We start from the raw sequence: 56,436 nt of genomic DNA, 5'->3' as shown, positions 1-56,436 counted from the left end.
TAACAAAGCAGTCAAGGACATGAATATTATTTAATCCACGAATCCTGAAGGTCAAATTTTTGTCTACTTCTATAGCTCCTGCGCCACTCATACCTTTAAACTCTAGAGCGATATATTCATCAGGTAACACCAGGTTTTTATTAACTCTATTGGCATTTTTTGCTAATTTAATATAGAGTTGTACGCGAGCTGGAAAGGTTACTGATAATTGAGGCTCAGGACCTCCACTACAGACAGCGGGGTTTTTATAGTGATTATTAAAGGTACCCGCTCCTTTTATATCAATGCATTCTGGTGCTGCGATAGCATTAGGGGCAGTCGAATCATAATCAACTCCATTGTATGTTACGCCAAAAATATAGGAGTTCTGATTATAAAAGTCCTGACCGCCTGGTAAAAACATCATTATATTAGTCCAGGCTGATGGGTATTCTTCTCCAGGTGATGGGGCAGGTAATGCATTATTACAGAAGACATTCATAAAATACTCACTGCTTTGCCAGATCTTATCACCTTTTTTACCATTACTGGGGATAGAAATTCTTGGTACGTAACCAATGACTACGGTATTTCCCCCTTCATGTTCAGCATAGCAGTCCATTGCCCATACAGGTAATGCACTAAAACCTATAATAAATATAATTACAATTAATAAGTAGCGCATATTATTTATCTCGTTTGGCTACGGAAACATTACAAGAGTTATTAACCGTCGGGCAGTTTATTTCATAAAAACTTAATCCACCAAAATCATTGATATAACCAACCTGAAAAGCTGACGGAACATTTTTAAACTGCGTATCTGCATGGCTATAAGGGGTTACCATTAAACTTTGCGTTTGTGGCAACATTGTGATTCCGTTTGTTCCGATATAACCCAGCGTAACGTGATAAGGCATCTTATTGTTAAAGCGGATCGAACCATCATTTCTACGGATGATTTCAACTTTTTCGTAAGACATTACCCCATCATCTTCTAATTCAATAGCTTTTGGTCGCCAGAATAGTTTCAATGCGTGCTGCATAGTGACTTGCATCACATTTTTTTTATCTGTTTTTGGCGGTATTTCTCGCACGTTAAAATAGAAGAGCGTTTCTCTGTCATTAGGCAGTTGAGCAATTTTTTCCTGACTTATCATTCTTATTTGAATTTGCTCACTGGGATTTAAACGTACCATAGGGGGAACCGTGACAATAAAGTCACGTGATTTATTGCCTTTCGTATCTTCTATCCATGTTTGCGCCAGATAGGGTAGATTTTTGCTTTGATTAGTAAGTTTTAATGCTTCCCCTTTATCTGACTCATTCATTATGATACGGGTACGGTCCGGGATGATGGCACCCCAGGCAATGCTGCTCATGCAGGCGAGTAATACTCCTGCTGCAATGAGATTCTTTGTGTTTAAGTAGCGCATTAGTTTCATCCTGAATTAATTTTGGCTAATACACGGTAAAATAACCGTTCCGGTGGTTAAGTTGCTGCTATTGGGTGGTTGAATAAAACAGGATTTATCACCCCAGCGTAAAGTAAGTTTGCTGTCATCCTGAATGCCGTTGAGGTATACAAAGCCGCCATCAGCAACCAGTCCTAATTCTTTATGGCTGGTTTTATCTTTTACGCTAATCCCCAGTGGTGGGTGACTACCATCTGCCAGGCGAATAACCCCCATGATTTGATAGCCCTTGCGGGTATCAAGTTTGGCGTAGCCAATAGCACCTTCGGTTAAGGTGGTGGTGATAACCGAGTTTTCGATATCCACATTTTCTGGAAGATTTCGGGTATCAACGCTTAATGATGTTGTTATGTAACTGCTGACTGATGGAATAACTCCGATGCCATACCGATTAGTTACCGCGCGTTTATTGTTCAACGGAATATCTTCTGCACCATCTGCGTCGATCATAAAACGCGAGTCAGCACTACCACTATAGTCATGGAAAGCGGCTCCGTGACGAGTCGCCGTGAATGAACCATTCCAACTGGCATTCAGAGAATAATAACTGTCTCGCTGTGATGTCCCGGAGAGATAGAGACGACCGTTCTCGGTATTATGCTGATAACTGGCGCGTAGTGACGCTTTCATATCTTTGAATTCATCATTGTCGCCTGAAGCAGAAACGCTCCAGGAATTATTTCGATCGGAAGAGTCATACCACGAAGCAGTATGCGAAATCTTGTTATCCTGATTTCGTTGCATACCATAGCTCAATGTTCTACTGGTTCCCCAGGGAATCGAAATATTTAGGTACAGTTGATCCTGGTTGTCTTCTTCCCAGTTTATTCGGCTAAATGTTAGAGAAGTGGAGACGTTTTTTAATGGCCCGATATCAAAATCGCGGCTAAGTGATAATGAATAATTCACATTACTGCTGGCGTCCCAGTAAGTATTACGAGCCAAACTTACGTATGTATTTAACCTTAATGATTCAAGATACTGGTTAAACGTGACAATATAACTCTCTTTTTCATTCTGATAATTCGTGTAATGGTTAGTGTCATTGATATATTCATTCATTGTCACAAAGTTTTTATCAGAGAAACGGTAACCAGCGAAAGTGAGCTGGCTACCGGTAGATTCAAAACGTTTTGAATAGTTAGCGCGGTAGCTATAACCCGTTTCTTTATCCTGATTATGCAACTGAGCATCAGATCGTGTGACATCAAAAGATAATGAACCCAATGAGTTAAGGTTAAAGCCAACGCCGGCAGCCAGAGATTGATAATCACGGTTTGTTAAAACTGAACCACCATACAGGGATACATTGTTCAGCCAACCCCATGAGAATTCACCAGTCCAGAAGAAGGGTTGTTGTAAGGAATCACCACCAACGCTGGTCGGTTTACCCATAGCAGTGGTGTAGCGAATCTGCCCTTTACGCGTCAGATAAGGAATACTATTAGATGCAACTTGCCATTGCGTGACTTGCCCGTCCTCTTCTTCAACCTTGACGTCCAGTTGCCCCTGTAATGTATTGAATAAATTAGTAATAGCAAATGGGCCAGGAGGAACATTTTCTTGATAAATAATACGGTTGTTCTGTGAGACAGTGACCTTTGCATTCGTTTGTGCAACACCCGTGATTTGCGGTGCGTAACCACGTAGATCAGGCGGCAACATATTCTCATCGCTTTTCAACGAAACGCCAGAAAAATGGAAAGAGTCGAAAATAGAGGATTCAGTATCGTATTGACCTATAGTTAGTTTTGCATTAATTGCTGGGATTGGGCGAAACAAATAAATACGCGGAAAATCCAGGTTGTTCGCCTGGCTTTTGCCATTGTTAAATGATTGATCGTACTGGTAATCAGTACGCAGGCGCCAGGCCCCAAGATTAACCCCAGCCTGCCCATAGGAACTTATATTTTGTGAATTATCGCCCTGATGTGGTGCATAATGAGAGGCATATAAATTGTAGTCAAGAAATGCCCCAGCAATACCATGATCCCAAAGTTCAGGAGGCGTCCAGTTTGCATCTTTGTATTTTAACCATGCCTGAGGTGCAGATATGGATAATTGCATTTTCCCTTTATCGAGATAAGTTGTAATTTGTTTTTCTTTTTCGATAGGGTAACAACCATCGATCAGGTTTTGCTGAGCCACTTCAATAATCTCATCAGTAAAGCCTAATAATGTTAATTGCTCTGGAGTCAGACAAACTGCAGTTTGGTTATCAATTAATACCCATTGCAGGTCCAGATGGATTGGCGTCCTTTTATTATTAATAAGAGCGTTTAATGAGTATTTACCTACGGGTAATTGGCCATCAGTTTCAAATTGGGAAAGGTTAACGTTTTCACGATCTTCGGCTTCGATTAAATCTTTGTTGAATTCAACGGCATAAGCTGACGCACAACCAATGATGAGAACGGATAATGAACAATAAATATTTTTAATCAATTCGCTTATTGTGGTTAATTTTAATTTTTTATACATCTGTTCCACTTATCATTAATCCGTTAATGATGTGGCCGGGCGAACCCGGCCTAATGTGATTACTCGTAAGCAATCTTATAGTCAGCCTGAGCGTAAACGTTGCCCGGGGTAGCATCTTTGCTTGGGGATTCCATACGAGCTTTGAAGTTCAGTTCCTGATAGCTGTTAGTATTGTTGAATGTAATTACTACCGGAGTACCTAAAGTCACTTCGCCGCTCTGGCTATCCAGAATACGTACGCCAACGCCTGTGGCACCACCGATTTCAGTTTCTTTGGTGTTTTTCAGCAGGTCAGTCTGACCCGTCATAGTATTCGCTGTGGTGAAAGTAACCTTCGCTTTTGAATAAGTGGTTCCACCCTGGCTCAACATGCAGTCTTGCAGGTGAATAGTGAAAGGCTCAGCCAAAGATTTCTGGTCGCTTTTCAGAACGGTATCTGCTACTTCACCCAGATTTACAGTTAAGTCTTCGTCACCTGGTTTAATTGAACATGGAGCAGAGATAACTTCACCTTTAAATTTAACAATGCCGTGACCTTCGTCAGCAAATACGTTATTGGAAAGAATCATTGCTACGCCAGCAACAAGAAGTGACTTTTTAAAAGCAGACATAATATTCCTTTATATAAATATAAGTAGAAAATGAATGATTAGTAACTGTTATTTAAGGATTGCTAATCATTCAAATATTATATTTTACTTTTCGGGTTTTATGAAATTAGTTTATCTAAATATGGATTAAGTAAAACTTAAAAAATACATAACAATTATATTTTCAATTGCACTCATTCATTTTTGTGATGATATTCTGAATGGAATTAAGCGATAAGGTAATAGAAAGCACTGTAAATTAGAAGATTAATTCATAATTTACAGTGCATTAAAGACAAATGTTTACAGCGTTGGGGGGAGAGTCTCTGGATCTGGCTGCTTTTTAATCTCAGTACTGCGATTTTCCAGTTCGCTCATTCTTTGTTCAAGCAGCGCCAGTTTCTCACGAGTCCGTAACAGGACTTGCGTTTGGACGTCGAACTCTTCACGGCTTACAAGGTCGAGGCGCGTCAGCTGAGCTTGTAGGGTTTGGCGGATTTTTTTCTCCACATCTTCCCCGAACTCCCTGATTCCTTTAGGCATTGATTCGTGAACCTGGCGAGCGATTTGCTCAATTTTTTTCGGGTCAATCATTGTAGTTTCCCTGTACTGATAGGTGTTGAGTGCCATTGTAGTGCGATAAGGGTAAGTCATAAACCAGAATTATGTGAAGCTATGCGTTGCTGCCGCTAATCATTAGCGTTATAGTGAATCCGCTTATTCTCAGGGCGGGGCGAAATTCCCCACCGGCGGTAAATCAACTCAGTTGAAAGCCCGCGAGCGCTTTGGGTGCGAACTCAAAGGACAGCAGATCCGGTGTAATTCCGGGGCCGACGGTTAGAGTCCGGATGGGAGAGAGTAACGATTCTGTCGGGCATGGACCCGCTCACGTTATTTTGGCTATATGCCGCCACTCCTAAGACTGCCCTGATTCTGGTAACCATAATTTTAGTGAGGTTTTTTTACCATGAATCAGACGCTACTTTCCTCTTTTGGTACGCCTTTCGAACGTGTTGAAAATGCACTGGCTGCGCTGCGTGAAGGACGCGGTGTAATGGTGCTTGATGATGAAGACCGTGAAAACGAAGGCGATATGATCTTCCCGGCAGAAACCATGACCGTTGAGCAGATGGCGCTGACCATTCGCCACGGTAGCGGTATTGTTTGCCTGTGCATCACTGAAGATCGCCGTAAACAACTTGATCTGCCAATGATGGTAGAAAATAACACCAGCGCCTATGGCACCGGTTTTACCGTGACCATTGAAGCGGCTGAAGGTGTGACTACCGGTGTTTCTGCCGCTGATCGAATTACGACCGTTCGCGCAGCGATTGCCGATGGCGCAAAACCTTCTGATCTGAATCGCCCGGGCCACGTTTTCCCACTTCGCGCGCAGGCAGGTGGTGTACTGACGCGTGGCGGTCATACTGAAGCGACTATTGATTTGATGACGCTGGCAGGCTTTAAACCGGCTGGTGTGCTGTGTGAGTTGACTAATGACGATGGCACGATGGCGCGTGCACCAGAGTGCATTGAGTTTGCCAATAAACACAATATGGCGCTCGTGACTATTGAAGACCTGGTGGCATACCGTCAGGCACATGAGCGTAAAGCCAGCTGAAAACCGCTGCTTAATTACTGCCTTAATCAAGAAACCGAAGTTGTAGCTGGCTTCGGTTTTTATTTTGCCCTGCTATGCAAGATGTTAATTCCGCTTCTCTTTCTATGAGAAAATTTCATTAATATCAGGCATTCTTTTTCATTATGATCAAAATCATATAATTGTTCCGTTATTATGCGACCATATGAATATATCCGAAAAAGGATATGTGAAATTTATGCGCTAAATGTTTAGTATTGTTAAATATTAAGGGTAAAAGGATGTTTATCGCCTGGTACTGGATTGTATTGATTGCTCTTGTTGTGGTGGGTTATTTCCTGCATTTGAAACGTTATTGTCGGGCGTTTCGCCAGGACAGAGACGCACTGCTTGAAGCGCGGAACAAATACTTAAACAGTACGAGAGAAGAGACAGCCGAAAAGGTAGAATAAGGCTTTAGTGAAGCTAGCAGAAGTTGTCCATGCGCTGGCCAACTTCTGATGTTGCTTTTAACCAATTCCCGCCGTTTGTAGCAGCACTAAACTGAATCCCATCACTGACATTCCACATAGTACGCCATAGCTGGGGTTATTATTAGGGTCAATCTCTTTGGCGAGCGGCATTAATTCATCAACCGAGAGCGCCACCATAATTCCTGCAACCGCCGCCATGATTGCCGCCATGACCACGGGGGAAATCATGCTACCGAGGATTAACCACGCCAGCACACCACCAAGAATTTCTGCCAATCCAGAAATCCCCGCCCACAGAATTGCCGTGCGTTTAGAACCCGTTGCTGCATAAACCGGGCCTGCAACCGCCAGACCTTCAGGAATATTGTGCAACGCGACGGCCAGTGCGATGCCAAATCCCAGCTCCAGGTTGCTGCTCGCCGTGACAAAGGTGGCAATCCCTTCCGGGAAGTTATGCAGACTGATGCCGAGAGTGAGCAGAATGGCTGTGCGCTTGATCGATTTTGGCAACGGCTGCACCGATTTTTGCATTAAATCCTGCGGATGCGCATGTGGCAACATGCGGTCCAGGCCAAAATAGCCAAGCAGACCGAAGATAAACATTCCATAACCCAACACAGGCGACATTCCTTCAGCTGCTAGTGCGGCAGGAAGCATTTCCATTAATGAGATGAGCAACATGATCCCCGCCGCAAATCCTAGCGAAAACGCCAGTAAGCGGTTCGAGGGTTTTTGCCCGAGAACGCCGAGAAACGCGCCAATAAACGTGGCTGCCCCCGCCAGTATGGTCAGAATGAGAGGTACTGACATCGACAACTCCTTATAAATCTTCACCTTCAGGCAGATCGTCAAAATAACTGATGATCATCATCATTGTTATCCGGGTTCTTACTCCGCCGAACAAGCGTATTGTGAGGATATCAAAATGACACCTTTAGTTAAGGATATCATCATGTCTTCAACACGTATGCCAGCATTGTTTTTAGGTCACGGTAGTCCGATGAACGTGCTGGAAGATAATTTGTATACCCGCAGCTGGCAGAAGTTGGGGATGACATTGCCACGCCCGCAAGCGATTGTGGTGGTTTCGGCTCACTGGTTTACCCGTGGAACAGGAGTGACCGCGATGGAGACGCCGCCCACGATTCATGACTTTGGTGGCTTCCCGCAGGCGCTGTACGATACGCATTATCCTGCTCCGGGTTCGCCTGTGCTGGCACAGCATCTGGTTGAGCTGTTAGCACCGGTCCCGGTGACGCTGGATAAAGAAGCCTGGGGCTTTGACCACGGTTCCTGGGGCGTGCTGATTAAGATGTATCCTGACGCCGATATCCCGATGGTGCAGTTGAGTATCGACAGTAGCAAACCTGCCGCCTGGCATTTCGAAATGGGGCGCAAACTGGCAGCGCTGCGAGATGAAGGAATAATGTTGGTCGCCAGTGGCAACGTGGTGCATAACCTGCGTACAGTGAAGTGGCACGGTGATAGTTCACCATATCCTTGGGCGATGTCGTTTAATGAGTATGTGAAAGCGAATCTGACGTGGCAAGGGGCGGTAGAGCAGCATCCTCTGGTGAATTACCTCGACCATGAAGGTGGCGCGTTATCGAACCCAACGCCGGAGCACTATCTGCCGTTGTTGTATGTCTTAGGTGCGTGGGATGGGCAGGAGCCAATTACCATTCCGGTCGATGGTATAGAAATGGGCAGCCTGAGTATGCTGTCGGTGCAGATAGGTTAACAATTACCGGATGGCGAATGCCATCCGGCATCATTGATTACTCAACAAAAATATGTGGATAAAACCGAGACATATCCTGGGTGATCAATGCACGGTCTTCACGAATGCCAATTCCGGCGGGTTGATCGTTCACCAGCCAGCTACCAATCAGCATATAGCTGTCGCCGAATTTCGGTAACGGGTGGAATTGCTGAACAATCATCCCTTCTTCGCCATACGGACCTTCCGCTGCTTCAATGGTTTTGCCGTTTTCAATGATCGACACGTTTGCGCCTTCACGGGAGAAGATCGGTTTAACCACATATTTTTCCATTTGCGGATGATCATCTTCCGCAAAATAAGCGGGCAGCAGGTTCGGGTGATTCGGGAACATCTCCCACAGTAGCGGTAGAAGTGCCTTGTTGGAGATAATGCTCTTCCACGCTGGTTCCAGCCAGCGTACGCCTGCATCCTCCAGCTTGGTGGAAAACATCTCACGCAACATAAATTCCCACGGATACAGCTTGAACAGGTTGGAAATTACCTGATCCTGTAAATCCGTGAACTGACCTTTTTCACCTAACCCGATATCATCGATGTAGAGGAACTCAGTAGCAATTTCAGCTTCCGTTGCGCAGTCCTGCAAATACTGAATGGTTCCGCGATCTTCCACCGTGTCGCGACAGCAGGTGAGATGCAGCAACTGGAAGCCATACTGTTCACGCAGCTCAACGAAGCGATCGATCAGTTTTTCTTGCAGACTGTTAAACTGGTCGCTGCCCTCCGGCAAGTTACCGGCGTTAAGCTGATCTTCCAGCCAGATCCACTGAAAGAACGCCGCCTCGTATAGTGACGTTGGCGTATCGGCGTTATTTTCCAGAAGTTTAGGTTCGCCAGTGCCATCCCACGCCAGATCAAGACGCGAATAAAGCGATGGCTGGTGCGTCAGCCATGACTGGCGCACAAAACTCCAGGTGTGTTTTGGAATGCGGAATTTGGTCATCAGCTCATCGCTGGCGATCACTTTTTCCACCACTTTCAGGCACATCTGGTGCAGTTCGGCGGTGACTTCTTCCAGCTTTTCAACCTGGGCGAGGGTCAACTTGTAGTAAGCATCTTCACACCAGTACGGCTCGCCGTACATGGTGTGAAAATTGAAACCGTATTCGTGGGCTTTCTCACGCCAGTCCGGGCGCTCGGTAATACTGACTCTTTCCATCGGTATCAGCCACCCATTGAACGAGAAGAGGTGCCAGTTGCGCTACGCTGCATAGTGCTTTGTTTGGCAACAGATTCACCAAAACCGCCACGGGTAACGGTAGTGGTGGTCGCCGGTTTTGGTGCCATGGCTGTCTTCGGTACGGTCATGGTGCGGCCTGGCTGGGCTGCGCCATAGTTTTTACCCGTCGCGTCGGTATATTTACCGTAAGCCGGGCTGGCTGGGTTTTTCGAGGAGAACAGCGGCTGCTGTGCAAATCCCGCGCCGCCGCCCATCAGACGCCCCATCATGTAACCGGCCATCAGCGGCATCCAGAAACTCCCGCTGGATTGCTGGGCCTGCGCCTGGTTTTCTGGTGCCATGCCAGCCTGGGCTGGTGCCTGCTGGCACTGACCTTCACCAAATTCAGCAACACAGTCTTCACGGGTGGCGTATTTCGGCGCAGTACGTTCGGCTTCTTTCAGCGCATTGTTGTACGCGGTGGTACATTCGGCGCTTTTGCCTGGGTTTGCAGCTGAACAGTCGTCAGCATTTTGATAGAGAGACACTGTTTCATCACTCTTTTCACAGCCAGCCAGCATAAAAACAGTGGCAACCGCGAGAGCGACTGGTGTCAGATGGCGCGCGCTCCAGTTTTTGCGGAACGATGCGTGGCGTATGGATTTTGTCCGTTTCATTTTTGTCTTCCGGGACCAGTGGTAAATACCCATCAGAATAGAGGATGGCTGGTCGAAATTGAAGCGAGAAGGGGGAAGAATGCGGCAGATAACCCGTATCTTTACGTTGCCTTACGTTCAGACGGGGCCGAAGCCCCGTCGTCGTCATCAGTTACGGAAAGGGTTATGACCGTTACTGGTGGTAGTGCGTGCGGATGTTTGCTGAACGACGGGTGCCGGGCTATCAGGCGCATAACCATCAGCAATAGCATTCTGTTCCGGCGTTTGCGGGGCAACGTTTTCCGGATTAGTGGAAACCGGTTTGCTCAGCGCATTGTTCAGTGCCAGCAGATCCTGCTCGTTCAACGTACCCAGGGCTGACTTAATATTCAGCTGATTAATCAGGTAGTTATAACGCGCATTTGCCAGCTCTTGCTTAGCGTTGTACAGCGTGGTGGTTGCATCCAACACATCAACAATGGTACGCGTACCGACCGAGTAGCCCGCTTCCATCGCGTCTAATGAGCTTTGAGCGGAAACTACGGCTTGTTTGTAGGCGTTAATGCTACTGATAGATGCATTAATGTTGTTGAAGGAGGAACGTACGGTTTGCACGACGCTACGATGCGCGCTTTCCAGTTGCTCGCTGGCACCAACAAAGTTGTACTGGGCCTGTTTCACCTGCGAGTTAACCATTCCGCCCTGATAAATCGGCAGCGAGAAGCTCAGGCCCACTTTGTTCTGGCCCATATTGCTGTCGTCATACTGGGTACCAGCGGCACCACGAGTTTTCGAACCGCTATAAGAGGTGTCAGAAATCCCGGTAGAAGCCGTTAAATCCAGCGTCGGTAAGTGACCATCCTGCGCCTGGCGAATTTGCTCGCGCGCCAGGTCCTGGCTCAAGCGTGCCTGTAACAGCGACAGGTTGCGTTTTTCGGCTTCTTTCAGCAGCGCGTTAACCGGCTGTGGTTTGTCGGTTTTAAAGTTTTCGACATTCAGCGCTGCCAGTTCTGGATAGTAGTTACCGGTGATCTGGCGCAGCTGCTCTACCGCGTTATCAAGGTTATTACGTGCGGTCACTTCGTTCGCCAGCACGGTATCGTACTGCGCGCGGGCGTTCTGCACGTCGGTTATCGCTACCAGGCCCACGTTAAAACGTTGGGTGGTTTGATCTAATTGACGGTAGATCGCTTCTTTTTGTGCCTGTGTATAGGAAAGAACGTCAATAGCATTCAACACGTTGAAATAAGCGGTCGCGGTGTTGAGGATCAAGGTTTGCTGATCGGTCTGATATGTGACGTCCTGAATCCCTGCTGCTTTTTCCTGCAGCGTTAACGCACGCCATTTCGACATATCAAAAATGGATTGAGTTAACTGCAGGGACGCACTGGTCGCGTTAGAGTTGATGCCGTTCGCGTCGCGGTAGCCGTTGCTATAGGTGTAATCTGCACCTAAACCTAGCTGTGGCAGTAATGGACTGCGCGCTTCATTAATTTTTTCAAAGGCAGCATCACGATCGGCGGCAGACTTACGCAATTCCGGGTTACTAAGGCGTGCTTGCTGATAAACTTGCATCAGGTTCTCGGCCTGGCTCAACGAACTGAACCCAGAAAGGCTCAGGCCGATAAGAATGGGGAGCAATTTCTTCATTTGCATTCCTTGTGGTGAAGCAGTATTTAGCGCGATCAAACTGTAAAATTATTGCGGATTCTAGCAGAAGCCGCTACCGCAAAAGGTTGGCGTTACGTGCCATAGGGCGTTAATGTGCCTCAATTTAACACATGACTGCTCAAACGGCAGTCAAACGTCGCTGAAATTCACATTTAATTCACTATTAGTGCCAGGACATTAACAATGCTTAAGCCAGACAACCTGCCCGTTACATTTGGCAAAAACGATGTAGAAATTATTGCACGAGAAACACTTTATCGCGGCTTTTTTTCATTAGATCTTTATAGATTTCGTCATCGTTTATTCAACGGGCAAATGAGTCATGAGGTACGGAGGGAAATTTTTGAGCGCGGTCACGCCGCAGTCTTGCTACCCTTTGACCCAGTGCGTGATGAAGTTGTGCTGATTGAGCAGATTCGGATTGCCGCATACGACACCAGTGAAACCCCCTGGCTACTGGAGATGGTTGCCGGGATGATAGAAGAGGGTGAAAGTGTGGAAGATGTTGCCCGTCGCGAAGCGATTGAAGAGGCGGGACTGATAGTCAAACGGACCAAACCGGTGTTAAGTTTCCTGGCAAGCCCGGGGGGCACCAGTGAGCGTTCGTCAATTATGGTGGGCGAAGTGGACGCCACGACCGCAAGCGGTATTCATGGTCTGGCTGATGAAAACGAAGATATTCGCGTTCATGTGGTAAGCCGGGAACAGGCATACCAGTGGGTAGAAGAGGGGAAAATCGACAACGCAGCGTCGGTCATCGCTTTGCAATGGCTGCAGCTGCATCATCAAGCGTTAAAAAATGAGTGGGCATAAATGAAGCGTTACACACCTGACTTTCCTGAAATGATGCGCCTGTGCGAGATGAACTTTTCACAATTGCGCCGTTTGTTACCGCGCAATGACGCACCCGGCGAAACTGTAAGCTATCAGGTGGCAAACGCACAATATCGGCTGACGATTGTGGAATCGACCCGATACACTACCCTGGTGACAATAGAACAGACTGCGCCCGCGATCAGTTACTGGAGCCTTCCGTCAATGACGGTGCGTCTGTATCATGACGCGATGGTGGCTGAAGTGTGTTCAAGCCAGCAGATTTTTCGCTTCAAAGCGCGGTATGATTATCCTAATAAAAAGTTGCATCAACGCGACGAAAAGCATCAAATTAACCAGTTTTTAGCGGACTGGTTGCGATACTGTTTAGCACATGGAGCGATGGCGATTCCGGTTTACTAGCGTCGTGAAACCTAAGGACACCATTTGGAAAGCCTGTTAACCCTTCCTCTGGCTGGTGAGGCCAGAGTCAGGATTTTACAAATTACCGATACTCACCTGTTTGCACAAAAGCACGAAGCCCTGTTAGGGGTAAACACCTGGGAAAGCTACCAGGCGGTGCTGGAGGCGATTCGTCCACATCAGCACGAATTCGACCTGATTGTCGCGACAGGTGATTTAGCGCAGGATCAATCCTCTGCGGCCTATCAGCATTTCGCTGAAGGCATCGCAAGTTTTCGTGCGCCCTGCGTCTGGCTGCCGGGCAACCACGATTTCCAGCCCGCGATGTACAGCGCGTTACAGGATGCGGGTATCTCCCCGGCGAAGCGCGTGTTTATTGGTGAGCAATGGCAAATCCTGTTGCTGGATAGCCAGGTGTTTGGCGTGCCGCACGGTGAGCTGAGCGAGTTTCAGCTTGAGTGGCTGGAACGTAAACTGGCCGATGCGCCAGAACGCCATACGTTGCTGCTGCTGCATCATCATCCGCTACCTGCGGGTTGTAGTTGGCTTGATCAACACAGCCTGCGTAACGCGGGCGAACTGGATACCGTGCTGGCGAAGTTTCCGCACGTCAAATACTTGCTGTGCGGTCATATTCATCAGGAGCTGGATCTCGACTGGAACGGTCGCCGCCTGCTGGCAACGCCGTCGACCTGTGTGCAGTTTAAGCCGCACTGTTCCAACTTTACGCTGGACACCATCGCGCCCGGCTGGCGTACTCTCGAGTTACATGCTGATGGCACGCTGACCACCGAGGTGCATCGCCTGGCGGACACACGTTTCCAACCTGATACCGCTTCAGAAGGCTACTGATGTCTACGCTTCTTTATTTACACGGTTTCAACAGCTCGCCGCGCTCTGCAAAAGCGAGCTTGTTAAAAAACTGGCTGGCGGAACATCACCCTGACGTTGAGATGATCATTCCGCAGTTGCCGCCGTATCCTTCCGACGCGGCAGAGCTGCTGGAATCCATTGTCCTGGAACATGGCGGCGATTCGCTGGGTATTGTCGGTTCGTCACTGGGGGGATATTACGCCACCTGGTTGTCACAATGTTTTATGCTGCCCGCAGTGGTGGTAAACCCGGCGGTGCGCCCGTTTGAACTGCTGACGGACTATCTCGGTCAGAACGAGAACCCCTACACCGGGCAGCAATATGTGCTAGAGTCACGCCATATTTACGATCTCAAAGTCATGCAGATTGACCCGCTGGAAGCGCCGGATTTGATCTGGCTGCTGCAACAGACGGGAGATGAAGTGCTGGATTACCGCCAGGCGGTGGCGTACTACGCTTCCTGCCGCCAGACTGTCATAGAAGGCGGCAACCACGCATTCACGGGCTTCGAAGATTATTTCAACCCGATCGTCGATTTTCTTGGTCTGCACCATCTCTGACGATCAACTCGAATTGCTAACTTAAACCATGACGCAAACTTATAACGCTGATGCCATTGAGGTACTCACCGGGCTTGAGCCGGTTCGCCGCCGTCCGGGGATGTATACCGATACCACTCGCCCTAACCATTTGGGGCAAGAAGTTATTGATAACAGTGTCGATGAAGCACTGGCGGGTCACGCAAAACGCGTGGATGTAATCTTACATGCTGACCAGTCGTTAGAAGTTATTGACGATGGGCGCGGGATGCCGGTGGATATTCACCCGGAAGAGGGTGTACCGGCGGTTGAACTGATTCTTTGCCGTCTGCATGCAGGCGGTAAATTCTCTAACAAAAATTACCAGTTCTCTGGCGGCCTGCATGGCGTGGGGATTTCGGTGGTTAACGCCCTGTCGAAGCGCGTAGAAGTTAACGTGCGCCGCGATGGTCAGGTTTATAACATCGCCTTTGAAAATGGCGAAAAGGTGCAGGATTTACAGGTTGTCGGCACTTGCGGTAAACGCAATACCGGTACCAGCGTGCACTTCTGGCCGGATGAAACCTTCTTTGACAGCCCGCGTTTTTCTGTTTCACGCCTGACGCATGTGCTGAAGGCCAAAGCAGTACTGTGCCCCGGCGTTGAGATTACCTTTAAAGATGAGATCAACAACACCGAACAGCGCTGGTGCTATCAGGACGGTCTGAATGATTACCTGGCGGAAGCGGTAAACGGTTTACCGACGCTGCCAGAAAAACCGTTTATCGGTAATTTCGCTGGCGATACTGAAGCTGTGGACTGGGCGCTACTGTGGCTGCCGGAAGGCGGTGAACTGCTGACCGAAAGCTACGTCAACCTTATCCCAACGATGCAGGGCGGTACGCACGTTAACGGTCTGCGTCAGGGCCTGTTGGACGCGATGCGTGAGTTCTGTGAATACCGCAACATTCTGCCGCGCGGTGTAAAGTTGTCGGCGGAAGATATCTGGGATCGCTGCGCCTATGTGCTGTCAGTAAAAATGCAGGATCCGCAGTTTGCCGGGCAGACCAAAGAGCGTCTCTCTTCGCGTCAGTGCGCGGCATTTGTTTCTGGCGTGGTGAAAGATGCCTTTATCCTGTGGCTGAACCAGAACGTTCAGGCGGCGGAGTTGCTGGCGGAGATGGCGATTTCCAGCGCCCAGCGCCGTATGCGTGCGGCTAAAAAAGTGGTGCGCAAAAAGCTGACCAGCGGCCCAGCACTGCCTGGCAAACTGGCTGACTGTACCGCGCAGGATCTTAACCGTACCGAACTGTTCCTTGTGGAAGGTGACTCCGCAGGCGGATCTGCCAAGCAGGCGCGCGATCGCGAATATCAGGCGATCATGCCACTGAAAGGTAAGATCCTTAACACCTGGGAAGTTTCTTCCGACGAAGTGCTGGCCTCGCAGGAAGTGCATGATATTTCGGTAGCGATCGGTATCGATCCTGACAGCGACGATCTGAGCCAGCTTCGTTATGGCAAAATCTGTATCCTCGCGGATGCGGACTCTGATGGTCTGCACATTGCCACGCTGCTCTGCGCTTTGTTCGTAAAACACTTCCGCGCGTTGGTGAAACACGGTCACGTTTACGTCGCACTGCCACCGCTCTACCGTATTGATCTCGGGAAAGAGGTTTATTACGCGCTGACGGAAGAAGAGAAAGAGGGCGTACTTGAGCAATTAAAACGCAAGAAAGGCAAGCCGAACGTCCAGCGTTTTAAAGGTCTGGGGGAAATGAACCCGATGCAATTGCGTGAAACCACGCTTGATCCGAACACTCGCCGTCTGGTGCAGTTGACTATCGATGATGAAGACGATCAGCGTACTGACGCGATGATGGATATGCTGCTGGCGAAGAAACGCTCGGAAGATCGCCGCAACTGGTTGCAAGAGAAAGGCGACATGGCGGAGATTGAGGTTTAATAATCTTTACCCGGCAAACATGTGTTTTGCCGGGTTGTCGCTGATTATTTTATTGGGCACAGTTTGTTACGATCTGGAAATAGTGTTGCCAGCGAACCAGCCAGAGTTTTCCAGTCCGTAGCCATTTTTTCTGCTTGTGCAGTTGTTATTACTGCACCTTGTTGTTTAATAAGCTCATCCTCCACTCTGGTATAGTGAATAATGGTAAAATCCGTAGAGGACCATTTATCCTTAGAGAACATCTTCGTCATCGCATGAATGTTTGCTTGCCCGTCATCGATAAAAACAATCGCGTCATATTTGTTCCCCATTTTATCCAGCATATAATCGAGAATTACGCCTTTATCTTGCCCGGAAGAAAAAAATACCCCCTGGCTGTACAGCCATGACCGTTTGAGTTTCCCTTTTTCAAAGGGTGGCAAAGTATCCTCTTTCTTCCTGAGTGCGGAAGACGAAAAATCAATGCCGTTTCGCTTTAATTCCCGCAATGTCGGAAAGAGAGTATCCGGTGCACGGGATGTCAGAGCAAAAGCGGTATGCTTTTGTTGCCACTGTTTTAACATTGTCGGTAACTGTGGCTCGGTAAGCTGCATAGGGCTAAGTTCGTAAAGCATACTGATTGTATTTTCATACAGGCAGGGAACTTTTTGCGAGTCATCCGGCTTTAAGGGCAATTTATCGGTTTGCCATTGATACCAGATATCACCGCCAATGCGTGTGCCACTCGTTAATAACGTATTATCAATGTCAAAAACCAATAATATCTTATCGGATGGATAGAGAGTTTCCTTTTCGGTGATAATTTTACTGACCGCACTATATTCGCCAGTAACTATATTTTTTACCTGTGCGTAAGATAAAGCTGGCAGAGCAGAGAGTATCATCCAGAGAATGATTTTAAATTTATTATTCATTTTTTATTCCAGATTAGAAAGTATAAGTCAGACCCCAGCGCCAGCGGATTTGGCGATTACTTGATGTTTTATCCACACCTTTATAATCCGCAATACTCATATAGGGTATCCACGATCCCATTTTGTACCCTACTTTAAATGATGCGGTATAGTTTTTATGGCCATCATTCCAGGTTAAATAACCATTATTGTAATAGACCAGGTTTAACTGATATTGGATGTTGGTTTTTTGTGGTCGATAGTCGATCCACACATCGTAACGGCGGTTATTACGATCATCGTTGCCATAACCTTTGGATTTATCGGTAGCTTTATCCATGTCATAACGAAAACGACCCGAAACTTTCCATTCTTTGCTGAAATCATAACCCGCAGAAAGACCATATTCGTAAGTTGACCAATATTGCGTGGTATCAAGCCAGAACATGGGTTCTAACCAGAATTTTTTGTCATCCAGCGGCTTAAAGCGGTAAACAACAGATAATCCTGTTCCGTTATTGCCAAATTGTGAGGGGTCCCACTTATCTTTATCACCTTCATCGGTGTTATAGCGTAATTCTCCCATCAAACCGATACCATTACTAAAAAATGTACCAAATTCAACGCGGTCCGCGTGGGTGCGAGTATCATCAAGATACTCATGACGATAATCAATAAATCCATGCGGCTGTTCTGCACAGACTAGTGTAGGTGACAGGCAGGATAACATTGTTATTCCTGCAAGTGATATTTTAAGATAAGAATTCATAATATTCCCTTTCAGAATAAAATATATTTTTGGTGATCGAATACACCATCTGATGATTCCAGGTATTAGAATGTTTTTTTATCTATAGTTTGACTTTAAATTTTAAGTTTGTTTTCCTTATCAATGAATAGATAAAATTTCGTCTGTTGATGGGGCTGGAAATTATTATCAGATACAAATATTAACGATGTATGCCCATCAATCAGAGGACCGAAGGTTACCCCTTCAATACAATCCGCAGAGGAAGTGTAATCAGCAAAATCAATTAATAATTTTTTACTGACGGGTTGTAACGTGGATTTATTGGACCAATCTTGCAGACTGTCAATATCCTTGATATCGCTGGCAGCAGTTAAATCGACCATATAAACTCTGACAGAGTAATCCCAGTCATTGAACCCAGCACTGACGTTTCTGCCGGAACGTTCGATGACCAACAATTGGTGATCATTCAGCGCCAGGACCTCGGATACGCCATTATCATTAATACCGAACTTACTCACTTGCGGAACAGGATCAGTAATATAGAGATATTCATGCAATTGCTTTGAAGGTCGACCGTCTGCATCTATAGAAAATTGCAGTAAGCGTGATGTACCTGAATTTATTGGACTTGCAATAGGCCCATCCTGTTTAAGGCTGCTTTCAACGGCGATAAAAAGTGATTTTCCATCTGGTGTAACTGTCAGGCCCTCCCAGGCGTTGCCGCTGCGAATACCATTGCTGCTCTCTTTGTCAGAACTAATATTAAATCGAGCAGGAAATAAAGACGTAAAATCTTTCTCCATTACGCCATCGAGAGTGCTCAGACGCAGTGGAGCACCTAACTCCGAACTCCAGAGTAATGACTTACCATTGTGTGTCAGGGCCAGACCTTCGGCATCCACCGTATTGGTCACGAAAGGCTGCTGTTTTGCATCAAGCAGTGGACGCTGGTTGAGAAAATTCACTTGCTCAATGCCCCTGATGATACCTGTATTTTTAGTGTATAAAGACTGGCATCTCCTTCTTTATTATTGTTTCTGCTATCGTTAATAGCATAGAAAATATTTTTTTTTGCATCAAATGTGATGGCTGATAGCCCCGCGATTGTAACATTGTTCTGTTTTTCTCCCGTCCGGAAGTTGAACTCACCAGCATAATGAAGAAAACTGTTTGCCTGCGCTGTTGTGCATAACAGCGGTAATGCCAGAAAAATAGCGGCATGTCTTATTTTCATGATATTTACCTTTGTGTATGTATCTGATTTTAGTCGTGTTGTGAAAGAAAAAGATTAACTTCCGATGGTGTCGCCAGATGACCTCTGGCACCTAATGCAGTAATATTTATTGCTGCAGTGGCAGAAGCAAATTTTAGTGCTTCAATTAAGGGCATGTTTTTTATTAAGCTATAAACAAATGCACCATTAAAAGTATCTCCAGCGCCAGTGGTATCAATAATGGGAATTGTATAGCTACCTATTTTTACTTGCTCATTGCCTTTGACTGCAATTACTCCCCTAACATCCAGCGTAACCACGACAGCCTCAAGTTGATACTCGTCTTGTATATCATGCAGAAGTGTAAAATCTGGCTCTGCTGCATAGCCACGAATAAAACCGTCATAATTAAATATCGCAATATCAGCAAGGTGTAAAATTCTGGCAAGGTGTTCAGGTGTTGCAATGATATGAGGCTCAATATCAACGACAACTTTTGTCATCTGGCTACGGGAATATTCGGCCAGCATACGAAATTTCTCGATATCTGCTGGCATCGTATAATAATAACGGCTTTGCGCAATTGCCTGCAGGGCTTTTTCTTTATCCCACTCATGATCACTACCAGGCGAGTAAACCAACGTTTTTTCACCTAATTCATCAATAAAGATAATCGCGGTATTGGCAATCAATTCCGGAATTACCTGAACGAAATCACAATTTACATGATATTTTTTAAATCCATCAAGAATGATCGAGGCTGAATGATCATTGCCCACACATGAAACAGATACCACATTGAGACCCAGTTGTCCCATCGCACAGGCACTGTTGGCGACTGTGCCGCCAGCTTGTTCACCCAGACGTGTCCCGACCACTTTACCGCCACGAGTGGGGAGTGACGGGATAGATAAAAAAATATCTATATTTCCACTGCCTAAAGCGGCGACATCAAATTTCTTCATAGTCTTATTTCTCCCTATGGCTAACGCGTTGCCCGCCTGCGTCGACATAATCACAACTTAAATGCCAGCACATTTCATATAACCACTGCATGACCAGAAATAAATTGTTGGACTCACTGGCATCAGGTATAAAACTGATTAATTCTGCTGTCGCTCCCTGTTCAACAATTGCTTTTTGGGTTGCAATGTAAAATGGGTACTCGCGGGATGTAGCTGGCAGTAAAAAATAATGCTGACCGACACCAGCCTGATGTAAGCGTAATGAATGATAAAATTCTTCCAGTGGAAAGGCTGTCGCACGAATCTGTGGGCCGCAAGAAAGTAAATTGCTCCCCGATATTGCTAGTCCCCAACTTAAGCCACTCCCCAGAAACGTTATCTCTTTTTGTTGGTAAAAATGGCGCTTCTTTTGCTGCCAGTGCTGATTAATCTGGCTAAATTTCCCTTCTAAATCCTCTTCAATTTGCAGTGGTGTTAAGCCTGGACATAAGTTTTGCGCTAAGCGCAGGAGGGTATAAAGTGTGACGCTACTACTTTGCGTTGGAATACCCTGCTTATTCGCCCATGTATAGAGCATGTTTTCTGTTATTGCGCAAAATGGTGTTCCAGGGCAATTCGTCACACCCAGCACTTGCGCGTTTGAGCATACTGCGTGGCTAAGGGCGTCAACGGTCAGTGATGGTCTGCCACTTGCGCTGAGAATAATGATCAACGTTTCTTTCTGATAACGGGTTAAATCAGTCTGAAGAAAATCCCACGTTTGCAATGCGGAACAAAACAGATGTGTGTATTTCCCCAGCCAGGCGGCGGCACATAGTGCCACCGTCCAGGAGTCGCCCGATCCCACTATACAGACGCGTTCAACAGCACGTTTATCGAGCTGAACAGATGAAAAACATTCACCCCAGATAGCTGCCAAATGGCGTAGCGCTGCCGCCGTTGCATTTATTTCCTCACGAGTTTGCGCTAATGGCATAACAGGAGCACGGGCTGGCATGTTCATTATTTCTCCTGTGCCTGTACTGCAAGCAATGTCAGACCCGATGCGATCGCTTCAACATCGAAATCTTTATTATTTACGGCGCGGAAAAAGGCATATTTATCTTCAGGGAGCGCATCAAAACCGCGCCATGCCCCTGCAATTGCGCCTGCCATCGTAGCGATGCTATCGGTGTCATTGCCAATATTGGCGCAGGCATGGATGGTTTCCCAGGGTTCTCCTTTGCAGTACAGCAATAGACCGATTGCCGCAGGAATGGATTCATGGGCGGCAACAGAGTTACCAACCAAACCTTCCATTTCTCGCAGACAAGACTCCAGATCATTGGCACGTCTGGCGATGTCCGCTGCAAGTTGGATGCGCATGGCGATAGATGGCCCTGCTACACATCGTGCATATTGTTTGGCCAGGCGTTCGCCGTAATTCGCTCCCCAGATTGCGGCATCCAGTAATGATGTGAGCGAGGCTTCTGGTAACATAGCCTGCGATGTCGCTGCAGCGATGGCGCAAGCGCTGGCAATCGCAATATTGGTGTCATGTGAAGGTAGGCAAGTTATTAACGCCAGGCGACACGCTTTTTCTTTCTTGCCAGGCCAGATCAATCCTGCCGGGGCTACACGCATTCCTGCGCCATTCGTGGTGCCGACATTGGGGGCCTGACGAGAAGATGTTCCAATACGCCCAATGGTGTTTGTTGGTCTACCTTCTTTTAGTGCCTTGACGATTTGTTCTGTTGTGGGGCCTTTATAATTTGCGTAGGGCTGCATATCGGCCCAACGCAGAAGACAAGCTAACCAGTCATTATTGGTGAAGTTATCAAATCCAGCCTCAATTAACCCTTCTGAAAACACATACATTTGGCTGGAATCGTCGGTGATAAGTCCTGCAACACCATTTAATGAGCCAGCAAAGGTATCGGCAGGAGGAGAAACAAAGGCATTTAAAAAACCTCCCCATTGAGTTTTTATTTCATCAATGCTGTAGAGTTCAGTCGCTGCGCCTAATGCATCGCCCATACCTGCGCAGGCTAAAGAACCTAATATTTTGTTATAAATTACGGCTTGTTCTATTTTGTTCACAATATTCTCTCTGTTACACGCTAAAACTGTCTTTTGTAATTCGTGCTTTGTAGGAGTACCGACTTGCGGGATAAACCATCTCTACATACTCCATTGGTTTACGTTCCACGGATAACGTGACGCGGGTACAACTTAATACGACGTCATCGGCAGTCAGTTCCAGTAATTGACGCTCAAGGGGCGAGGGAAGCCGGGCAGAGATAATCTCCGTTGCTTCTAAAGGTTTAATAGCGAGTTTTTCTTCCAGTAAAATATAGAGCGAACCCGTCGCCAGCAGCTCTTCCAGAGTTATTTCTTGTCCGTCATTTAACGCAAGCCATGATGTCTGAATACCCAGCGGCGTACTTCCCATATAGCGAATGCGTTTTATACAGAAAACGGTATGGACATGGATATCAAGTTCGAGATTTTTTCTGATAATATCACTGAGAGGAATATAACCTATTTCAAGAATATTCTGTGCCGGTACGCCACCACGAGCCTTAATGTCATCAGTAAAACTATGTAATAAATGATTTTCCCGACTGCGAGCCGGTAATGTAAATGTTCCTTGCCCGTGGACACTATGCAGGTATCCGCGTTGTTTCAAACTTTCTATTGCTTTCCGAATTGTTGTTCTGCTGCTTAAAAAATGTTCAGCCAGTTCTCTTTCTGTTGGTATAGCTTTGCCTTCTTTCCATTCACCGTTATCAATTTTTTTCTTTATTTCATCAAAAATTTCACGATGCTTTAGCTGACCTTTACTGGCTTTATAAATTCTTATCATGACAAAGCCTCATTTCAAGTGGTTGATACCAACTTTACATTCTTTTATTTTTATTGCGCAGTATGCTTATTTGTTATCTGTGACATAAAACAGGAAAAACCACATTTATTAATAAATATCATGCGGTTAAGTGAAATTGGTTTTTATGTGATGCTGCTCAATATTAACTCAGTGGTTTGTTGTGGTATCTACCAATGCATTTATTCTCAATCGTAAAGTTATGTGCTGAATGAGTTCCGATACATTTGTTTTTAATATAATTTCATGTGATTAATGAGTGCTGTGTATGAAACTGACAATAAATGAAAAGATAGGTTTTGGTGCCGGTGATATGGCCATTGCGATAGTAATGATGTCTTTAGCCATGATCATCACTTATTTTTACACGGATGTATTTGGTCTGAAACCCGTCGACTTAGGTATTCTGTTATTTTCTGTACGTATTCTTGATGCTGTGATTGATCCAGTTGTGGGAACAATGACAGACATAACGAATACACGTTGGGGAAAATATCGGCCATGGTTGCTTTTTATGTCAATACCGTTTGGGATAAGCATTTGGTTGATGTTCACCACACCTGATACCGATTATTCAGTTAAGCTTTTATGGGCCTGGGCTACCTATGTGTTACTTACCTTGACCTATACGTTAATCGCTATTCCTTATGTTTCATTAATCAGCGTTATCACGGATGATCCACAAGAGAGATTGAGCGCCAATGGTTATCGTTTTGTTATGACAAAAATTGCCATGTTCGCCGTAACAATTATTGTTCCTTTATCTGCAATGTATCTTGGGAAGAATAACGTACAACTGGGTTATCAAATAGCAATGGGGACAATGGGTATTCTGGCAACGTGTTTATGCCTGTATTGTTTTTTTAGCGTGAGAGAGCGCATCTACCATCCAAAACCCAGTCTCGGTATGGCCGCGCAGTTTCGGTTACTGATCAAAAATGATCAATGGCTCATTTTGGGCGCTGTAATTGCGATCATTATGTTTGGCGGGATTATTCGTAACTCTGTCGCTGCATATTATGCAAAATATTACCTGAGTGGTGGGGATGCTTTAATTTCACCGTTTTTAACTTCAGGCGTGATCGCCTCAGTTCTGGCTATGATCGCTTGCACCTGGCTTACTCGTCTCTATGACAAAATAAAAATATTTCGTTATACCCAATTACTGGCGTTCGTGGTGGGTGGTGCGATGTATTTCGTGCAACCAAATTCTATAGTGCTAGCTTTTACATTTTATATTGTGGTGACTTTCCTGACGGATATCCAGCTTCCCATTTATTGGGCATCCATTGCTGAGTCCGTGGATTACGGTGAAATGAAAACGGGGCAACGTGTTTCTGGCCTGGCATTTGGCGGGATTCTCTTTTTCCAAAAGTTCGGTATGGGGCTGGCAGGGGGCTTTATCGGAATCGCTTTAGCCTATCTGGATTATCAACCAGGCGTAGAACAAACACCACAGGCGCTGTGGGGGATCTGCCTGTTAATGACGATCATTCCCGCGATACTTAACCTGCTTACCGGACTCATCATGAGATTTTATCTGATTAATAATGAATATTACGAACAGATAAAAGCACGGTTACAAACGGCGGAAGAGTGAAAATAAATGGCCGGCAAGCAGCACCGGCCTCTTTTCAGAAATATTAAATCCCTGGCTGCAGAATACGAATATTCATCTCCAGCACGTCGCCTTTTACGGCTTCGCTGTACGCCTTCATGTGCGGGGTTTGCAGATGCGCTTCAAGATGCGCGATGCTTTCCCACTGCTCAATCATCACGATAGAATCCGGTGCCATAGACTGGAAACTCACGCCAGCAGCGCAATCCACCATTGGCGCATAGCCGTGGCAACCTTCTTCTTTCAGTACGGTTGGAACGATTTTAGCAAACTGATCCAATACCGCCTGACGGTGATGTTGACCAGGACGAGTACGGATTTCTGCGATTACGGTAAGCATGGTTAACTCCTTCTAAAGCCTGAGCTCTAGTTAACCAAAAATTTCCACAAGATGCTTGCGATATTCTTCAGTATAGCGGGGAACATCAGGCATTTTTATCACGTCATTAGCGATAAATGTCGGCAGCGGTTCCATACCGAGGAATTGGTTTGCTTTATGGAACGGCAGATACACACCGTCAACGCCAACGCCGTGGAAGAACTGATCTTTTTCGGTGAAGGCTTCCATTGGTGCGTTCCAGGTTAGAGAAAGCATATATTTTTTGCCCTGTACCAGGCCGCCGGAACCGTATTTTTTCGACGGATCTTTGCGGGTACGACCATCGCTGGCATACAGCGTTCCATGACCTTCGGTGAATACATCATCAATATATTTTTTCACTGTCCACGGCGCGCCCATCCACCAGCCTGGCATCTGCCAGATCACCACATCAGCCCAGAGAAAGTTTTGTACTTCCGCTTTGACAACGTAGTCGCTGTCGGCGCGAACGATGCGGACATCATGCCCGAGGTCGCGCAGTGTGCCATCCGCGACTTCGGTCAGGGTGTCGTTCAGTTGACCATTGGAGTGGGCGAATTTTTTCGCGCCGTTGATAATCAGGATGTTGCTCATTTTTTAACCTCAAGGTGAGACGTTTGTCGACTATAGTACGTCACAGAGCGGTACGGTGAAATTAGCAAAATGTGCAAAGTCTTTTGCGAATTTAGCAAAAGTCTGATCTAGCTCTGACTCACCGATGCAGGATAAATATTTTCTGAAAATGACAATACTGATAGCCATTCCTCATAATTCTTACTCGCACCGGAATAATTTACACGTTTGGTTCGGTTTTTTTTGGGATTGAAAATATGGCTTTGAATAAGTAAAAGATGAAAATATCAACGTGTCATGTTGATAATTATAAATGGATTTTTATGAGCGTACTGATATATGTTAAAGCATAAAATTCAAACAATATTTGAAGCTCTGTTATACATAATGCTTACTTATTGGTTAATAGATGCTTTTTTTGCTTTCAATAAGTATGACTGGATGCTTGAGTCGGGAGGCAATATTTGCAGTATACCTTCCGTTTCAGGCGAAGATCGTATATTGCAAGCAATGATTGCAGCATTTTTTCTTCTTACGCCACTTATTATTCTTATCTTAAGAAAACTCTTTATGCGGGAAATGTTCGAGTTTTGGGTATATGTATTTTCGCTCGGTATTTGTCTGGTTTGTGGTTGGTGGCTTTTTTGGGGACGGTTTATATTTTGCTATTAGTAAAATCTATGAGAGTCGTTTTAACGGCTCTCATAGACAGAGAAGTTACCAGCTTACCTTCGCCTCAAATCCACCTTGTTCCGCATTCCCAAACTCAACATTCATGCCATGCAATTTGGCGATTCGCTGGACAATCGATAGCCCAAGTCCACTGCCGGTAGCGGTTTGTCCGGGGGGGCGATAGAAGCGTTCGCCAATTCGCGCCAGAGCCTCTGGCGTCACACCGGGGCCGTTATCCCTCACGATGAAATTATCAGCATTCAGCGTGACGTCTATCACGCTGCCCTGTGGACTGTAGCGCACGGCGTTATCCAGCAAATTTCGCACCAACAAACTTAGCAATAGCGGTTGTCCGGTGCGTTTGATGCCGTGGGCATTGAGTGTCAGTCGCACGTCAATTTTCGCCTGCTGCGCCGTGTGGTAAATATCCATCACCGACGATTGCAGGAGATCTTCAAGCGGGATCTCCGCGACGTCCTGAAGGTTATCCAGTGAGTCCAGCCGCGATAGAGTGAGCAGTTGATCAACCAGACGAGTAGCGCGATCGATCCCGTAATGTAATTGAAGCAGCGCTTTTTTCCGCGCTTGCGGATCATCGTCAGAAAGCTGCGCAACTTCGGTTTGCACTTTCAGCGCCGTTAACGGGCTACGTAGTTCGTGAGCTGCGTCGGAGGTAAAGCGTCGTTCACGAACCATCATCGCATGTGTGCGGGCGAACAGTTGATTTAGCGACTCAACCAACGGACGCACTTCGCTGGGTACGCCAGTCGCGTTTAGTGGTTTTTCCGAGTCAGGGTCACGCATACGCAGCGCCAGCGCCAGTTTGTTCAGCGGCGCGAGTTCACGACCCAATAGTACCATCATGATGATTAACATAATCGGCAGTGCGACCAGCCACGGGATCAATTGCCCGGCAACAATCGCCAGCGCCATGTCTTCACGGTATTCCCATTCCTGACCAACAACGATGCGATATTTGCCATCAGGTGAGGTCATCCAGACAAAACGCCATTGATCTTTATCGCCCACCAGTTGCCCGTCAGCAAAACCTTCCCGTTGATAGCTATAAGGAATATCTTCTCCGTTATCGCCATCGTTAAGGACCATTCTGCCGTCGTGGGTAAAGATGGCAAAGGTCAGCGCATCGTCATCAACATGACCGTGTTTTAATTTATTTGGCGTCTGTGCCATGCGATCCGCCGCGTTGATTTCGTTGAGATCGAGCGTACTTAACCGCTTGGCAAACAGCATCAGTTGGGTGTCGAACAATTCATCGACGTTATCCGTTGTTTGTTTCCAGGCGACAAAGCTGGAAAGCAGCCAGGTCACCGAGGCCAGAATTAAAAAGATTAGCGTCAGCCTGACGCGCAGACTAAGACGTTGGGTAAATTTCATTTCTCACCTAATGTGTAGCCAATACCATGCACGGTACGAATAAAATCACTACCGAGTTTGCGTCGCAGATGATGCACATGCACTTCAACGGCATTACTGGTGACCTCTTCGTCCCAGGTATACAGTTTCTCTTCAATCAGTTTGCGCGGCAGTACCCGACCAGCGTTACGCATCAGTAATTCCAGCAGGGCAAATTCTTTTGGTTTCAGTGTTAAGGGTTCGCCAGCCAGCGTGGCGATACGTTTGCCGGGGTCGAGCATGACGTTACCGTGGCGCAGCTCGTTGCTGGCCTGGCCGTTGGTTCGGCGCATCAGAGCTTCCAGCCTGGCGGCGACTTCTATCAACGCAAAAGGTTTACACAGATAATCGTCAGCTCCCAGACGCAGCCCTTCTACACGTTCCTCCAGCGCATCGCGCGCGGTCAGGATCAGTACCGGCTCACGCTGACCTTTTTCTCGCCATTCGCGCAAAATATCGCGACCATCCATGCCTGGTAAGGTTAAATCCAGGATTACCGCATCATAAGGCGCGCTATAAAGCGCCTCTTTTCCCTGACGACCTTGTGTAAACCAGTCGACGCTAAAACCCATTTTACTAAGGCCCGTTTTGATGCCGTCGCCAATCAGCATGTCATCTTCTATCAGTAAAATTCGCATTTTTTCATCCCTGCGATAACCGTATTTGCTGCCAGTAAACCGTGTTGTAACGCGCTCTGTACAGCACTAAATTTTATTTTTTTCCCTTAAGAAGTTGTTAAGGACTATCTTGTTAAATGCTCGGAAACAGACATTAAAGGGAGTAATAAACATGAAAAAATTCGCAGCAGTAATCGCAGTAATGGCCCTGTGCAGCGCACCGGTGATGGCAGCAGAGCAGGGCGGTTTTTCTGGCCCATCGGCAACGCAAAGTCAGGCCGGAGGATTCCAGGGGCCGAACGGCAGCGTAACGACCGTAGAAAGCGCAAAATCCCTGCGTGACGACACCTGGGTAACCCTGCGCGGCAATATCGTTGAACGCATCTCTGACGATCTCTACGTGTTTAAAGATGCCAGCGGTACTATCAATGTTGATATCGACCACAAACGCTGGAACGGTGTGACGGTGACGCCGAAAGATACGGTTGAGATTCAGGGTGAAGTCGATAAAGACTGGAATTCTGTTGAAATTGACGTCAAACAGATCCGCAAAGTAAATCCGTAATTGTTACCGCTCCCGGGACGCGTTCCCGGGAATAATTTCGCAGGGAGGCAAAATGACAAACCTGACACTGGATGTAAACATTATCGATTTCCCATCAATCCCTGTGGCGATGTTGCCGCACCGCTGTAGCCCTGAGTTGCTCAACTACAGTGTGGCGAAATTTATCATGTGGCGTAAAGAGACGGGGCTTTCTCCTGTTAACCAAAGCCAGACTTTTGGCGTCGCCTGGGACGACCCTGCCACCACCGCACCGGAAGCGTTTCGCTTTGATATCTGCGGCAGCGTTAGCGAACCGATTCCCGATAATCGTTATGGTGTGAGCAATGGTGAACTTACCGGTGGACGTTATGCCGTGGCCCGCCACGTTGGCGAGCTGGACGATATTTCACACACGATATGGGGCATTATTCGCCACTGGCTGCCTGCAAGCGGCGAGAAAATGCGTAAAGCACCGATTCTGTTTCACTACACCAATCTTGCCGAAGGGGTGACAGAGCAGCGACTGGAAACGGATGTTTATGTGCCGTTGGCGTGATGGGGAATCTTTACCGGAGTGTGAGCCAAATCACTCGCGATAAGTTTGAGCGAACAATGCCACAGGCGTATTGTTGTTGGACTTATAATTTCTCCGGTAAGGAATACCATGTATACGCGAAATTTATTATCCGGTGCGCCGTAAGCCGTCTCGGGGGTACCCATGAGCAAGCCGCACTTATGGCAGGAGGCGCGGGGCACTGGTGGAGACACAGCTAAACTGGGCTGAACCGTATACTTACAGTCGACTACTTTGATGCTTTAGGCTTCCCTGGACTCGCATAACCTCAACTTCTCGAATCGCCCGGAGCGGACCCCCATGCCGAGTGGTGTGGCATGGGCGCAACCTTGTGCTGCCCTCTATGCCGATCAAGTCTACAGCAAAGAGTTGTATATCAAGGCACATTGATGCCTTTATCGCCGTCGGAGCACGTCCGGCGGCGCTATTCACGCTGATCTCCTGTGACTCGACGCGGCAGATAATGTAGTATCTCCGGCAATATTGCCCCTTTGAAGGCTGGCGAATAAGTTGAGGAATCAGAATTAATGAGCGATATGGCAGAGCGCCTTGCGCTACATGAATTTACGGAAAACGCCTACTTAAACTACTCCATGTACGTGATCATGGACCGTGCGTTGCCGTTTATTGGTGATGGTCTGAAACCTGTTCAGCGCCGCATTGTGTATGCGATGTCTGAACTGGGCCTGAATGCCAGCGCCAAATTTAAAAAATCGGCCCGTACCGTCGGTGACGTACTGGGTAAATACCATCCGCACGGCGATAGCGCCTGTTATGAAGCGATGGTCCTGATGGCGCAGCCGTTCTCTTACCGTTATCCGCTGGTTGATGGTCAGGGGAACTGGGGCGCGCCGGACGATCCGAAATCGTTCGCGGCAATGCGTTACACCGAATCCCGGTTGTCGAAATATTCCGAGCTGCTATTGAGCGAGCTGGGGCAGGGGACGGCTGACTGGGTGCCAAACTTCGACGGCACTTTGCAGGAGCCGAAAATGCTGCCTGCCCGTCTGCCAAACATTTTGCTTAACGGCACCACCGGTATTGCCGTCGGCATGGCGACCGATATTCCACCGCATAACCTGCGTGAAGTGGCTCAGGCGGCAATCGCATTAATCGACCAACCGAAAACCACGCTCGATCAGCTGCTGGATATCGTGCAGGGGCCGGATTATCCGACTGAAGCGGAAATTATCACTTCGCGCGCCGAGATCCGTAAAATCTACGAGAACGGACGTGGTTCAGTGCGTATGCGCGCGGTGTGGAAGAAAGAAGATGGCGCGGTGGTTATCAGCGCATTGCCGCATCAGGTTTCAGGTGCGCGCGTACTGGAGCAAATTGCTGCGCAAATGCGCAACAAAAAGCTGCCGATGGTTGACGATCTGCGCGATGAATCTGACCACGAGAACCCGACCCGTCTGGTGATTGTGCCGCGTTCCAACCGCGTGGATATGGATCAGGTGATGAACCACCTCTTCGCTACCACCGATCTGGAAAAGAGCTATCGCATTAACCTCAATATGATCGGTCTGGATGGTCGTCCGGCGGTGAAAAACCTGCTGGAAATCCTCTCCGAATGGCTGGTGTTCCGTCGCGATACCGTGCGCCGCCGACTGAACTATCGTCTGGAGAAAGTCCTCAAGCGCCTGCATATCCTCGAAGGTTTGCTGGTGGCGTTTCTCAATATCGACGAAGTGATTGAGATCATTCGTAATGAAGATGAACCGAAACCGGCGCTGATGTCGCGGTTTGGCCTTACGGAAACCCAGGCGGAAGCGATCCTCGAACTGAAACTGCGTCATCTTGCCAAACTGGAAGAGATGAAGATTCGCGGTGAGCAGAGTGAACTGGAAAAAGAGCGCGACCAGTTGCAGGGCATTTTGGCTTCCGAGCGTAAAATGAATAACCTGCTGAAGAAAGAACTGCAGGCAGACGCGCAAGCCTACGGTGACGATCGTCGTTCGCCGTTGCAGGAACGCGAAGAAGCGAAAGCGATGAGCGAGCACGACATGCTGCCGTCTGAACCTGTCACCATTGTGCTGTCGCAGATGGGCTGGGTACGCAGCGCTAAAGGCCATGATATCGACGCGCCGGGCCTGAATTATAAAGCGGGTGATAGCTTCAAAGCGGCGGTGAAAGGTAAGAGCAACCAACCGGTAGTGTTTGTTGATTCCACCGGTCGTAGCTATGCCATCGACCCGATTACGCTGCCGTCGGCGCGTGGTCAGGGCGAACCACTCACCGGCAAATTAACGTTGCCGCCTGGGGCGACCGTTGACCATATGCTGATGGAAAGCGACGATCAGAAACTGCTGATGGCTTCCGATGCGGGTTACGGTTTCGTCTGCACCTTTAACGATCTGGTGGCGCGTAACCGTGCAGGTAAGGCTTTGATCACCTTACCGGAAAATGCCCATGTTATGCCGCCGGTGGTGATTGAAGATGCTTCCGATATGCTGCTGGCAATCACTCAGGCAGGCCGTATGTTGATGTTCCCGGTAAGCGATCTGCCGCAGCTGTCGAAGGGCAAAGGCAACAAGATTATCAACATTCCATCGGCAGAAGCCGCGCGTGGAGAAGATGGTCTGGCGCAATTGTACGTTCTGCCGCCGCAAAGCACGCTGACCATTCATGTTGGGAAACGCAAAATTAAACTGCGCCCGGAAGAGTTACAGAAAGTCACTGGCGAACGTGGACGCCGCGGTACGTTGATGCGCGGTTTGCAGCGTATCGATCGTGTTGAGATCGACTCTCCTCGCCGTGCCAGCAGCGGTGATAGCGAAGAGTAATATGCCGGGGAGGGCCTGTTTCCTCCCGCTTGCAAGGAACGCCGGATGAAACGTTAAGTCGTCATCCGGCAGCGTATTCAACCCCCGGAAACGATAAAAATTCCCTTGAAACCGTTGTTTATTCATGCGTTGCGATTAACAATACGCTTTTCCAGAGAGCGGCTTTTAACAATGCCCTAACCTGATTTCAGGTGACGTACAATGCCAGTCTCTCAGACCTTCAGAGGGTGTTATGCTATATATCTTTCGTCTTATTATTACCGTGATTTACAGCATCTTAGTCTGTGTATTCGGCTCCATTTACTGCCTTTTCAGCCCGCGTAACCCGAAACATGTGGCCACCTTTGGGCATATGTTTGGCCGTCTTGCGCCGCTGTTCGGCCTGAAAGTTGAGTGCCGCAAACCTGCAGATGCTGAAAGCTACGGCAATGCTATCTATATCGCTAACCACCAGAACAACTATGACATGGTGACAGCATCGAACATTGTGCAACCGCCGACGGTGACGGTAGGTAAAAAGAGCTTGCTGTGGATCCCCTTCTTCGGGCAGTTGTACTGGTTAACCGGCAACTTATTGATCGACAGAAACAATCGCACTAAAGCTCACGGCACCATTGCGGAAGTCGTGAATCATTTCAAAAAACGCCGTATTTCCATCTGGATGTTCCCGGAAGGAACCCGCAGCCGTGGTCGCGGCCTGCTACCGTTCAAGACTGGAGCATTTCACGCGGCAATTGCGGCGGGCGTCCCGATTATTCCCGTGTGCGTCTCTACAACTTCGAATAAGATTAATCTTAATCGACTGCACAACGGTCTGGTGATTGTCGAAATGCTGCCGCCAATTGACGTCAGTCAGTATGGCAAAGATCAGGTTCGTGAGCTGGCTGCCCATTGTCGTTCGATAATGGAACAAAAAATCGCCGAGCTCGATAAAGAAGTCGCAGAACGCGAAGCCGCCGGAAAAGTTTAAGTCGGCAATCTGTATTTTTGCGGGGAACACTTTCCTGCACGGTATTACTTTAGCCAGTTTTACATGGAGCAAATATGTCACTCAGTCGGCGTCAGTTCATTCAGGCATCGGGGATTGCACTTTGTGCAGGCGCTGTTCCCCTGAAGGCCAGCGCAGCCGGGCAACAGCAACCGCTACCCGTTCCGCCGCTACTTGAATCTCGCCGTGGGCAACCGCTGTTTATGACTGTACAACGTGCGCACTGGTCATTTACGCCAGGGACACGCGCGTCGGTCTGGGGAATCAATGGTCGTTACCTGGGGCCGACTATCCGCGTCTGGAAGGGCGACGATGTTAAGCTTATTTACAGCAACCGCCTGACAGAAAATGTCTCAATGACGGTGGCCGGGCTACAGGTACCAGGCCCGCTGATGGGCGGTCCGGCACGGATGATGTCGCCAAACGCTGACTGGGCACCCGTACTGCCCATTCGCCAGAACGCAGCTACTCTGTGGTATCACGCCAATACTCCCAACCGCACGGCTCAGCAGGTCTATAACGGCCTTGCCGGAATGTGGCTGGTGGAAGATGAAGTCAGCAAGTCGCTGCCTATCCCCAACCATTATGGTGTGGATGATTTTCCGGTCATTATCCAGGATAAACGGCTGGATAACTTTGGTACGCCAGAATACAACGAACCGGGAAGCGGCGGCTTTGTTGGTGATACGCTGCTGGTTAACGGTGTACAAAGCCCGTACGTTGAAGTCTCGCGTGGCTGGGTGCGCTTGCGACTGCTGAACGCGTCGAACTCTCGTCGCTATCAACTACAGATGAGCGATGGTCGCCCGTTACATGTGATTTCTGGCGATCAGGGATTCCTGCCTGCTCCTGTATCGGTGAAGCAACTTTCGCTGGCACCGGGCGAGCGCCGCGAGATTCTGGTGGATATGAGCAACGGCGATGAAGTGTCGATCACCTGTGGCGAAGCGGCGAGCATTGTTGATCGTATTCGCGGCTTCTTTGAGCCATCCAGTATTCTGGTTTCTACCCTGGTGCTAACGCTGCGCCCAACCGGCCTTCTGCCGCTGGTCACAGACAGTCTTCCGATGCGCTTGCTGCCAACTGAAATCATGGCTGGTTCGCCAATTCGCAGTCGCGATATCAGTCTGGGTGATGACCCGGGTATTAATGGACAGCTGTGGGACGTCAACCGTATTGATGTCACCGCGCAGCAAGGAACGTGGGAACGCTGGACGGTACGCGCGGACGAGCCGCAAGCGTTCCATATTGAAGGCGTAATGTTCCAGATCCGTAACGTGAATGGCGCGATGCCGTTCCCGGAAGACAGAGGCTGGAAAGATACCGTTTGGGTTGACGGACAAGTGGAGCTGCTTGTTTATTTCGGTCAGCCTTCCTGGGCGCACTTCCCGTTCTACTTCAACAGTCAGACGCTGGAAATGGCGGACCGTGGCTCGATAGGGCAACTTTTGGTCAATCCGGTACCGTAATCTTCATACTCGCCCGAGGAGGGCGAGTATGGAATACCTTTCGATTTCTCTTTCGTTCCGGCTTATAATCCCCGGCCTTTGATTATTTTTTTATCATTTCTGGAAGCAAAATGAGCTCTATCTCCCTGATCCAACCGGATCGCGACCTGTTCTCCTGGCCGCAGTACTGGGCCGCCTGTTTTGGACCGGCACCGTTTTTGCCGATGTCTCGTGAAGAGATGGATCAACTTGGCTGGGATAGCTGCGACATCATTTTGGTTACTGGCGACGCGTATGTCGATCACCCAAGCTTCGGGATGGCGATTTGCGGTCGTATGCTGGAAGCACAGGGCTTTCGCGTCGGGATCATCGCCCAGCCAGACTGGAGCAGCAAAGACGATTTCATGCGTCTGGGTAAACCGAATCTGTTTTTCGGTGTTACTGCTGGCAACATGGATTCGATGATAAACCGTTATACCGCCGATCGCCGTTTACGTCATGACGATGCCTACACGCCGGATAACGTCGCGGGTAAGCGCCCGGATCGCGCCACACTGGTTTATACCCAGCGTTGTAAAGAGGCGTGGAAAGATGTACCGGTGATCCTCGGCGGTATTGAGGCTAGTCTGCGCCGTACCGCACATTATGATTACTGGTCCGATACCGTGCGCCGTTCCGTGCTGGTGGATTCGAAAGCCGACATGCTGATGTTTGGTAACGGTGAGCGTCCGCTGGTGGAGGTGGCGCACCGTCTGGCGATGGGCGAGCCGATTAGTGAAATCCGCGATGTGCGTAATACCGCGATTATCGTGAAAGAGGCGCTGCCTGGCTGGAGCGGCGTGGATTCCACCCGTCTTGATACCCCTGGAAAAATCGACCCAATCCCGCATCCGTATGGTGAAGATTTGCCGTGCGCGGATAACAAACCGGTGGCACCGAAAAAGCAGGAAGCCAAAGCCGTAACCGTGCAGCCACCGCGCCCGAAACCGTGGGAAAAAACCTACGTGTTGCTGCCTTCTTTCGAGAAAGTGAAGGGCGATAAAGTGCTGTACGCCCATGCTTCGCGCATTCTGCACCACGAAACCAACCCAGGCTGCGCCCGCGCATTGATGCAAAAACACGGTGACCGCTATGTGTGGATCAACCCGCCTGCTATCCCGCTTTCTACCGAAGAGATGGACAGCGTTTTTGCGCTGCCGTACAAGCGCGTGCCACATCCGGCCTATGGCAATGCCCGTATTCCGGCTTACGAAATGATCCGTTTTTCGGTCAACATTATGCGCGGCTGCTTTGGCGGCTGTTCTTTCTGTTCTATTACCGAGCACGAAGGGCGCATTATTCAGAGCCGTTCGGAAGATTCGATCATTAATGAGATCGAAGCGATCCGCGACACCGTTCCAGGTTTTACGGGCGTGATTTCCGATCTCGGTGGGCCAACTGCCAACATGTATATGTTGCGCTGCAAATCGCCACGCGCTGAACAAACTTGTCGCCGTTTGTCGTGCGTTTATCCGGATATTTGTCCGCACATGGACACTAACCACGAACCGACGATCAACCTCTATCGCCGTGCGCGTGATCTGAAAGGCATTAAAAAAATCCTCATCGCCTCAGGCGTACGTTATGACATCGCCGTGGAAGATCCGCGCTATATCAAAGAGTTGGCGACCCATCACGTCGGCGGTTATCTGAAGATTGCCCCGGAACATACCGAAGAAGGGCCGTTATCGAAGATGATGAAGCCGGGCATGGGCAGCTATGACCGCTTTAAAGAGCTGTTCGATACTTACTCAAAACAGGCAGGTAAAGAGCAGTATCTGATCCCCTATTTCATCTCCGCGCACCCCGGTACGCGTGATGAAGATATGGTGAATCTGGCGCTGTGGCTGAAAAAGCATCGTTTCCGTCTCGACCAGGTACAGAACTTCTACCCATCGCCGCTGGCGAACTCAACCACCATGTATTACACCGGGAAAAACCCGCTGGCGAAGATTGGTTATAAGAGCGAAGACGTCTTCGTACCGAAGGGCGACAAACAGCGTCGTTTGCATAAAGCGTTGTTGCGTTACCACGATCCGGCAAACTGGCCGTTAATCCGCCAGGCGCTGGAAGCGATGGGCAAAAAGCATCTGATTGGCAGCCGTCGCGATTGCTTAGTGCCTGCGCCAACCATTGAAGAGATGCGTGAAGCTCGTCGCCAGAACCGCAATACCCGTCCGGCGTTGACGAAACATACGCCGATGGCGACCCAGCGTCAGACGCCTGCTACGGCAAAAAAAGCGTCGTCTACGCAATCTCGTCCGGTGAATGCTGGTGCGAAGAAACGCCCTAAAGCGGCGGTTGGACGTTAAAAAAAATCCCCGGCAACTGACATGCTGCCGGGGATTTTTTTATCATTCTGCGTACATACGCAAGCAGCGCAGGCAATCAAAATAGTCCTGAGCATCAAGACGCGTATTGGCTCTGTTAGCTTCGGATTTGGCAGCATAGATTTGTGGGCGTAGTGCTTTCATATCCTGCTCAAGCCGGGCGATTTTGGCATTTAATGTTTGCACATTGCTCGCCAGCTGATTGACCTTTTGCTCATTGACGCAGCCACTGAGCAAGCAGGTTGCCAGAACAACAGCTCCCACGGTGAAAATCGTTTTCATATAGTGTTCCCTTTTATTTATTGTTCCGGCTAATTGTTATTTAATTCAGCTCATTGCTTTAATCTGGCGGCGGTTTTTGCCTCAATCTGCTTAAGTAGGCTGCCGCTGTTCGGGCGGATAAAATCAGCGATTTCCCACTTGCCTTCGCGCCGCTGTAAAACCAGTTCTTGCTCTTCGTTGTTGCCATTGGTCAGCGTAAAACGAACATGAATGCGGGCGGAATCGGCGGTTTTCTCCAGGACTCGAATTTCATCAACGCGTGAAAATAGCGACTCTTCGCCAAAACAGATCGGATTGTCGTAAATAAATTGCCGTTCTATTTGCATATCTTCATCGGGATTATTGGCCGTCTTGAAGGTGGTTTTATAGAAGGCATTAACCGCCTGGCGGTAAGAGTCGGAAACCACCCACGTCCACGGCCAGCTATAATCAGCAATATGTTCAAAGAGTTCGGCAACAAAGGCTTCCGGCTGTTCTTTTTGCAACGAAGCTAAAGCGGCCAGCGTTTTTTCATTCTCGCTATTAACTGCTTGTAAGACGCTGCCATGATTGCTGACAATATCGTCAATGACCCAACGACCATTTTCCGCCACCATTTTCAGTGTCTGCGTGGTCTTTTCTTTATCATCTTTAAAGATACGAAAGCGCACAACGGCATCGGCATGATCGGCGTCAGTTTGGGTTATCGCAACGCTTTCTAGCACCAGATCGCCAAAATCCTGACAATCACAAACCGGATCATAATCCAGCCAGCCAATATTGCCCGGCAGCGTAAGATTGTCGTTCAGGGTAAGCGCCTGTTGAATACGCGCAGAAGTTATCGCCCGCTCTCCGGTTTCACCAAAATAAGGGGCAGTGGCATCTGATTTATAGTTCTGATAAATATGCCGGACTGTTTGTTCTACGGTCAGTGAGGGGGGCTGTGCGTGTACGGTAAAACTTGCCAGGGCTGCTAAAAACAGAAGTATTATTTTCATCTGTTTTTCACCTCTCCGTTGCGTTTATCCCGGATATAGATGAGTTGTTCTTTTAAGAGCTTCCGGCTCTGCATGATGATGTCCTTATATTTGGCATTCCTGAACAAGGAAGAGTAACAACGGGCGGGACGCGAGGGGAATAAATGATTTCTGAAAAGTCCGGTAGCGGAACATTACCGCCACCGGGAGAATTTGCATGTTAGCCGCCGAACTGGTCAGGATCGGGACCGAGACGCTTGCCCTGATCGAGTTTTGCAATTTCGCCGAGTTCGTCTTTGTCGAGACGGAAATCCCAGACATCAAAGTTTTCGGCAATACGTGAAGGTGTGACCGATTTCGGGATCACCACCAGGCCGCTATCCAGATGCCAGCGGATAACAATCTGCGCCGGGGTTTTGCCGTATTTATCTGCCAGATCGCGAATGACTTTCTGATCGAAAATGCCTTTCCCTCCTTGCGCTAATGGGCTCCAGGATTCGGTCTGGATTTTGTGTGTCGCGTTCCAGGCGTGTAGCTGGCGTTGTTGCATCAGCGGATGAAGTTCGATCTGGTTTATCACAGGCGTCACGCCAGTTTCATCAATCAGGCGTTGCAGGTGATGGATCTGGAAGTTGCACACGCCGATGCTTTTGATTAATCCCTCTTTTTGCAATTCGATCATGCCTTTCCATGCTTCGACATAATGGTCGATAGCGGGAACGGGCCAGTGCATTAAGTAGAGGTCGATATAATCAAGCTGGAGTTTTTTCAGGCTGTCGAGCAGGGCTTCGCGGGGGCGCTTGTGGTCGTCGTTCCACAGCTTAGTGGTGATGAACAGTTCTTCTCTGTTGACTGAGGCATTTTTCAGGGCTTTGCCGACACCTTCTTCGTTCTTGTAGGCCGCGGCGGTATCAATCGAGCGATAACCCACTTCTAACGCTTTTTGAATGGCGGTGATTACTTCCTCATTACTTGCTTGCCAGACGCCCAGTCCCAGCTGGGGCATGACATTGCCATCCTGTAGCTTAATAACGGTTGGATTAGCCATACGTTCCTCCTTTATATGAACTCACCGGAGCAGGCTCCGGTGAGGTGTTGTGAACTTAAGTCTGGACGAAATGCCCGAAAACGAAAGTTTGAGGTGTAAAAAGCTTAGCGGGCGGCTTCGTATATACGGCGGCTGACATCCAACGTAATGTCATGATTTTCGCCCAGTTGGGTCATGCCGTGCTCTTCCAGTTTTTTCAGCAAAGCCGGGATGGAGCTGCCGTCCAGACCGTAGTCGGAGAGGTGGGTCGGCACGCCTAATTGCTCAAAGAAATTGCGGGTTGCGGCAATCGCGGCGTCAATACGCTCATCATCGGAACCTTCAGTGATGTTCCAGACGCGTTCAGCATATTGCAGCAGCTTAGCGCGCTTGGTCTCGCGTTTTTCATTCCACAGTGCAGGCAGGACGATAGCCAGTGTTTGCGCGTGATCCAGACCGTGCATCGCAGTCAGTTCGTGGCCCAGCATATGCGTTGCCCAGTCCTGCGGTACGCCAGCGCCAATCAAACCGTTCAGCGCCTGCGTCGCCCCCCACATGACGTTGGCGCGCACATCGTAGTTTTCTGGCTCTTTCAGGGCTTTCGGACCATCTTCGATCAGCGTCAGCAAAATGCCTTCTGCGAAACGGTCCTGAATTTTGGCATCAACCGGTTTGGTAACATACTGTTCCACGGTGTGTACAAAGGCGTCCACTACGCCGTTAGCCACCTGACGCGGCGGCAGGGTGTAGGTATAAACCGGATCGAGCACGGCAAATACCGGCTGAACATGGGCAGAATGGAACGCCTGCTTGTCGCCTGTGGTTTTACGGGAGATCACCGCGCCTGCGTTGGATTCTGAACCGGTTGCTGGCAGCGTCAGCACACAGCCCATCGGGATGGCGCTTTTAATCTCTTTACCGCCCGTTTGCAGAATGTGCCACGGATCGATATTTTCCGGATAGTTAGCCGCTGCGGCGATAAATTTGGTGCCGTCCAGTACAGAACCGCCGCCAACCGCCAGCAGGAAAGTCACTTTCTGTTCGCGAACCAGTTTCACGGCGTTCATCAGCGTTTCATAAGCCGGGTTTGGCTCAATACCGCCAAATTCCAGCACGTCCATGCCTTTCAGGGCATCCAGAACTTGATCGAGAACGCCGGTTTTTTTCACGCTGCCGCCACCGTAGGTAATCAATACGCGAGCATCGTGAGGAATTTGTTCGCGTAAACCAGCGATTGCGCCTTTACCAAACAGAATGCGGGTTGGGGTGTGCAGATTAAAGTTGTTCATTACTTGCTCCCTTTGCTGGGCCAATATGAGGGCAGAGAACGATCTGCCTGATGTTTTTCATTGTGATCGCCAGCGCCCTGGCTCTCAATGCTCATTTCTGCCAATGTCTTGCCTATTTCTCCAGAGTGCTGGAGAAATGCTACAAAATTGCGCACAATCAAATTGCCGCATTATTCCTAAGAAATTACGCGATATGAAACGTGAAGAGATTTGCCGCTTGCTGGCGGATAAAGTTAATAAACTGAAAAATAAAGAAAATAGTTTGTCAGAACTGTTGCCCGATGTGCGTTTGTTGTATGGCGAGACGCCTTTCGCACGTACACCGGTGATGTACGAGCCTGGCATCATAATTCTCTTTTCCGGGCATAAAATCGGTTATATCAATGAACGCGTGTTTCGTTATGATGCCAATGAATACCTGCTGCTGACGGTGCCGTTGCCGTTTGAGTGCGAAACCTATGCCACGTCAGAGGTGCCGCTGGCAGGGTTGCGTCTCAATGTCGATATTTTGCAGTTACAGGAACTGTTGATGGACATTGGCGAAGATGAGCATTTCCAGCCGTCGATGGCAGCCAGCGGGATTAACTCCGCCACGTTATCAGAAGAGATTTTATGCGCGGCGGAGCGGTTACTCGACGTGATGGAGCGACCACTGGATGCGCGTATTCTCGGCAAACAGATCATCCGCGAAATTCTGTACTACGTGCTGACCGGACCTTGCGGCGGCGCGTTACTGGCGCTGGTCAGTCGCCAGACTCACTTCAGTCTGATTAGCCGCGTGCTGAAACGGATTGAGAATAAATACACCGAAAACCTGAGCGTCGAGCAACTGGCGGCAGAAGCCAACATGAGCGTATCGGCGTTCCACCATAATTTTAAGTCTGTCACCAGTACCTCGCCGTTGCAGTATTTGAAGAATTACCGTCTGCATAAGGCGCGGATGATGATCATCCATGACGGCATGAAGGCCAGCGCAGCAGCGATGCGCGTCGGCTATGAAAGCGCATCGCAATTTAGCCGTGAGTTTAAACGTTACTTCGGTGTGACGCCGGGGGAAGATGCGGCAAGAATGCGGGCGATGCAGGGGAATTAAATACGTTCCCGGTACAGCAACCGGGAACAGGGAAAATCGTCAGGCGTTACAGTATTTTTTTTTAATCACCACAAACAGCGTGCCTAACAAGCCAGCGGTTAACAAGGCAATTGGCAGGATCATCAGGAACGTCATTACCTGATCTTCATGGCGTTTAACGAACGGAATCATACTTAAGGCATAGCCGAAACTGGTTACCACGCTGACCCACAGCAATCCGCTTAACCAGTTGAAAAACTGGAAACGGCGGTTTGGCAGACCGGAAATTCCCGCCATGGTTGGCAGCAGCGTACGGACAAATGCAAGAAAACGTCCAGCCAGCAGCGCCAGCAGACCGTGGCGGTCAAACATGCAGGTGGCGCGCTGGTGATATTTAGCAGGAAGCTGTGCCAGCCAGCCTTTCACCGTTTTGGTATTCCCTAACCAGCGCCCCTGAATATAACTTAGCCAGCAGCCCAGACTTGCTGCGGCGGTCAGAATCGCAATCGTAGGCAGAAAATCCATAACCCCCTGGGCAATCAATGCGCCTGCCAGTATCAACAAGCTGTCGCCTGGCAAAAATGAGGCGGGCAGCAGGCCGTTTTCTAAAAACAGCGTGGCAAACATGACAAAGTAAACAACGCTAACAATATGAGGATCCGCCAGCGCGGCAAAGTCGTGTTGCCAGAGCGCAGCGATGATATCTTGAATAACAGCCATGGACTTTCCTGTGGAACAGCGTTTAAGCCTTTATTTGCCTATTGTACTCCTGAATCGTCCGGGACGCCTTGATCCCGGACGCAACAATTTAAGACTTTTCACAATAAAATGTCTGCAAAATTGTCCAAAAGTGGCAATGTTATACAATCCGCGCAAAACCGGCGTCCAGATCGGCAATCAGATCGTCGACATCTTCCAGACCAATATGCAGGCGAATCAAGGTCCCGCTAAAATCGATCTCGCCTTGTGGGCGAATGGCGGCGATATGTTCTGGTTGATTTGCCAGGATCAACGATTCATACCCGCCCCACGAGTAGGCCATGCTGAATAAACTGAAGCTATCCAGATAGTTCGCCAGCTCTTCATTACTGAGTTTTTTCTTAAGCACAAAGGAAAATAGCCCGCTGCTGCCTGTAAAGTCTCGTTTCCAGAATTCGTGGCCTTTACTGCCAGGCAGAGCAGGGTGGTTAACTCGCGCAACTTGCGGATGTTCTGCCAGCCATTCAGCCACTTTCAGACTGCTTTCATGATGTTGACGCAAACGCACACCTAATGTGCGCAGGCCACGGCTGGTTATATAGGCGGTATCGGCATCGACCATCTGGCCCATCAGATAGGCATTCTCCCGCAGCTGCTCCCAGCAACGGGCATTGCACACGGCAGTGCCAATCATCGCATCTGAATGCCCAACCAGATATTTGGTAGCGGCCTGAATGGAAACATCGATGCCAAAATCCAGCGCCTTAAACAGCACACCGGCTGCCCAGGTGTTGTCGATCATAATGATGGCATCCGGGACCACACTGCGCACGGCGGCAACAATCGCCGGAACGTCGTGGACTTCCATGGTGATGGAGCCTGGCGATTCCAGAAACACGATTTTAGTGTTTGGCTGCAGATGCTTAACGATATCGGCACCAATCAGCGGATCAAACCACGATGTCGTTACGCCCAGTTTGCTGAGGATTTTGCTACAGAAATCCTGACTCGGTTCATAGGCGGTGTTGGTCATCAACACATGATCGCCCTGTTCGACAAAAGCAAGAATGGAATTAGCAACCGCTGCCGCCCCGCAGGGAAATAGCGCGCAGCCTGCGCCACCTTCCAGTTCACACATCGCTTGTTGTAAGGAGAAATGGGTTAACGTTCCGCGCCGTCCATAGAACAACTCGCCATTGGCGCGATTGCGCGTCGCGTGCTTTTTGGCTTCCACACTGTCAAAGACCAGCGAAGAAGCGCGCTGAATCACGCTATTTACCGCGCCGAGAGTGTATTTTTTGCTGCGTCCTGCATTCACCAGTTGAGTATCAAGCTTTTTGTCCGCCATGTCGGGATTCCTGTTTTTATACGTCTGGATGTCTAAACTAGCATGAATATTCGCGGGCGCATCCTGAAGAATTGGCATAAAGCAGAAAATTTTCGCAAATGGCGTGCTGGTGACTTTTTTACTGCGTAAACGCAAGGAAAAGAAAGCAAAGGTACGGCAGTATGCAAATAGTAATGAGAACGACTATCAATTCGACGTCATTTTGATATTATTATGCGCAGATTTTGTGACTTGCGTCCTGGAGATACACAGTGGGTAATAATTTAATGCAGACGGACCTTTCCGTCTGGGGTATGTATCAGCACGCCGATATTGTCGTTAAGTGCGTGATGATTGGGCTTATTTTGGCCTCCGTAGTCACTTGGGCAATCTTCTTCAGTAAGAGCGTAGAGTTCTTCAATCAGAAGCGTCGCCTTAAGCGCGAGCAGCAACTGCTGGCTGAAGCGCGTTCCTTAAACCAGGCCAACGATATCGCCGCTGATTTTGGTAGCAAAAGCTTAAGCCTGCATTTGCTCAATGAAGCGCAGAATGAGCTGGAACTGTCAGAAGGCAGCGACGATAACGAAGGTATTAAAGAACGTACCAGCTTCCGTCTGGAGCGTCGGGTCGCCGCAGTGGGTCGTCAAATGGGCCGCGGTAACGGCTATCTGGCAACCATCGGCGCGATTTCTCCGTTCGTTGGTCTGTTTGGTACGGTCTGGGGCATCATGAACAGCTTTATTGGTATCGCGCAAACGCAGACCACTAACCTGGCAGTCGTTGCGCCGGGTATCGCAGAAGCTCTGTTAGCAACGGCAATCGGCCTCGTGGCAGCGATTCCTGCGGTCGTTATCTATAACGTATTTGCACGCCAGATTGGCGGCTTTAAAGCGATGCTGGGTGATGTTGCAGCGCAGGTATTGTTGCTGCAAAGCCGTGACCTGGATCTGGAAGCCAGCGCCGCTGCGCATCCGGTTCGTGTCGCACAAAAATTACGCGCAGGATAATATCCGATGGCAATGCATCTTAACGAAAACCTCGACGATAACGGCGAAATGCATGATATCAACGTGACGCCGTTTATCGACGTGATGTTGGTTCTGCTGATTATCTTTATGGTGGCGGCACCGTTAGCGACGGTAGATGTGAAGGTGAACTTGCCTGCTTCTACCAGCACGCCGCAGCCGCGCCCGGAAAAACCGGTTTATCTGTCGGTGAAGGCAGACAACTCGATGTTTATCGGTAACGATCCGGTCACCGATGAAACAATGATTACGGCGTTGAATGCGTTAACCGAAGGCAAGAAAGACACCACCATCTTCTTCCGAGCGGACAAAACCGTCGATTACGAGACGTTGATGAAGGTAATGGATACGCTGCATCAGGCGGGTTACCTGAAGATAGGTCTGGTCGGCGAAGAAACCGCCAAAGCGAAGTAAAGTAGAATTGCCTGATGCGCTACGCTCATCAGGCCTACAAAATCTATTGCAACAGGTTGAATCTTCGTGCGTTTGTAGGCCGGATAAGGCGTTCACGACGCATCCGGCATTAGGTGCTCAATGCCTGATGCGCTACGCTTATCAGGCCTACAAAATCTATTGCAACATGTTGAATCTTCATGCGTTTGTAGGCGGATAAGGCGTTTTCGCCACATCAGGTAAGAGTGAATTCACAATGATGCCCGGTTGCTTTTCACAACCGGGCATTTTTTTAACCTAAATGCTCGCCGCCGCACACACCGTGCACTTCTGCGGTGACGTAGCTCGACTCCTGACTTGCCAGATAAACATATACAGGGGCCAGTTCCGCCGGTTGCCCCGCACGCTTCATCGGCGTTTGCTGACCAAACTGCGGGATCTTATCCTGCGTTTGTCCGCCGGAAATTTGCAGTGCTGTCCAGATCGGGCCTGGCGCGACAATATTCACCCGAATACCTTTCTCCGCGACCTGTTTTGCCAGGCCACGGCTGTAGTTCAGAATCGCCGCCTTCGTAGCCGCATAGTCCAGTAAATGCGGACTTGGCTGGTATGCCTGGATTGACGAAGTGGTGATGATACTTGCACCTTTCGGTAGCAGGGGGATCGCTTCCTGGGTTAGCCAGAACAGCGCGAAAACGTTAATGGCAAAGGTCTTTTGAAACTGTTCGCTGGTGAGGTCTGCAATATCCGGAATGGCAACCTGTTTCCCGGCGACCAGCGCCATAATATCCAGCCCGCCTAACGCCTTATGCGCTTCGTGAACCAGCGAACGGGCGAATTTCTCATCGCTTAAATCGCCTGGCAGCAGAACGGCTTTGCGTCCGCATTCTTCAATGATCTTTTTCACATCCTGAGCGTCTTCTTCTTCCACGGGAAGATAACTGATCGCCACGTCAGCCCCTTCACGCGCGTAAGCGATGGCGGCAGCGCGACCTATTCCGGAATCGCCCCCTGTCACCAGTGCTTTACGATCTTTCAGGCGACCGCTACCAACATAGGTTTTCTCGCCGCAATCCGGTACCGGTGTCATCTTCGCCTGGATGCCTGGCGTCGGTTGTTTCTGTTTGGGATATTCACCAGTGTAATACTGCGTGGTCGGGTCTTTTAAATGAGACATCGTTTTTCTCCCTTCAGGTTCAACGTCCTTTAAGGGTAGACGCTCTCGATGCGTTGATAAGGGAACCAGGAAGATCCCTAAACCTCAGAATTATGCGACAAAGGTTTAACGTATATGTTGATTTGCTGTTGCGTGCTGTTTACTCAATTGCGATATACTGTTGCCCGTTTTAACTACACGACAGGAATGTATGGAACGTTTTCTTGAAAATGCAATGTATGCTTCTCGCTGGCTGCTTGCCCCCGTGTACTTTGGCCTTTCGCTGGCGTTAGTTGCCCTGGCGCTGAAGTTCTTCCAGGAGATTATTCACGTACTGCCGAATATCTTCTCGATGGCGGAATCAGATTTGATCCTCGTGTTGCTGTCGCTGGTGGATATGACGCTGGTTGGCGGTTTGCTGGTGATGGTGATGTTTTCCGGTTATGAGAATTTCGTCTCACAGCTGGATATCTCCGAGAACAAAGAGAAGCTGAACTGGCTGGGGAAAATGGACGCAACGTCGCTGAAAAACAAAGTAGCAGCGTCGATTGTGGCAATTTCTTCCATTCACCTACTGCGCGTCTTTATGGATGCGAAAAATGTCCCGGATAACAAACTGATGTGGTACGTCATTATCCATCTGACGTTTGTGCTTTCTGCATTTGTGATGGGCTATCTTGACCGACTGACTCGTCATAATCACTGATCTGATTCGGGCGCGGTTCGCGCGCCCGTTATTAACAGGTCATTTATCGGACGACGCCTGCCACAGATTCAGCTCGCCATCGGCGATATGCTGATCAATCTGCGCCAGCTCCTCGGTGCTAAATGTCAGATTATTCAGCGCCTGCACGTTCTCCTCAAGTTGCTCCGCGCGGCTGGCACCAATCAATACCGACGTCACTCGCTCATCTTTCAGCAACCAACTTAACGCCATTTGCGCCATTGATTGTCCACGCTGCTGTGCCATTTCATTCAATAAGCGCAGGCTGTTGAGGTTGGCTTCGGTAAGCATTTTCGGTGTCAGACCACGAACTTTATTCCCTTCACGATACATCCGTGAATCTTGCGGAATGCCGTTGAGATATTTTCCGGTCAGCAATCCCTGAGCCAGAGGAGTAAAGGCAATACAGCCCACGCCGTTATTTTGCAGGGTATCCAGCAGGCCGCTTTTATCCACCCAGCGGTTCAGTAAATTGTACGAAGGTTGATGAATTAAAAGCGGAATTTTCCACTCGTGCAGCAACTCGACCATTTTTTGCGTCCGCTCTGGCGAGTAAGAGGAGATCCCGACATACAGCGCCTTACCGCTTTGTACCGCATGAGCCAGCGCAGAGGCGGTTTCTTCCATCGGCGTATTTTCATCGACGCGATGAGAGTAAAAGATATCGACATACTCAAGCCCCATACGCTTCAGGCTTTGGTCGAGGCTGGCGAGCAGGTATTTACGTGAACCGCCAGAGCCGTAAGGGCCGGGCCACATATCGTAGCCAGCCTTGGTAGAGATAATCAGTTCATCGCGATAAGCGGCAAAATCCTCCCGCAGCAGGCGACCAAAGTTCTCTTCTGCGCTTCCTGGAGGCGGCCCGTAATTGTTGGCTAAATCAAAGTGCGTAATGCCCAAATCAAACGCTTTACGCAGGATCGCACGCTGTGATTCCAGCGCGTTAACGTGACCGAAATTGTGCCATAAACCGAGCGATAACGCGGGCAGGCGTAAACCGCTTTTTCCGCAATAGCGGTATTGCATCTGCCCGTAACGTTCGGGATTCGCTAACCAGACCATGACCTCTCCTTTCCACCGTTCAATTTCGAAACAATGTTTCTAGTTTAGCGATTCGCCAGCGCGTATCCCGTAGTCTGGCTCACAGAGTGACGAAAAACTGGGCAAAAACACGTGCTTATGCTTTGCTTAAAAAAACACCAGTTGAGGAGTGCAACGATGCCGCGTTTAACCGCCAAAGATTTCCCACAAGAGTTGTTGGATTACTACGACTATTACGCTCACGGGAAAATCTCGAAACGTGAGTTCCTCAACCTTGCGGCGAAGTATGCGGTGGGCGGGATGACGGCATTAGCGTTGTTTGATTTGCTCAAGCCAAATTATGCGCTGGCGACTCAGGTAGAGTTTACCGACCCGGAGATTGTTGCTGAGTACATCACGTATCCTTCGCCAAATGGTCACGGCGAGGTACGGGGTTATCTGGTGAAACCCGCAAAAATGAGCGGCAAAACGCCAGCCGTGGTAGTGGTGCATGAGAATCGTGGACTGAATCCGTATATCGAAGATGTGGCACGGCGAGTGGCGAAGGCGGGGTATATCGCCCTGGCACCTGACGGCTTAAGTTCCGTTGGAGGTTATCCGGGAAATGATGATAAAGGTCGTGAGCTGCAACAGCAGGTTGATCCAACCAAACTGATGAATGATTTCTTTGCCGCAATTGAGTTTATGCAACGCTATCCGCAAGCGGCAGGCAAAGTGGGTATTACCGGATTTTGCTATGGCGGTGGCGTATCGAACGCGGCGGCTGTCGCGTATCCGGAACTGGCCTGCGCGGTGCCGTTTTATGGTCGTCAGGCACCCACTGCCGATGTGGCGAAGATTGAAGCGCCTTTACTACTCCACTTCGCGGAACTGGACACCCGAATCAACGAGGGCTGGCCTGCTTACGAGGCGGCGTTGAAAGCCAATAATAAGGTTTATGAGGCGTATATCTATCCGGGGGTTAATCACGGATTCCATAATGATTCCACGCCCCGTTATGACAAATCTGCCGCCGATCTTGCCTGGCAAAGGACACTGAAATGGTTCGATAAATATCTCTCCTGATAGGTTTATCTCTTACTGGATTACGTCTTAAACAAGCATGAAAAAATAGCGTGCGCAAAAGTCGTTCTTTGCCTAAAATATCGCTATATATGGCGATATATAACGAATGAGGTGAACGATGAATAACCATTTTGGTAAAGGCTTAATGGCGGGATTAAAAGCAACGCATGCCGACAGTGCGGTTAATGTGACAAAATTCTGTGCCGATTATAAACGCGGTTTTGTATTAGGCTACTCACACCGGATGTACGAAAAGACCGGAGATCGCCAGCTTAGCGCCTGGGAAGCGGGTATTCTGACGCGCCGCTATGGACTGGATAAAGAGATGGTAATGGATTTCTTTCGTGAGAATAATTCCTGTTCTACGTTGCGCTTTTTTATGGCCGGTTATCGCCTCGAAAATTGATCAAACATACGTATTATCTTGCTTTAATTAATTACACTAATGCTTCTTCCCTTCGTTTTAGCGCCCCGCCGCAGTATCATGATATCGATAACCATAATAAATGTGTGGTAAATGGCGCATCGATCGCATTATTGATTTTGCGATTGAGGCAAAATATATGCCAGGTCTTCGCAACGGAATAACTATAAATGACTGGAGATAACACCCTCATCCATTCTCACGGCATTAACCGTCGTGATTTCATGAAGCTTTGTGCAGCATTAGCCGCCACCATGGGGTTAAGTAGCAAAGCCGCTGCAGAGATGGCCGAATCGGTTACTAACCCGCAGCGTCCGCCAGTTATCTGGATTGGCGCGCAGGAGTGCACCGGTTGTACGGAATCTCTGCTTCGTGCAACGCATCCAACGGTAGAAAACCTCGTGCTGGAGACTATCTCTCTGGAGTATCACGAAGTGCTTTCCGCCGCCTTCGGTCATCAGGTCGAAGAGAACAAACATAACGCACTTGAGAAGTACAAAGGGCAGTATGTGTTGGTTGTGGATGGTTCCATCCCATTAAAAGATAACGGTATTTATTGCATGGTTGCTGGTGAGCCGATTGTGGATCACATCCGCAAAGCGGCAGAAGGCGCAGCAGCGATTATCGCTATCGGTTCCTGCTCTGCGTGGGGCGGTGTTGCCGCAGCTGGAGTTAACCCAACTGGCGCAGTCAGCCTGCAAGAAGTTCTGCCAGGCAAAACCGTTATCAATATTCCGGGCTGCCCGCCGAACCCGCACAACTTCCTCGCGACCGTTGCGCACATCATCACTTACGGCAAACCGCCGAAACTGGATGACAAAAATCGTCCGACCTTCGCCTATGGCCGTCTGATTCACGAACACTGCGAACGTCGCCCGCACTTCGATGCTGGTCGTTTTGCCAAAGAGTTCGGTGATGAAGGCCACCGTGAAGGCTGGTGCCTGTACCACCTCGGCTGTAAAGGGCCAGAAACTTACGGCAACTGCTCAACGCTGCAATTCTGCGATGTTGGCGGCGTGTGGCCGGTAGCGATTGGTCACCCATGCTATGGCTGTAACGAAGAAGGTATCGGCTTCCATAAAGGCATCCATCAGCTTGCCAACGTCGAAAATCAGACTCCGCGTTCACAGAAACCGGATGTTAACGCTAAAGAGGGCGGCAACGTCTCTGCAGGCGCTATTGGTTTGCTCGGCGGTGTGGTTGGGCTGGTTGCCGGTGTCAGCGTGATGGCGGTGCGTGAACTGGGTCGTCAGCAAAAGAAAGATAACGCTGACTCACGGGGAGAATAACCGTGAACAGACGTAATTTTATTAAAGCAGCCTCCTGCGGGGCATTGCTGACGGGCGCGCTGCCGTCTGTCAGTCATGCGGCTGCTGAAAACCGCCCGCCAATTCCGGGATCGCTGGGGATGTTGTACGACTCGACCTTGTGCGTAGGCTGCCAGGCTTGCGTCACCAAGTGTCAGGATATCAACTTCCCTGAACGTAACCCGCAAGGGGAACAGACCTGGTCGAACAACGACAAACTGTCGCCGTATACCAATAACATCATTCAGGTGTGGACCAGCGGCACAGGGGTCAACAAAGACCAGGAGGAGAACGGCTACGCGTACATTAAGAAACAGTGTATGCACTGCGTCGATCCGAACTGTGTCTCTGTGTGCCCGGTCTCTGCGCTGAAAAAAGATCCGAAAACCGGCATTGTCCATTACGACAAAGATGTGTGCACCGGTTGCCGTTACTGCATGGTCGCCTGCCCATACAACGTGCCGAAGTACGACTACAACAACCCGTTTGGTGCGCTGCATAAGTGCGAGTTGTGCAACCAGAAAGGTGTGGAACGTCTCGATAAAGGCGGTTTGCCTGGCTGCGTAGAAGTGTGCCCGGCGGGCGCGGTAATTTTTGGTACGCGTGAAGAGCTGATGGCGGAGGCGAAAAAACGTCTGGCGCTGAAGCCTGGCAGCGAATACCACTATCCGCGTCAGACGCTGAAATCTGGCGACACTTACCTGCATACGGTGCCGAAATATTATCCGCATCTGTACGGCGAGAAAGAGGGCGGCGGTACTCAGGTTCTGGTACTGACGGGTGTGCCTTATGAAAATCTCGACCTGCCGAAACTGGACGATCTTTCTACCGGTGCGCGTTCCGAAAATATTCAACACACCCTGTATAAAGGCATGATGCTACCACTGGCTGTGCTGGCGGGCTTAACCGTGCTGGTTCGTCGCAACACCAAAAACGACCATCACGACGGAGGAGACGATCATGAGTCATGATCCACAACCGCTGGGCGGCAAAATCATCAGTAAACCGGTCATGATTTTTGGACCGTTAATCGTCATCTGTATGCTCCTGATTGTGAAGCGTCTGGTGTTCGGTCTGGGCTCTGTCTCTGACCTGAACGGCGGCTTCCCGTGGGGCGTGTGGATCGCGTTTGACCTGCTGATTGGCACCGGCTTTGCCTGTGGCGGCTGGGCGCTGGCGTGGGCGGTATACGTCTTTAACCGTGGGCAATACCATCCGCTGGTGCGTCCGGCGCTGTTGGCGAGTCTGTTTGGTTACTCACTGGGTGGCTTGTCGATCACTATCGACGTGGGTCGCTACTGGAACCTGCCGTACTTCTACATTCCGGGTCACTTCAACGTGAACTCGGTACTGTTCGAGACGGCGGTCTGTATGACCATCTATATCGGCGTGATGGCACTGGAGTTTGCTCCGGCACTGTTTGAACGTCTGGGGTGGAAGGTGTCGCTACAGCGACTAAACAAGGTGATGTTCTTCATCATCGCGCTCGGTGCGCTGCTGCCGACCATGCACCAGTCTTCAATGGGGTCGCTGATGATCTCGGCGGGCTACAAGGTGCATCCGTTGTGGCAGAGCTATGAAATGTTGCCGCTGTTCTCGCTGCTGACGGCGTTCATCATGGGCTTCTCGATTGTCATCTTTGAAGGTTCGCTGGTGCAGGCGGGTCTGCGTGGCAACGGTCCGGATGAAAAGAGTCTGTTTGTTAAGCTGACCAACACCATCAGTGTGTTGCTGGCGATTTTCATCGTGCTGCGCTTTGGCGAGCTTATCTATCGCGACAAGCTGTCGTTAGCGTTTGCCGGTGACTTCTACTCCGTGATGTTCTGGATTGAAGTCCTGCTGATGCTCTTCCCGCTGGTCGTTCTGCGTGTGGCGAAGCTGCGTAATGATTCCCGCATGCTGTTCCTGTCAGCACTGAGCGCACTGTTAGGTTGTGCAACCTGGCGTCTGACCTATTCGCTGGTGGCATTCAACCCGGGCGGCGGTTACGCCTACTTCCCGACCTGGGAAGAACTGTTGATTTCTATTGGTTTTGTGGCTATTGAGATTTGCGCTTACATCGTACTCATTCGTCTACTGCCGATACTTCCTCCTTTAAAACAAAACGATCATAATCGTCATGAGGCGAGCAAAGCATGAGCCAGAGAATTACTATTGATCCGGTAACCCGTATTGAGGGGCATTTACGCATCGATTGCGAAATCGAAAATGGCGTCGTTTCGAAAGCATGGGCTTCCGGTACCATGTGGCGCGGCATGGAAGAGATCGTGAAAAACCGCGATCCGCGCGATGCATGGATGATTGTGCAACGTATCTGTGGCGTATGTACTACCACTCACGCGCTGTCTTCCGTTCGTGCGGCAGAAAGTGCGCTGAATATCGACGTTCCGGTTAACGCGCAATACATCCGTAACATCATTCTGGCTGCGCACACCACGCATGACCATATCGTTCATTTCTATCAGCTTTCGGCGCTGGACTGGGTGGACATCACTTCTGCACTGCAAGCTGACCCAACCAAAGCCTCCGAAATGCTGAAAGGCGTTTCGACCTGGCATCTGAACAGTCCGGAAGAGTTCACTAAAGTTCAGAACAAGATCAAAGATCTGGTTGCCAGCGGTCAGTTGGGTATTTTCGCTAATGGCTACTGGGGTCACCCGGCGATGAAACTGCCGCCGGAAGTGAACCTGATTGCGGTAGCGCACTACCTGCAGGCGCTGGAGTGCCAGCGTGACGCTAACCGCGTCGTGGCGCTGCTGGGCGGTAAAACGCCGCACATTCAGAACCTGGCAGTGGGTGGTGTCGCGAACCCAATCAACCTCGACGGGTTGGGCGTGTTGAACCTTGAGCGCCTGATGTACATCAAGTCTTTCATCGACAAACTGAGCGACTTTGTTGAGCAGGTTTATAAGGTTGATACCGCGGTTATCGCCGCGTTCTACCCGGAATGGCTGACGCGCGGTAAAGGTGCGGTGAACTACCTGAGCGTGCCGGAATTCCCGACCGACAGCAAAAACGGCAGCTTCCTGTTCCCGGGCGGCTACATTGAGAATGCGGATCTGTCCTCGTATCGTCCGATCACTTCTCATTCCGATGAATACCTGATCAAAGGCATTCAGGAAAGCGCGAAGCACTCCTGGTATAAAGACGAAGCGCCACAGGCGCCGTGGGAAGGTACCACCATTCCGGCTTATGATGGTTGGTCTGACGACGGGAAATATTCCTGGGTGAAATCACCGACTTTCTACGGCAAAACGGTAGAAGTGGGGCCGCTGGCTAATATGCTGGTGAAACTGGCGGCAGGTCGAGAATCTACCCAGAACAAACTGAATGAAATCGTTGCGATTTATCAGAAACTGACTGGCAACACGCTGGAAGTGGCACAGCTGCACTCCACGCTGGGCCGTATTATTGGTCGTACCGTTCACTGCTGTGAATTGCAGGATATCCTGCAAAACCAATACAGTGCACTGATCACCAATATCGGCAAAGGCGATCACACCACCTTTGTGAAACCGAACATTCCGGCAACGGGTGAGTTCAAAGGTGTTGGCTTCCTCGAAGCGCCGCGCGGTATGCTCTCTCACTGGATGGTGATCAAAGACGGTATCATCAGCAACTACCAGGCAGTTGTTCCATCAACCTGGAACTCTGGTCCGCGTAACTTCAATGATGACGTCGGTCCTTACGAGCAGTCGCTGGTGGGTACACCGGTTGCTGATCCGAATAAACCGCTGGAAGTGGTGCGTACCATTCACTCCTTCGACCCGTGCATGGCCTGTGCGGTACACGTAGTGGATGCCGACGGCAACGAAGTGGTTTCAGTGAAGGTTCTGTAATGCGTATTTTAGTCTTAGGGGTCGGCAATATTTTGCTGACCGATGAAGCCATCGGTGTGCGGATTGTCGAAGCGTTAGAGCAACGATACATTCTGCCGGATTATGTTGAGATCCTCGATGGCGGCACGGCGGGAATGGAGCTGCTTGGCGACATGGCAAATCGCGATCATCTGATTATTGCGGATGCCATTGTGTCGAAGAAGAGCGCGCCGGGAACGATGATGATCCTGCGGGATGAAGAAGTTCCGGCGTTGTTTACCAACAAAATCTCTCCGCATCAGCTTGGCCTGGCCGACGTCTTGTCGGCCCTGCGCTTCACCGGCGAGTTTCCGAAAAAGCTGACCCTGGTCGGCGTGATCCCGGAATCGCTGGAGCCACACATCGGCTTAACGCCGACGGTTGAAGCAATGATTGAACCTGCGCTTGAGCAGGTTCTGGCTGCGCTGCGCGAATCAGGCGTGGAAGCCATCCCACGGGAGGCGATTCATGACTGAAGAGATAGCAGGTTTCCAGACCTCCCCGAAGGCGCAAGTACAGGCAGCGTTTGAAGAAATTGCCCGGCGTTCGATGCACGATCTCTCTTTTCTGCATCCTTCAATGCCGGTGTATGTTTCTGATTTTACGCTGTTCGAAGGTCAGTGGACGGGGTGTGTGATCACCCCGTGGATGCTGAGTGCAGTTATCTTCCCCGGCCCGGATCAACTCTGGCCGCTGCGCAAAGTGAGTGAAAAAATTGGTCTGCAACTGCCGTATGGCACCATGACCTTTACCGTTGGCGAACTGGACGGTGTTTCGCAATACCTCTCCTGTTCGCTGATGTCACCGCTTTCGCACAGTATGTCGATTGAAGAGGGCCAACGCCTGACGGATGACTGCGCACGAATGATCCTTTCGCTGCCAGTCACGAATCCGGATGTACCACACGCAGGGCGTCGCGCCCTGCTGTTTGGTCGCAGGAGTGGCGAAAATGCATGAGTTGTCGCTTTGCCAGAGCGCCGTTGAAATTATCCAACGGCAGGCGGAGCAGCACGATGTTAAGCGCGTCACCGCCGTGTGGCTGGAAATTGGCGCGCTCTCCTGCGTTGAGGAGAGCGCCGTCCGTTTTAGTTTTGAAATTGTCTGCCACGGAACGGTGGCGCAAGGGTGCGATTTACATATCGTCTATAAACCCGCCCAGGCCTGGTGCTGGGATTGCAGCCAGGTGGTGGAGATTCATCAGCACGATGCGCAGTGTCCGATCTGTCATGGCGAGCGGTTGCGTGTCGATACCGGCGATTCGCTGATCGTCAAAAGTATTGAAGTTGAATAACCGGAGTTAATAATGTGTATTGGCGTTCCAGGCCAGGTGCTGGCTGTCGGTGAAGATATTCACCAGCTTGCGCAGGTTGAAGTATGTGGTATCAAGCGCGACGTGAATATCGCCCTGATTTGTGAAGGTAACCCTGCCGATCTGCTGGGCCAGTGGGTGCTGGTACACGTCGGATTTGCCATGAGCATCATCGACGAAGATGAAGCCAAAGCCACATTAGACGCACTGCGCCAAATGGATTACGACATTACCAGCGCGTGATGATTAGCTTTCGTAGATACTGTTATGGCCTGCAAGTTTTTTCCTGGTCCGGTTTCCCGGATTGCAGGCATGCCAGACACAGCGCCGTCAGGCGCTGTTTTTTTCATCCCTTCCGCGATTTTTACGCCGCTACCGGAT

General features: G+C 49.4%; 59 protein-coding genes and 1 riboswitch (1 of these 60 only partly in view). Of the genes, 30 read left to right on the top strand and 29 right to left on the bottom strand.

The features are described 5' to 3' along the window. From ACJHXA_RS14960 to ubiK, 5 genes are all read right to left on the bottom strand, one after another. On the bottom strand, positions 1-664 hold the 5' portion of the coding sequence (locus tag ACJHXA_RS14960; RefSeq protein ID WP_001269793.1) for a fimbrial protein. 401 nt of this gene lie to the left of the window's left edge; 664 of the gene's 1,065 nt are visible here — the first part of the coding sequence; it begins with the start codon at positions 662-664; the stop codon falls past the left edge of the window. A 1-nt stretch (position 665) separates the two neighbouring features. Further along, on the bottom strand, positions 666-1,415 hold the full coding sequence (locus ACJHXA_RS14955) for a molecular chaperone (protein WP_001269825.1): 750 nt from the start codon (positions 1,413-1,415) through the stop codon (positions 666-668). Between the two features lie 15 nt (positions 1,416-1,430). Next, positions 1,431-3,935 (bottom strand): fimbria/pilus outer membrane usher protein, encoded by a 2,505-nt coding sequence (locus ACJHXA_RS14950; protein WP_000277135.1) that lies wholly within the window; start codon positions 3,933-3,935, stop codon positions 1,431-1,433. A 59-nt stretch (positions 3,936-3,994) separates the two neighbouring features. Beyond that, positions 3,995-4,546, bottom strand: a complete 552-nt coding sequence (locus ACJHXA_RS14945; protein WP_001272149.1) for a fimbrial-like protein — start codon at positions 4,544-4,546, stop codon at positions 3,995-3,997. 282 nt (positions 4,547-4,828) lie between these two features. After that, the gene (gene ubiK, locus ACJHXA_RS14940) at positions 4,829-5,119 is read right to left on the bottom strand and encodes a ubiquinone biosynthesis accessory factor UbiK (RefSeq protein ID WP_001297598.1); all 291 of its coding nucleotides are present in this window, start codon (positions 5,117-5,119) and stop codon (positions 4,829-4,831) included. A gap of 121 nt (positions 5,120-5,240) precedes the next feature. Next, positions 5,241-5,389, top strand: a riboswitch (FMN riboswitch). Between the two features lie 103 nt (positions 5,390-5,492). Between ubiK and ribB the strand changes: the two genes are divergently transcribed. Both ribB and yqiD read left to right on the top strand, forming a co-directional pair. Further along, positions 5,493-6,146: a 3,4-dihydroxy-2-butanone-4-phosphate synthase gene (gene ribB, locus ACJHXA_RS14935; RefSeq protein WP_001076997.1), complete on the top strand. Its 654-nt coding sequence runs from the start codon at positions 5,493-5,495 to the stop codon at positions 6,144-6,146. A 260-nt stretch (positions 6,147-6,406) separates the two neighbouring features. Further along, the gene (yqiD, locus tag ACJHXA_RS14930) at positions 6,407-6,577 is read left to right on the top strand and encodes a protein YqiD (RefSeq protein WP_000469266.1); all 171 of its coding nucleotides are present in this window, start codon (positions 6,407-6,409) and stop codon (positions 6,575-6,577) included. 57 nt (positions 6,578-6,634) lie between these two features. Here yqiD and zupT read toward each other — a convergent pair whose 3' ends face one another. Beyond that, on the bottom strand, positions 6,635-7,408 hold the full coding sequence (zupT, locus tag ACJHXA_RS14925; RefSeq protein WP_001295627.1) for a zinc transporter ZupT: 774 nt from the start codon (positions 7,406-7,408) through the stop codon (positions 6,635-6,637). A 142-nt stretch (positions 7,409-7,550) separates the two neighbouring features. Here zupT and ygiD point away from each other — a divergent pair, with 142 nt between their 5' ends. Then, complete coding sequence (gene ygiD, locus ACJHXA_RS14920) at positions 7,551-8,339, top strand: 4,5-DOPA dioxygenase extradiol (RefSeq protein ID WP_001299419.1); 789 nt, start codon at positions 7,551-7,553, stop codon at positions 8,337-8,339. A gap of 37 nt (positions 8,340-8,376) precedes the next feature. Here ygiD and ACJHXA_RS14915 read toward each other — a convergent pair whose 3' ends face one another. The 3 genes from ACJHXA_RS14915 to tolC all read right to left on the bottom strand — a co-directional run bounded on the left by ACJHXA_RS14915 (position 8,377) and on the right by tolC (position 11,843). After that, complete coding sequence (locus tag ACJHXA_RS14915; protein ID WP_000442860.1) at positions 8,377-9,537, bottom strand: glutathionylspermidine synthase family protein; 1,161 nt, start codon at positions 9,535-9,537, stop codon at positions 8,377-8,379. A gap of 5 nt (positions 9,538-9,542) precedes the next feature. Then, positions 9,543-10,214: a DUF1190 family protein gene (locus ACJHXA_RS14910; RefSeq protein WP_000831543.1), complete on the bottom strand. Its 672-nt coding sequence runs from the start codon at positions 10,212-10,214 to the stop codon at positions 9,543-9,545. Between the two features lie 147 nt (positions 10,215-10,361). Beyond that, entirely contained in the window at positions 10,362-11,843 is a 1,482-nt protein-coding gene (gene tolC / locus ACJHXA_RS14905) for an outer membrane channel protein TolC (RefSeq protein ID WP_000735278.1), read from the bottom strand. Positions 11,844-12,047: 204 nt separating this feature from the next. Between tolC and nudF the strand changes: the two genes are divergently transcribed. From nudF to parE, 5 genes are read left to right on the top strand one after another with little or no spacing between them, the layout of a single operon-like run. Beyond that, positions 12,048-12,677 carry an ADP-ribose diphosphatase gene (nudF, locus tag ACJHXA_RS14900; RefSeq protein ID WP_000917117.1) on the top strand — a complete coding sequence of 210 codons (630 nt, stop codon included), beginning with the start codon at positions 12,048-12,050 and terminating at the stop codon, positions 12,675-12,677. Continuing rightward, positions 12,678-13,100, top strand: coding sequence for a DUF1249 family protein (locus tag ACJHXA_RS14895; RefSeq protein ID WP_000833393.1), 423 nt, complete (start codon positions 12,678-12,680; stop codon positions 13,098-13,100). Between the two features lie 24 nt (positions 13,101-13,124). Continuing rightward, positions 13,125-13,952 carry a 3',5'-cyclic-AMP phosphodiesterase gene (cpdA, locus tag ACJHXA_RS14890; protein WP_000444747.1) on the top strand — a complete coding sequence of 276 codons (828 nt, stop codon included), beginning with the start codon at positions 13,125-13,127 and terminating at the stop codon, positions 13,950-13,952. Then, the gene (gene yqiA, locus ACJHXA_RS14885; protein WP_000105733.1) at positions 13,952-14,533 is read left to right on the top strand and encodes an esterase YqiA; all 582 of its coding nucleotides are present in this window, start codon (positions 13,952-13,954) and stop codon (positions 14,531-14,533) included. The genes cpdA and yqiA overlap by 1 nt, the downstream gene beginning before the upstream one ends. Before the next feature lie 28 nt (positions 14,534-14,561). After that, positions 14,562-16,454: a DNA topoisomerase IV subunit B gene (gene parE, locus ACJHXA_RS14880; RefSeq protein WP_000195296.1), complete on the top strand. Its 1,893-nt coding sequence runs from the start codon at positions 14,562-14,564 to the stop codon at positions 16,452-16,454. A 44-nt stretch (positions 16,455-16,498) separates the two neighbouring features. On the opposite strand, the gene ACJHXA_RS14875 is transcribed toward parE, so the two are convergent. The 8 genes from ACJHXA_RS14875 to ACJHXA_RS14840 all read right to left on the bottom strand — a co-directional run bounded on the left by ACJHXA_RS14875 (position 16,499) and on the right by ACJHXA_RS14840 (position 23,124). Further along, positions 16,499-17,368 (bottom strand): DUF2608 domain-containing protein, encoded by an 870-nt coding sequence (locus tag ACJHXA_RS14875; RefSeq protein ID WP_001060171.1) that lies wholly within the window; start codon positions 17,366-17,368, stop codon positions 16,499-16,501. 13 nt (positions 17,369-17,381) lie between these two features. After that, complete coding sequence (locus ACJHXA_RS14870; RefSeq protein WP_283512316.1) at positions 17,382-18,116, bottom strand: oligogalacturonate-specific porin KdgM family protein; 735 nt, start codon at positions 18,114-18,116, stop codon at positions 17,382-17,384. Between the two features lie 95 nt (positions 18,117-18,211). Next, positions 18,212-19,066, bottom strand: a complete 855-nt coding sequence (locus ACJHXA_RS14865; RefSeq protein ID WP_001315861.1) for an esterase-like activity of phytase family protein — start codon at positions 19,064-19,066, stop codon at positions 18,212-18,214. Further along, complete coding sequence (locus tag ACJHXA_RS14860; protein WP_283512315.1) at positions 19,063-19,335, bottom strand: hypothetical protein; 273 nt, start codon at positions 19,333-19,335, stop codon at positions 19,063-19,065. The genes ACJHXA_RS14865 and ACJHXA_RS14860 overlap by 4 nt, the downstream gene beginning before the upstream one ends. Before the next feature lie 29 nt (positions 19,336-19,364). Then, positions 19,365-20,279 (bottom strand): carbohydrate kinase family protein, encoded by a 915-nt coding sequence (locus ACJHXA_RS14855; RefSeq protein ID WP_000712977.1) that lies wholly within the window; start codon positions 20,277-20,279, stop codon positions 19,365-19,367. A 4-nt stretch (positions 20,280-20,283) separates the two neighbouring features. Beyond that, the gene (locus tag ACJHXA_RS14850; RefSeq protein ID WP_001315863.1) at positions 20,284-21,282 is read right to left on the bottom strand and encodes an SIS domain-containing protein; all 999 of its coding nucleotides are present in this window, start codon (positions 21,280-21,282) and stop codon (positions 20,284-20,286) included. Next, the gene (locus ACJHXA_RS14845; RefSeq protein ID WP_001033125.1) at positions 21,282-22,358 is read right to left on the bottom strand and encodes an ADP-ribosylglycohydrolase family protein; all 1,077 of its coding nucleotides are present in this window, start codon (positions 22,356-22,358) and stop codon (positions 21,282-21,284) included. Before ACJHXA_RS14845 ends, ACJHXA_RS14850 begins: the two co-directional genes overlap by 1 nt. Before the next feature lie 13 nt (positions 22,359-22,371). Then, positions 22,372-23,124 carry a GntR family transcriptional regulator gene (locus ACJHXA_RS14840; RefSeq protein ID WP_000619461.1) on the bottom strand — a complete coding sequence of 251 codons (753 nt, stop codon included), beginning with the start codon at positions 23,122-23,124 and terminating at the stop codon, positions 22,372-22,374. Between the two features lie 286 nt (positions 23,125-23,410). On the opposite strand from ACJHXA_RS14840, the gene ACJHXA_RS14835 reads away from it, so the two are divergent. After that, positions 23,411-24,742 (top strand): MFS transporter, encoded by a 1,332-nt coding sequence (locus ACJHXA_RS14835; protein ID WP_000778880.1) that lies wholly within the window; start codon positions 23,411-23,413, stop codon positions 24,740-24,742. 43 nt (positions 24,743-24,785) lie between these two features. On the opposite strand, the gene ACJHXA_RS14830 is transcribed toward ACJHXA_RS14835, so the two are convergent. Further along, complete coding sequence (locus tag ACJHXA_RS14830; protein ID WP_000958598.1) at positions 24,786-25,100, bottom strand: putative quinol monooxygenase; 315 nt, start codon at positions 25,098-25,100, stop codon at positions 24,786-24,788. 30 nt (positions 25,101-25,130) lie between these two features. Beyond that, positions 25,131-25,712, bottom strand: coding sequence for an NADPH:quinone oxidoreductase MdaB (gene mdaB / locus ACJHXA_RS14825; RefSeq protein ID WP_000065440.1), 582 nt, complete (start codon positions 25,710-25,712; stop codon positions 25,131-25,133). A 318-nt stretch (positions 25,713-26,030) separates the two neighbouring features. Between mdaB and ACJHXA_RS14820 the strand changes: the two genes are divergently transcribed. Next, entirely contained in the window at positions 26,031-26,363 is a 333-nt protein-coding gene (locus ACJHXA_RS14820) for a DUF2645 family protein (protein WP_000912123.1), read from the top strand. A gap of 45 nt (positions 26,364-26,408) precedes the next feature. Here the strand turns inward: ACJHXA_RS14820 and qseC are convergent, their stop codons facing one another. After that, on the bottom strand, positions 26,409-27,758 hold the full coding sequence (gene qseC / locus ACJHXA_RS14815) for a quorum sensing histidine kinase QseC (protein WP_000673354.1): 1,350 nt from the start codon (positions 27,756-27,758) through the stop codon (positions 26,409-26,411). Continuing rightward, positions 27,755-28,414, bottom strand: coding sequence for a quorum sensing response regulator transcription factor QseB (gene qseB / locus ACJHXA_RS14810; RefSeq protein ID WP_001221502.1), 660 nt, complete (start codon positions 28,412-28,414; stop codon positions 27,755-27,757). Before qseB ends, qseC begins: the two co-directional genes overlap by 4 nt. Positions 28,415-28,565: 151 nt before the next feature. Between qseB and ygiW the strand changes: the two genes are divergently transcribed. From ygiW to ACJHXA_RS14780, 6 genes are all read left to right on the top strand, one after another. Continuing rightward, entirely contained in the window at positions 28,566-28,958 is a 393-nt protein-coding gene (ygiW, locus tag ACJHXA_RS14805) for an OB fold stress tolerance protein YgiW (protein ID WP_000712658.1), read from the top strand. Between the two features lie 52 nt (positions 28,959-29,010). After that, a complete protein-coding gene (locus tag ACJHXA_RS14800; protein WP_000183494.1) occupies positions 29,011-29,493 on the top strand; it encodes a GyrI-like domain-containing protein in 483 nt (160 codons plus the stop codon). A gap of 545 nt (positions 29,494-30,038) precedes the next feature. Next, positions 30,039-32,297: a DNA topoisomerase IV subunit A gene (gene parC, locus ACJHXA_RS14795; protein ID WP_001281881.1), complete on the top strand. Its 2,259-nt coding sequence runs from the start codon at positions 30,039-30,041 to the stop codon at positions 32,295-32,297. A gap of 232 nt (positions 32,298-32,529) precedes the next feature. After that, on the top strand, positions 32,530-33,267 hold the full coding sequence (plsC, locus tag ACJHXA_RS14790; RefSeq protein ID WP_000965712.1) for a 1-acylglycerol-3-phosphate O-acyltransferase: 738 nt from the start codon (positions 32,530-32,532) through the stop codon (positions 33,265-33,267). Between the two features lie 74 nt (positions 33,268-33,341). Continuing rightward, complete coding sequence (ftsP, locus tag ACJHXA_RS14785; RefSeq protein WP_000059395.1) at positions 33,342-34,754, top strand: cell division protein FtsP; 1,413 nt, start codon at positions 33,342-33,344, stop codon at positions 34,752-34,754. A gap of 110 nt (positions 34,755-34,864) precedes the next feature. Beyond that, positions 34,865-37,084 (top strand): YgiQ family radical SAM protein, encoded by a 2,220-nt coding sequence (locus ACJHXA_RS14780; RefSeq protein ID WP_000095187.1) that lies wholly within the window; start codon positions 34,865-34,867, stop codon positions 37,082-37,084. A gap of 42 nt (positions 37,085-37,126) precedes the next feature. Here the strand turns inward: ACJHXA_RS14780 and yqhH are convergent, their stop codons facing one another. From yqhH to yqhD, 4 genes are all read right to left on the bottom strand, one after another. Next, positions 37,127-37,384, bottom strand: a complete 258-nt coding sequence (yqhH, locus tag ACJHXA_RS14775; protein WP_000848528.1) for a lipoprotein YqhH — start codon at positions 37,382-37,384, stop codon at positions 37,127-37,129. Positions 37,385-37,434: 50 nt separating this feature from the next. Beyond that, positions 37,435-38,361: a YbjP/YqhG family protein gene (locus ACJHXA_RS14770; RefSeq protein ID WP_000691598.1), complete on the bottom strand. Its 927-nt coding sequence runs from the start codon at positions 38,359-38,361 to the stop codon at positions 37,435-37,437. A gap of 199 nt (positions 38,362-38,560) precedes the next feature. Further along, entirely contained in the window at positions 38,561-39,388 is an 828-nt protein-coding gene (dkgA, locus tag ACJHXA_RS14765) for a 2,5-didehydrogluconate reductase DkgA (RefSeq protein ID WP_001533557.1), read from the bottom strand. Between the two features lie 104 nt (positions 39,389-39,492). Beyond that, complete coding sequence (gene yqhD, locus ACJHXA_RS14760) at positions 39,493-40,656, bottom strand: alcohol dehydrogenase (protein ID WP_001058813.1); 1,164 nt, start codon at positions 40,654-40,656, stop codon at positions 39,493-39,495. A 193-nt stretch (positions 40,657-40,849) separates the two neighbouring features. On the opposite strand from yqhD, the gene yqhC reads away from it, so the two are divergent. Next, on the top strand, positions 40,850-41,749 hold the full coding sequence (gene yqhC / locus ACJHXA_RS14755; RefSeq protein ID WP_001298382.1) for a DNA-binding transcriptional regulator YqhC: 900 nt from the start codon (positions 40,850-40,852) through the stop codon (positions 41,747-41,749). Between the two features lie 39 nt (positions 41,750-41,788). Here yqhC and yghB read toward each other — a convergent pair whose 3' ends face one another. Then, positions 41,789-42,448 (bottom strand): DedA family general envelope maintenance protein YghB, encoded by a 660-nt coding sequence (yghB, locus tag ACJHXA_RS14750; RefSeq protein WP_000268419.1) that lies wholly within the window; start codon positions 42,446-42,448, stop codon positions 41,789-41,791. Positions 42,449-42,587: 139 nt separating this feature from the next. Beyond that, a complete protein-coding gene (gene metC / locus ACJHXA_RS14745; RefSeq protein WP_001315867.1) occupies positions 42,588-43,775 on the bottom strand; it encodes a cystathionine beta-lyase in 1,188 nt (395 codons plus the stop codon). Between the two features lie 251 nt (positions 43,776-44,026). On the opposite strand from metC, the gene exbB reads away from it, so the two are divergent. Together exbB and exbD are read left to right on the top strand one after the other, a co-directional pair. After that, positions 44,027-44,761: a tol-pal system-associated acyl-CoA thioesterase gene (gene exbB / locus ACJHXA_RS14740; protein ID WP_000527844.1), complete on the top strand. Its 735-nt coding sequence runs from the start codon at positions 44,027-44,029 to the stop codon at positions 44,759-44,761. 6 nt (positions 44,762-44,767) lie between these two features. After that, on the top strand, positions 44,768-45,193 hold the full coding sequence (exbD, locus tag ACJHXA_RS14735) for a TonB system transport protein ExbD (protein ID WP_001240712.1): 426 nt from the start codon (positions 44,768-44,770) through the stop codon (positions 45,191-45,193). A gap of 271 nt (positions 45,194-45,464) precedes the next feature. Here exbD and yghA read toward each other — a convergent pair whose 3' ends face one another. Continuing rightward, entirely contained in the window at positions 45,465-46,349 is an 885-nt protein-coding gene (yghA, locus tag ACJHXA_RS14730) for an NADP(+)-dependent aldehyde reductase (protein WP_000018760.1), read from the bottom strand. Positions 46,350-46,539: 190 nt separating this feature from the next. Between yghA and ACJHXA_RS14725 the strand changes: the two genes are divergently transcribed. Next, entirely contained in the window at positions 46,540-47,034 is a 495-nt protein-coding gene (locus ACJHXA_RS14725) for a TIGR00645 family protein (RefSeq protein WP_000439331.1), read from the top strand. A 39-nt stretch (positions 47,035-47,073) separates the two neighbouring features. Here ACJHXA_RS14725 and gpr read toward each other — a convergent pair whose 3' ends face one another. Then, on the bottom strand, positions 47,074-48,114 hold the full coding sequence (gene gpr, locus ACJHXA_RS14720; protein WP_000262156.1) for an L-glyceraldehyde 3-phosphate reductase: 1,041 nt from the start codon (positions 48,112-48,114) through the stop codon (positions 47,074-47,076). 156 nt (positions 48,115-48,270) lie between these two features. On the opposite strand from gpr, the gene yghX reads away from it, so the two are divergent. The 10 genes from yghX to hybG all read left to right on the top strand — a co-directional run bounded on the left by yghX (position 48,271) and on the right by hybG (position 56,298). Then, complete coding sequence (gene yghX, locus ACJHXA_RS14715; protein WP_001297303.1) at positions 48,271-49,158, top strand: YghX family hydrolase; 888 nt, start codon at positions 48,271-48,273, stop codon at positions 49,156-49,158. Positions 49,159-49,276: 118 nt separating this feature from the next. Next, a complete protein-coding gene (gene yghW, locus ACJHXA_RS14710; RefSeq protein ID WP_001059136.1) occupies positions 49,277-49,564 on the top strand; it encodes a DUF2623 family protein YghW in 288 nt (95 codons plus the stop codon). Positions 49,565-49,752: 188 nt separating this feature from the next. Continuing rightward, positions 49,753-50,871 carry a hydrogenase 2 small subunit gene (hybO, locus tag ACJHXA_RS14705; RefSeq protein WP_000145410.1) on the top strand — a complete coding sequence of 373 codons (1,119 nt, stop codon included), beginning with the start codon at positions 49,753-49,755 and terminating at the stop codon, positions 50,869-50,871. Between the two features lie 2 nt (positions 50,872-50,873). Then, a complete protein-coding gene (gene hybA / locus ACJHXA_RS14700; RefSeq protein ID WP_001081870.1) occupies positions 50,874-51,860 on the top strand; it encodes a hydrogenase 2 operon protein HybA in 987 nt (328 codons plus the stop codon). Further along, a complete protein-coding gene (gene hybB, locus ACJHXA_RS14695; protein ID WP_000017703.1) occupies positions 51,850-53,028 on the top strand; it encodes a Ni/Fe-hydrogenase cytochrome b subunit in 1,179 nt (392 codons plus the stop codon). Before hybA ends, hybB begins: the two co-directional genes overlap by 11 nt. After that, on the top strand, positions 53,025-54,728 hold the full coding sequence (gene hybC / locus ACJHXA_RS14690) for a hydrogenase 2 large subunit (RefSeq protein ID WP_000083065.1): 1,704 nt from the start codon (positions 53,025-53,027) through the stop codon (positions 54,726-54,728). The genes hybB and hybC overlap by 4 nt, the downstream gene beginning before the upstream one ends. Continuing rightward, on the top strand, positions 54,728-55,222 hold the full coding sequence (locus ACJHXA_RS14685; RefSeq protein ID WP_001221953.1) for a HyaD/HybD family hydrogenase maturation endopeptidase: 495 nt from the start codon (positions 54,728-54,730) through the stop codon (positions 55,220-55,222). The genes hybC and ACJHXA_RS14685 overlap by 1 nt, the downstream gene beginning before the upstream one ends. Continuing rightward, positions 55,215-55,703, top strand: coding sequence for a hydrogenase-2 assembly chaperone (gene hybE, locus ACJHXA_RS14680; protein WP_000134014.1), 489 nt, complete (start codon positions 55,215-55,217; stop codon positions 55,701-55,703). The genes ACJHXA_RS14685 and hybE overlap by 8 nt, the downstream gene beginning before the upstream one ends. Beyond that, on the top strand, positions 55,696-56,037 hold the full coding sequence (hypA, locus tag ACJHXA_RS14675) for a hydrogenase maturation nickel metallochaperone HypA (protein WP_000544952.1): 342 nt from the start codon (positions 55,696-55,698) through the stop codon (positions 56,035-56,037). The genes hybE and hypA overlap by 8 nt, the downstream gene beginning before the upstream one ends. A 12-nt stretch (positions 56,038-56,049) precedes the next feature. Beyond that, positions 56,050-56,298 (top strand): hydrogenase maturation factor HybG, encoded by a 249-nt coding sequence (hybG, locus tag ACJHXA_RS14670; protein ID WP_000334896.1) that lies wholly within the window; start codon positions 56,050-56,052, stop codon positions 56,296-56,298. Positions 56,299-56,436 lie beyond the last annotated feature (138 nt).

The organism is Escherichia sp. WS33 (assembly GCF_046486385.1).
GTDB lineage: Bacteria > Pseudomonadota > Gammaproteobacteria > Enterobacterales > Enterobacteriaceae > ECMA0423.
Note: the sequence above shows the minus strand (reverse complement) of the source record. Positions and strands in the feature narration are given on the sequence as shown.

Coding starts and splice junctions, on each gene's coding strand:
- ACJHXA_RS14945 (WP_001272149.1), bottom strand. CDS start 4,546: ATGTCTGCTTTTAAAAAGTCACTTCTTGTTGCTGGCGTAGCAATGATT.
- ACJHXA_RS14950 (WP_000277135.1), bottom strand. CDS start 3,935: ATGTATAAAAAATTAAAATTAACCACAATAAGCGAATTGATTAAAAAT.
- dkgA (WP_001533557.1), bottom strand. CDS start 39,388: ATGGCTAATCCAACCGTTATTAAGCTACAGGATGGCAATGTCATGCCC.
- ACJHXA_RS14855 (WP_000712977.1), bottom strand. CDS start 20,279: ATGAAGAAATTTGATGTCGCCGCTTTAGGCAGTGGAAATATAGATATT.
- ACJHXA_RS14840 (WP_000619461.1), bottom strand. CDS start 23,124: ATGATAAGAATTTATAAAGCCAGTAAAGGTCAGCTAAAGCATCGTGAA.
- hybC (WP_000083065.1), top strand. CDS start 53,025: ATGAGCCAGAGAATTACTATTGATCCGGTAACCCGTATTGAGGGGCAT.
- ACJHXA_RS14955 (WP_001269825.1), bottom strand. CDS start 1,415: ATGCGCTACTTAAACACAAAGAATCTCATTGCAGCAGGAGTATTACTC.
- yghX (WP_001297303.1), top strand. CDS start 48,271: ATGCCGCGTTTAACCGCCAAAGATTTCCCACAAGAGTTGTTGGATTAC.
- exbD (WP_001240712.1), top strand. CDS start 44,768: ATGGCAATGCATCTTAACGAAAACCTCGACGATAACGGCGAAATGCAT.
- yghB (WP_000268419.1), bottom strand. CDS start 42,448: ATGGCTGTTATTCAAGATATCATCGCTGCGCTCTGGCAACACGACTTT.
- ACJHXA_RS14800 (WP_000183494.1), top strand. CDS start 29,011: ATGACAAACCTGACACTGGATGTAAACATTATCGATTTCCCATCAATC.
- ACJHXA_RS14915 (WP_000442860.1), bottom strand. CDS start 9,537: ATGGAAAGAGTCAGTATTACCGAGCGCCCGGACTGGCGTGAGAAAGCC.
- ftsP (WP_000059395.1), top strand. CDS start 33,342: ATGTCACTCAGTCGGCGTCAGTTCATTCAGGCATCGGGGATTGCACTT.
- mdaB (WP_000065440.1), bottom strand. CDS start 25,712: ATGAGCAACATCCTGATTATCAACGGCGCGAAAAAATTCGCCCACTCC.
- ACJHXA_RS14830 (WP_000958598.1), bottom strand. CDS start 25,100: ATGCTTACCGTAATCGCAGAAATCCGTACTCGTCCTGGTCAACATCAC.
- yqiA (WP_000105733.1), top strand. CDS start 13,952: ATGTCTACGCTTCTTTATTTACACGGTTTCAACAGCTCGCCGCGCTCT.
- ACJHXA_RS14850 (WP_001315863.1), bottom strand. CDS start 21,282: ATGAACATGCCAGCCCGTGCTCCTGTTATGCCATTAGCGCAAACTCGT.
- parC (WP_001281881.1), top strand. CDS start 30,039: ATGAGCGATATGGCAGAGCGCCTTGCGCTACATGAATTTACGGAAAAC.
- ubiK (WP_001297598.1), bottom strand. CDS start 5,119: ATGATTGACCCGAAAAAAATTGAGCAAATCGCTCGCCAGGTTCACGAA.
- parE (WP_000195296.1), top strand. CDS start 14,562: ATGACGCAAACTTATAACGCTGATGCCATTGAGGTACTCACCGGGCTT.
- ygiD (WP_001299419.1), top strand. CDS start 7,551: ATGTCTTCAACACGTATGCCAGCATTGTTTTTAGGTCACGGTAGTCCG.
- hybO (WP_000145410.1), top strand. CDS start 49,753: ATGACTGGAGATAACACCCTCATCCATTCTCACGGCATTAACCGTCGT.
- ACJHXA_RS14910 (WP_000831543.1), bottom strand. CDS start 10,214: ATGAAACGGACAAAATCCATACGCCACGCATCGTTCCGCAAAAACTGG.
- ACJHXA_RS14870 (WP_283512316.1), bottom strand. CDS start 18,116: ATGAATTCTTATCTTAAAATATCACTTGCAGGAATAACAATGTTATCC.
- qseB (WP_001221502.1), bottom strand. CDS start 28,414: ATGCGAATTTTACTGATAGAAGATGACATGCTGATTGGCGACGGCATC.
- ACJHXA_RS14875 (WP_001060171.1), bottom strand. CDS start 17,368: ATGAATAATAAATTTAAAATCATTCTCTGGATGATACTCTCTGCTCTG.
- ACJHXA_RS14820 (WP_000912123.1), top strand. CDS start 26,031: ATGTTAAAGCATAAAATTCAAACAATATTTGAAGCTCTGTTATACATA.
- qseC (WP_000673354.1), bottom strand. CDS start 27,758: ATGAAATTTACCCAACGTCTTAGTCTGCGCGTCAGGCTGACGCTAATC.
- ACJHXA_RS14835 (WP_000778880.1), top strand. CDS start 23,411: ATGAAACTGACAATAAATGAAAAGATAGGTTTTGGTGCCGGTGATATG.
- hypA (WP_000544952.1), top strand. CDS start 55,696: ATGCATGAGTTGTCGCTTTGCCAGAGCGCCGTTGAAATTATCCAACGG.
- ACJHXA_RS14770 (WP_000691598.1), bottom strand. CDS start 38,361: ATGAAAATAATACTTCTGTTTTTAGCAGCCCTGGCAAGTTTTACCGTA.
- nudF (WP_000917117.1), top strand. CDS start 12,048: ATGCTTAAGCCAGACAACCTGCCCGTTACATTTGGCAAAAACGATGTA.
- plsC (WP_000965712.1), top strand. CDS start 32,530: ATGCTATATATCTTTCGTCTTATTATTACCGTGATTTACAGCATCTTA.
- ACJHXA_RS14860 (WP_283512315.1), bottom strand. CDS start 19,335: ATGAAAATAAGACATGCCGCTATTTTTCTGGCATTACCGCTGTTATGC.
- yghA (WP_000018760.1), bottom strand. CDS start 46,349: ATGTCTCATTTAAAAGACCCGACCACGCAGTATTACACTGGTGAATAT.
- yqhH (WP_000848528.1), bottom strand. CDS start 37,384: ATGAAAACGATTTTCACCGTGGGAGCTGTTGTTCTGGCAACCTGCTTG.
- zupT (WP_001295627.1), bottom strand. CDS start 7,408: ATGTCAGTACCTCTCATTCTGACCATACTGGCGGGGGCAGCCACGTTT.
- ribB (WP_001076997.1), top strand. CDS start 5,493: ATGAATCAGACGCTACTTTCCTCTTTTGGTACGCCTTTCGAACGTGTT.
- ACJHXA_RS14725 (WP_000439331.1), top strand. CDS start 46,540: ATGGAACGTTTTCTTGAAAATGCAATGTATGCTTCTCGCTGGCTGCTT.
- ACJHXA_RS14685 (WP_001221953.1), top strand. CDS start 54,728: ATGCGTATTTTAGTCTTAGGGGTCGGCAATATTTTGCTGACCGATGAA.
- hybG (WP_000334896.1), top strand. CDS start 56,050: ATGTGTATTGGCGTTCCAGGCCAGGTGCTGGCTGTCGGTGAAGATATT.
- ACJHXA_RS14895 (WP_000833393.1), top strand. CDS start 12,678: ATGAAGCGTTACACACCTGACTTTCCTGAAATGATGCGCCTGTGCGAG.
- yqhD (WP_001058813.1), bottom strand. CDS start 40,656: ATGAACAACTTTAATCTGCACACCCCAACCCGCATTCTGTTTGGTAAA.
- hybB (WP_000017703.1), top strand. CDS start 51,850: ATGAGTCATGATCCACAACCGCTGGGCGGCAAAATCATCAGTAAACCG.
- yqhC (WP_001298382.1), top strand. CDS start 40,850: ATGAAACGTGAAGAGATTTGCCGCTTGCTGGCGGATAAAGTTAATAAA.
- yghW (WP_001059136.1), top strand. CDS start 49,277: ATGAATAACCATTTTGGTAAAGGCTTAATGGCGGGATTAAAAGCAACG.
- yqiD (WP_000469266.1), top strand. CDS start 6,407: ATGTTTATCGCCTGGTACTGGATTGTATTGATTGCTCTTGTTGTGGTG.
- metC (WP_001315867.1), bottom strand. CDS start 43,775: ATGGCGGACAAAAAGCTTGATACTCAACTGGTGAATGCAGGACGCAGC.
- hybE (WP_000134014.1), top strand. CDS start 55,215: ATGACTGAAGAGATAGCAGGTTTCCAGACCTCCCCGAAGGCGCAAGTA.
- ACJHXA_RS14780 (WP_000095187.1), top strand. CDS start 34,865: ATGAGCTCTATCTCCCTGATCCAACCGGATCGCGACCTGTTCTCCTGG.
- tolC (WP_000735278.1), bottom strand. CDS start 11,843: ATGAAGAAATTGCTCCCCATTCTTATCGGCCTGAGCCTTTCTGGGTTC.
- gpr (WP_000262156.1), bottom strand. CDS start 48,114: ATGGTCTGGTTAGCGAATCCCGAACGTTACGGGCAGATGCAATACCGC.
- ygiW (WP_000712658.1), top strand. CDS start 28,566: ATGAAAAAATTCGCAGCAGTAATCGCAGTAATGGCCCTGTGCAGCGCA.